The organism is Streptomyces sp. NPDC006393, from assembly GCF_040628575.1.
GTDB lineage: Bacteria > Actinomycetota > Actinomycetes > Streptomycetales > Streptomycetaceae > Streptomyces.
In genome coordinates this window covers 1-56416 of record NZ_JBEXZD010000014.1, presented here as the reverse complement: position 1 = coordinate 56416, position 56416 = coordinate 1, and the positions used below count along the sequence as shown (strand labels likewise).

Here is a 56416-nt window from a genome sequence, read left to right as displayed (position 1 = left end):
TACCGCCGGTTCGTCGCGCGGCAGGGACGGACGCGCTTTCCACTACCGGCAGTAACGTGATCAACTTTGGCACCTGGCGCTCTCCACAACCGAGTTGAGGGCTCGCTGTGCCGTCCGACACCCCCGTGCGAGGAAACCCCATGCCGTCCCAGGACGATGCTCTGCAGCAAGCGCATGCCGACTACCAGCAGCACACGCGGACCTGCCGCCAGTGCCACGCCGACACCGTGCCGTGCGCGGTGGCCAAGCACCTGCTGCGCCTGTACAACAACGCCCGGCGGAACGCCGCCCGCGCCGACTGACCGGGCGGCGGCCCCCCACGGCGGTCTCACCTGGTGGCGCGCCGGATGCGGTGGAGCAGCAGGAATCCGGCGATCACCAGCAACCCGCCCGCGGCCGCCGGCCACAGCCGCGTACCGGTCTCGGCCAAGTCGCCCTGGACCGCCTGGGGTTCGGTCTGCGCACCGCCGGTGGATCCGGACGGGCCCGGCTCGCCGGAAGCACCGCTTTCGGAAGGGGGCGGTGCCTGTGTCGGGGTGCCGACGTCGCCGCCGTCGCCGGCGCGGCCACCACGGACTCCGCTGCCTTCGCTGCCTCCGCTGCCTCCGCCGTTCTGCGGGGCGCCGGCGGATGTGGTGCGCGCGGGCGCAGCGGTCGGTGAGGCCGCCTCGGTGGTGCGCGCGGGCGCAGGACTCGTGGAAGTGGCGCGCTCGGGCGTCGTGTGCGCCGGTGACGGGCTCGCGGAGACGGCGCGCGAGGGCGTGGCGGTGCGCGAAGGCGTCGCGGTGCGCGAAGGCGTGGCGGTCGCCGGCGTGGCGCTCACGGGTGCGGGTTCGGCCGGGCTCCTCGTGGCCGTGGGTGAGGTGGAGGCCTCCGGTTCCGCCGGGGGCCGTGTCTCCTGCGGCGGCGCGGGGGTGTGCGAGGGCTCCTGGTCCCTCCCGGAGCCGCACTGTCGCCCGCTGTTGATGCAGTCGACCATCTCCCGCATGAGACGGTCGTCGAAGACGTTGATGAAGTCGCCGTGGTCCGTGACCGGCTTGTGCAGCTGCTCGGGGAAGGAGTCCACGGCGAACAGCGGACTCGTGCGGCCACCGTCCGCGAGGCTCGGGGCGGCGACGTCGTAGACGATGCGCTGCACCAGTCGCGGGATGGCGCGGAAGCCGTCCGGGCAGCTGCCGTCGGCGCCGGCGAAGGCCACGTGGGTGCGGTGGTTGGCGCTGTCGATGTTCCGGCCGTCCCAGCAGCTCTGGAATCGGAAGGTGCGCACCACCTTGCTGCCGGCGGGACACAGCGGGTACTTGTCCTTCAGTTGGCGGTCCTCGAACCCGGTGCAGGACCAGGAGGCGTTGGCGTTGGCGGGGCCGTTGACGAACGCCTTGGCGTCGCCGGTGATGATGCGCAGGAAGCGCGGCATGGCGGTGACCTTGCCGCGCGGGTTCCCCTCGAAGGTCAGCGTCACCTGCTGGGGCGTGACGATCCGTCCCGTGTTGCCCTCGGTTCCGCCGCCGGGCGCGTCGGCGTCCCGCTCCCGGGTGCCGTCGCGCAGCCGCAGCACGGGCCAGTAGTACGTGGACCTGTCTCCCTTGTCGGCGCAGCTGGTGTCGCCGTTCGCCAGGGTCTCGTCGCTCGCGAAGGCGTTGTTGGCCTGGTTGCCGACGTAGTCGTGGAAGTGGTGGGCGCCGTTGCCCACGCCGGGGGCGACGATCACGTTGTCCGAGTTGAACAGGCCGTTCGCGTTCACCCCGCAGCTGGAGGTGAAACTGCCGCGCGAGGCGTCCGCCTCCTGCCGGGGCGTGTTCGCCTCGGGCCGCACACCGGTGATGTCCGCGTAGTCGGCGGCCACGGGACCGTTCTGTTCCCCGCCCTTGTCCTGACCCTCGCTCTGGCCCGCGCCCTGGTTCTGGCCCACTCCTTGGTTCTGGCCCGCGCCCTGGTTCGGGTCCGGTTCGGTGGCCGAGGCGTAGACGTTGCCCGCCATCAGGCCACCGCCGCCCAGGATGAGTGCGATCGCGGCGAACGTGGCGCGTCGCGGGCCTGTGGGTCGTCTGCGCGAGGTGCGTCTCACGAAAGTGCTCCTGGACGTCGTCGTGGCCGGGCCGGGCATGGGGATCCCCCGGTCCCATACGGACGTGAGCCGCGGGGTGTTCAAACGTCCACGCGATTCACAGCAACCTCATGGGCGGTCCGGTGCGCCGCCGAGCGGGTGATGACGCCCCGGCAGGAGGGCGTCGCGGCGACGGAATTGGTGGCCGAGATCCCCGGACGCGCCGCTCCGGTTCTCCCACATACCGGTCCAAAACGTGTGTTATTCATTCATGCACTCACCTACGCGGCGCACCTTGCTCAGTGCCTCGATCTTGGCTGCCGGCTCGGGACTCCTGGGCGCCTGTTCCGGGGCCGACTCCTCCTCGGGGTCGGGCCCGCACCCGGGCACCACGCGGGGTGCGGACTCGGACTCCGGCGGCACCCGGCGCTTCGTTCCCAAGGGCCCCAAGGGGTATGTGAACCCGTCCGACCCCGAGGTCCTCGCCGCCGAGAAGAAGCGCGGTGGCGGACCGGTGCGCAGGTTCAGGCTGACCGCAGCCGAGGCACGGGTGGACCTCGGCGGACGCACCCTCAGGACCTGGGCCTACGGGGACGACCTGCCCGGCAAGGAGGTCAGGGTCACCGCGGGGGACGTCCTGGACCTCACGCTCGCCAATCACCTGCCGGTGGACACCACGCTGCACTCGCACGGTATTCGCCTGCGCTGCGACATGGACGGTGTGCCGGACCTGACCCAGGCGGGCATCAAGCCGGGCGCGGAGTTCGCCTACCGCTTCGCCGTGCAGCATCCGGGCACGTACTGGCTGCACTCGCACTCCGGCATGCAGCTCGACCGCGGACTGTACGCGCCGCTGATCGTGGAGGACCCCAAGGAGCCGCTGACGTACGACAAGGAGTGGGTCGTCGTCCTGGACGACTGGGTGGACGGCGTGGACGGCTCCACCCCCGACTCCGTGCTGACCCAGCTGCACCACGGAAAGCGCCCGCCGATGGACATGGGCACGGGCGGCATGTCGGGGCACGGCGGCTCCGCCGGGCATCACGTCACGGCCCGGGGGCCCGCGCGGGCCGGGTCGTCCGGTCCCAACCGTGTGCTGCGGGGCTCCCACAGCGACCTTCTGCACAGCATGGGCGGCAATGTCGCCTTTCCCTATTACCTGGTCAACGGCCGCCTCCCGCACGCCCCCACGGTGTTCCGGGCCAAGCCCGGGGACCGTATCCGGCTGCGCATCATCAACGCCGGCGCCGACACCGCGTTCCGGGTCGCCCTGGGCGGCCACAAGATGACGATCACGCACACCGACGGCTATCCGGTCCAGCCCATGACCACGGACGCCCTGCTGCTGGGCATGGCCGAGCGCTACGACGTCCTGGTCACCGCCCAGGACGGGGTGTTCCCCCTGGTGGCGGTGGCCGAGGGCAAGAAGGCCAGAGCACTGGCGGTGCTGCGCACGGCCAAGACCGGGGCGCTGCCCGAGCCCTCGGTGAACCCGGACGAACTCCAGGGCCGCCTCGTGCCGGCCCAGCGCCTGGTGCCCGGCGACTCGGTGGCGTACTCCGACCGCAAGCCGGACCGGCAGATCCGGCTCAGGCTGACCGGCAACATGAAGGACTTCGACTGGAGCTTCGACCACAAGCCCTACTCGCCCGAGCAGCGCCATGCCGTCCGCCAGGACGAGCGGGTCAGGCTGACCGTCATCAACGCCACCAACATGTGGCACCCGATCCACCTGCACGGCCACACGTTCGCCATGACCGGCCTGGACGCCGCCGGCGCGCGCAAGGACACGGCGATCGTGCTGCCGCACCGCAAGCTGGTGTTCGACTTCTACGCCGACAACCCCGGTCTGTGGATGCTGCACTGCCACAACCAGTACCACTCCGAGTCCGGCATGATGACCATCCTCGGCTACCACAAGTGACCGGCGCGGGGCCGTGGGCCGTGCGGCCGGCGTCCGACCGGAACCGCGGGCCGGCCGGGCCGCGCGGTCCGTCACCCCTTCGGCCCGCCCCGGCGGGCACCCGGCCCGCCGCGCCTTCGATCCTGGCACGGGGAAGATGACCGTCGTCCGAGGATGCCCGCCGGTCGGGTGGTCGCCGAGGACCTGGCCGCCGGAAGGGCGGGGACGCCGATGAGGCTTGTCGTCGATCTCAACAAGTGCCAGGGGTACGCCCAGTGCGCGTTCCTCGCGCCGGACGTGTTCACCATGCACGGCGAGGAGGCGCTCGTCTACAGCCCCTGGGCCGGCGACGAGCACCGGGAGAAGGTGGCGCGGGCGGTCGCGGCCTGCCCGGTGCAGGCGATCACGGCGGACGGCCTCGACGGGGCGGCCGAGAGGTCCGCCGGGGCCGTACAGGGGGCGTCCGATGCCCGCTGAGCAGTTCCACGACTGGCTCAGGCGCGAGGGGCGCATCGTCGTCGTGGGAGCCTCGCTGGCCGGTCTGCGCGCCGCGGAGACGCTGCGCGCCGAGGGTTTCACCGGCTCGCTGACCATGATCGGCGACGAGCCGTACCAGCCGTACGACCGTCCGCCGCTGTCCAAGGCGGTGCTGCTCGGCAAGGCGTCGCCGGACCGCACGGAACTGCCCCGGCGCCGCGAGATCGACGCCACCTGGCGCCTCGGCGTCGCCGCGACGGGCCTGGACCTGGCGGGCAAGCGGGTACGGCTCGCCGACGGTGACGAGGTGCCGTACGACCGTCTGCTGATCGCGACCGGGGTGCGTGCCCGCCCGTGGCCGAAGGAGGAGGAGGCCCAGCTCGACGGGGTCTGTGTGCTGCGCACCCGGGACGACGGCGTCCGGCTGCACCGCCGGCTGAAGGCCGCGCCGCGCCGGGTGTTCGTGATCGGCGCGGGCTTCACCGGTTCGGAGATCGCCTCGGCCTGCCGGGACCAGGGCATCGCGGTCACCGTGGCCGAGCGCGCCGACGCTCCGCTGGTGGGCGCACTCGGCGGGGTGATCGGCGCGGTGGCCGCGGAACTCCACCGGGACAACGGGGTGGACCTGCGCACCGGTGTCATGGTGACCGGTCTGGAGGGCGACTCGGTGGGGCGGGTGCGTGCCGCTCATCTGTCCGACGGCAGCGTCGTGGAGACGGACGTCGTGGTCGTCGCGCTGGGCGCGACCCGCAACACCGACTGGCTGGCCGGCTCCGGGCTGGGTGCCGGGCCGCGCGGCGTCGCCTGCGACGCGGGCTGCCGGGCCTTCGACTTCCGGGGCATCGTCACCGACGACGTATTCGTGGCGGGCGACGTGGCCCGCTCCCCGCATCCGCTGTTCGGCTACCAGTTCCTGTCCCTGGAGCACTGGGGCAACGCCGTGGCGCAGGCCGAGGTGGCCGCGCACAACATGATCAGCGCCAGCTCCGACCGCCGCCCCCACCTGTGGGTGCCCGCCTTCTGGTCGTCGCAGTTCGGGGTGAACGTCAAGTCGGTCGGGGTGCCGTCCATGGGCACCGAGATCATGATCACGCAGGGCTCGCTCGCCGAGCGCCGGTTCGTCGGGGTCTACGGCTACCAGGGGCGCGTCATCGCCGCCGTGAGCTTCGACAGCACGCGGTGGCTGGAGTTCTACGAGCGGCAGATCGAGCGGGGCGCGCCGTTCCCGGTGGAGTACCCGACGGTGGACCGCCGGCCCGAGGGCCGCAAGCCGGTGCCGGCCGACTTCCCCGACCCGTCCCTGCCGACCCACGGCCCGACGGTGACCCTCAGCGGCTACTCCCCCGCCGACCGGCGCCTGGTCTTCACCCCGGCCCGCCACTGACCGAAGCGACCCGAGGACTCCCCCATGACGCACGCCTCGCTCCTGCGCCGGATCACCGACTTCTCCAGCCGCGCCGACCCGTATCCGCTCTACGAGGAGCTCCGCCGGACGCCCGTGCTGCACGAGGAGGAGGACGGCCCGTACGCCATCAGCTCGTACTACGACATCCAGGGCCTGCTCCACGACCCGCGCATCAGCTCCGACGCCGCCCGTCTGACCGCGCCGGGCCTCGACGAACTGCCGGATCCGGAGAGCACGGGGCTGCCGCCGAGCTTCATCCGGCTCGATCCGCCCGAGCACGACCGGCTGCGGCGGATCGCCAACAGCTCCTTCGGCCCGCCGCACCGGCCGCACCGGATCGACTCGCTGCGCGGCGAGCTGGTCCGGATCGTCACCGAACTCGTCGACGGCCTCGGGGACGCCCGGCGGATCGACCTCGTCGACCAGGTCGCCTATCCCTTCCCGGTGACCGTGATCTGCCGGCTGCTCGGGGTGCCGCGCGAGGACGAGCCGCGTTTTCGCGCCTGGGTCGACCCGATCGTCGCCGCGCTGGACCCGGAGAGCCGCAACGATCCCGAGGCGCCGGTCCAGCGGGAGGCACGGGACGCACGGGTCCAGCTGGGCATGTACCTGGCCGGCCTGGTCGAGCAGCGCGCCAGGGAGCCGCGCGACGACATGCTGTCCGACCTGGTCGCCGGCCACGGTCCCGACGGCTCGATGTCGATGATGGAGGTGCTCAGCACGGCGGTCCTGCTGCTGATCGCCGGGCACGAGACGACGGTCAACCTCATCACCAACGGCATGCTCACCCTGCTGCGCCATCCCGAGCACCTGGAGCGGCTGCGGCAGGACCCCGGGCTGTCCGTCAGGATCGTCGAGGAGCTGCTGCGCTACGAGCCGCCGGTGCAGCTGCTGCCGCAGCGCACCTGCATCACGGACATCGAGGTGCGCGGGGTGACGATCCCCAAGGGCGCGCGGATCTGGCTCGTCCTGGCGGCGGGCAACCGGGACCCGGAGCGGTTCGAGGATCCGGACCGGTTCGACCCGGACCGCGCGGACCTCCAGCACCTCGGGTTCGGCAGCGGCGTCCACAGCTGCTTCGGGGCGCCGCTGGCGCGGGTGGAGACCCAGATCGCGCTGACCGAGCTGGCCCGTCGCCTCGACAACCCGCGCCTGGTCGAGGATCCGCCGCCGTACCGGGAGAACGCGGTGCTGCGCGGCCCGCGCCATCTCCAGCTCGACATCGACGGCGTACGCCCCTGACCGGGCGACCGGGACATCCGGCCTCGCTCCGCCGCCGGTTGGCCGAACCTCGCTCCGGCCGCCGGTCGCGCAGGGTGAGAGGCCGATTACACCGAAGAATCTTCTGGACAACTTAGAAAAATCGGACAAAATGGTGTGACGTCCACCACGCGACTTCGAGGAGCCGCCCCCACATGGCGTACGGAGCCCACCACAGCCCCACCCCGCCTCCCCACCCCGACCTGAGCCTGGCTCGTGACTGCGACCACTGCCTGGGCTGGGGAACCGTCATCACCCGCGACGGTCAGCACGAACTGTGCGACACCTGCCAGCCGGACCCCGGCGGCGGCGACCCGCCGTTCGGTGTGCCCGTGCACCGGCCGTTCCCCGGATGACACCGCCCCTCGCCGGTGCGTCCGAGTGGTGCCGCATCCCGCACGGTCGTAGCGTCGTTACAGCAATCGGACGTCATCGGCCGGGAGCGAACATGCGCACACACACGGTGAGGACAGTGGTCACACTCGCTGCTGCGGCATTGCTCAGCGCGGGCCTGACAACGGCCTACGCCGCACCCACGGGGCAGCCGTCCCCGTCGGCGGACCACGGGGTGCCGCCCAAGCCCGTGCTCGTCGACTGCTTCTGGAAACCACAGGCGCGCCCTGACGCGTTCATCCTCGCGTGCGGCGACGCCAACAGCCGTCTCTCCTCGCTGCACTGGTCGACGTGGAACGGCAGGACCGCGGTGGCCCGGGGTGTCAACTTCGTCAACGACTGCAAGCCGTACTGCGCGAAGGGCACCTTCCGCTCGTATCCCGTCATCGTGCGGCTGGACCGCCCGGAGCCCTGGAAGAAGGACCCGAAGGTGGAGCACTTCACCCGGATCAGCCTGGTGTTCACGGGCGAGCGGCCGGACGGGTACGAGCGTGTGATGACCACCCCGCTGTGGAACTGAGACCGTCACGGGCCTCCGGCCCGGTGGGACCGAGGTGATGTGGGGCGGGTGCCCGCGAGAGCGGGCACCCGGGGACGTCAGCCGCCGATGATCTCGGTGAAGCGCCGGATGTCGATGTTGCCGCCGGAGAGGATGACACCGACCCTGCGGGGCAGCGCGTCGACCCGGTGCGCGAGCAGGGCGGCGAGGGCGCTGGCGCCGCTGGGCTCGACGACGATCTTCAGGCGCTCGAAGGCGAACCGCATGGCCTCGCGTATCTCGTCGTCGCTCACCAGGCTGATCGCGTCCACCAGACGCCGGTTGAGCGAGAAGGTGAGCTCCCCGGGGATGTCGGCGGCCTGGCCGTCCGCGATGGTCCTGGGCACCGGCACGCCGACGCGCCGGCCGGCCGCCAGGGACCGCTTGGTGTCGTCGCCGGCCTCCGGCTCGACGCCGACGACCCGCAGGTTCGGCAGCAGTCCCTTGCCCGCCGTGGCGCTGCCGGCGATCAGCCCGCCGCCGCCGACCGGGACCACCAGGGCGTCCAGCTCGCCGGCCTCCTCGACCAGTTCCAGGGCCGCGGTGCCCTGACCCGCGATGACGTGCCGATGCTCGTACGGCGGTATGAGCGCGAGCCCGCGGTCGGCGGCGAGCGCCTCCCTGATGGCGACGCGGTCGCCGGTGTAGCGGTCGTAGGTGACGATCTCCGCTCCGTAGCCCGCCGTCGCCTCCCGCTTGGAGCGCGGTGTGTCCTCCGGCATGACGATCACCGCGCTGGTGCCCAGCTCCCGGGCGGCCAGGGCCACGGCCTGGGCGTGGTTGCCGGAGGAGTACGCGGCGATCCCCCGGGCCAGCTGCCCGGCGGACAGCCGGGACGCGGCGTTGTAGGCCCCGCGGAACTTGAAGGCGCCGACCCGCTGGAAGTTCTCGCACTTGACGTGCACCTCGGCGCCGACCAGGGCGTCCAGGGTGCGCGAGCGCAGGACGGGGGTGCGGTGCGCCACGCCCTTGATCCGCTCGGCGGCGTCGCGGACGTCGTCCAGGGTGACGGACGCGGTCGCGGGCGGGGTGTCGGTCATGCGGGTACTCCATCCTGGCCGGTGACGCTGCTCATCGCGTCATCCCAGCACCCCGCCCACCGGGCTGCCAACGATTTTCCCCGCTGTTTCGCCGGCCCCACGGATGGAACCCGGAGGACCCCTGAGCACCCCAGCCACCGAGGGAGCGCCCGGTCATGCACTCGATCACCAAAGGCCTGCTGGCAGGCGCCGTCGGCACCCTCGCGCTGGACGTGGTGTCCTACGGCGACATGCTGCTGCGCGGCCGGTCCGCCAGCGGCGTTCCCGCCCAGGTCGCGGACCGTCTCGCCGGCCGCGCCCAGGTGCCGCTCGGGGAAGGCGAGGAGAAGGACAACCGCACCCAGGCGGCCGGCGCGCTGCTGGGGTACGGCATCGGTCTCGGGGCCGGTGCGGCGTACGGGCTGCTGCGGTACCGCCGCCCGGCCCTGCCGGCCTGGCTGGCCGGACCGCTGCTGGGCGCCGCCGCCATGGCGGGTGCCGACGCCCCCGCCACCGCACTGCGGCTGACCGATCCCACCTCCTGGGGCCTGACGTCATGGGCGTCCGACGTCGTGCCGCACCTGGTGTACGGCCTGACGACCGCCGCGGCGTACCGGGCCATGGGCTGACCGGACGGGCCGGCGAGGCGGGAGCCACCGGCCGGTCACATCACAGGCGGGAAACCACGACGAGGGCGGGAACGAGCCGTGACGCTGCGCATCGGGGTCGAGGAGGAGTTCCACCTGCTGGACGCTCACAGCGGCCTGCCGGCGCCGGGCGCGCGCGCCGTGCTCGACCGGCTGACCGGACCCGGGTTCGCGCCCGAGTTCCAGAGCTGCGTCGTGGAGAGCAACAGCGGGGTGCACGAGTCCCTCGACGGCCTCCGCGCCGACCTGGCCGCGTCCCGGCGCCGCCTGGACGCGGCGGCCGCGCCCCTGGGTTACGCGGCGGTGGCCGCCGGGACCGCGCCGCTGGCCCGGCTCGGCGCGCACGACGGTGTCACCGACCATCCCCGGTACCGGCACATGGCCGACGAATACCGCAGGGTCGCCGACGAACAGCTGATCTGCAGCGCGCAGGTGCACGTCGACGTCCCCGACCGGGACACGGCGGTGCGCGCCATGTGCCTGGTGTCGCCGTGGCTGCCGCCGCTGCTCGCGCTGTCGGCGAGTTCACCGTTCTGGCTCGGCGGTGACACCGGCTACGCGAGCTGGCGGACGATGCTCTGGCAGCGCTGGCCCACCGCCGGGCCGGCCGGGTGCTACTCGGGTGCCGCCGAGTACGACGCGGCCCTGGAGGAGCTGATCGGCTCGGGCGTCATCACCGACCCCGGAATGGTCTACTACGACATACGGCCCTCCGCGCACCAGCGCACGCTGGAGCTGCGGATCTGCGACGCCTGCCCTCGGGTGGAGACGGTGGTCCTGGTGGCCGGGCTGTTCCGGGCCCTCGTCCACGACGCGTGCGCGCGGCTGGCCCGACGGGCCGGCCCCGCCTGCCCCGGGCACCACGAGTGGCTGCGGGCCGCCGCCTGGCGAGCCGCCCGCTCCGGCCTCGAAGGCCCCCTGGTCGACCCGGTCACCCGGCGTGCGGTCCCCGCCCGCGAGGTGCTGCACGGCCTGCCGGACCGGCTGCGCCCGGCGCTGGAGGCCTCCGGCGACTGGGAGGGTGTGCGCGAACTGCTGGGCCGGGCGCTGGCCGACGGCAGTGCCGCACACCGGCTGCGGCGGACCGCCGAGAGCGGTGGCCTGCTCGCCGCGGTCCGTCTGCTGATCGCCGAGACCCGCGGCGACACCGGCGCCGTGGGGTGCTCCGGCGCGGACGGCGGGCCGCCGCCGGCGCGGTTTCGGACGCGCGCCGGGCGGGCACCCGTGCCAGGCTCGTGAGCGGGGACAGGGTCAGAGCCGTGCCCGGAAGCCGAGGAGGTCGGAGCATGTCCGAGGGCGACGCGACGGCGGTGAGCGCGACGGGCGGCGGGTCTCCGCCGTCCGGGAACCTGCTGTTCGGGCCGCAGCCGAACGTTGCCGGGGCGGCCGGATATCCCGACGCCCCGCCGCGCGTGGGCTTCTTCACCGACACGTCCGTGTGCATCGGCTGCAAGGCATGCGAGGTGGCGTGCAAGGAGTGGAACGCCGTGCCGGAGGACGGCCTGGAACTGACGGGCATGTCCTACGACAACACGCAGGGTCTGGGCGCGGACACCTGGCGGCACGTGGCGTTCGTCGAACAGCGCCTGCCCCGGGCCGACCGCGAACCCGGCGGCGAACCCGGCGGCGGCCAGGAGGGCTTCGACGTGTTCGAGGCCGCCCGCAACCTCGGCACCTCCCCCTCCCCCTCCCCCTCCCCCGACGGGGCGATCTCACCGGTGTCGCCCGACGGCCGGACCGAGTTGCGCTGGCTGATGTCCTCCGACGTGTGCAAGCACTGCACGCACGCGGGCTGCCTGGACGTGTGCCCCACGGGGGCGCTGTTCCGCACCGAGTTCGGCACGGTGGTGGTCCAGGCGGACGTGTGCAACGGCTGCGGGTACTGCGTGCCCGCGTGCCCGTACGGGGTCATCGACCAGCGCAAGGAGGACGGCCGGGTCTGGAAGTGCACGCTGTGCTACGACCGGCTCGGCGCGGGCATGGAGCCGGCCTGTGCCAAGTCGTGCCCGACGGACTCCATCCAGTTCGGCCCGTTGGAGGAGTTGCGCGCACGGGCGGCGTCCCGGGTGGCACAGTTGCACGCGGCCGGCGTCGCCGAGGCCCGGCTGTACGGCGAGAGCCCGAACGACGGGGTCGGCGGCGACGGCGCGTTCTTCCTGCTGCTCGACGAGCCCGAGGTGTACGGCCTGCCGCCGGATCCGGTGGTCACCACCCGGGACCTGCCCGCCATGTGGCGGCGCGCGGCGATGGCCGCCGTCTCGCTCGCCGCGCTGGGTGTCGCGAGCTTCGCCGGGAGGCGGCGATGAGCGAGTCGGACGTGACGCGCGGGGGCGTGCGCGGGGCGCGGCCCGGCCGGGACGCCGTGACGGGCGCTCAGGACGCGGGGCGCACGCGGCGCGGTCGCCGTCGCCGGGGCAAGGGACGCGGCGAGCAGCCGGTGGTCCCCGAGGCGCGGTTCTCGTCGTACTACGGCAGGCCGATCCTCAACAAGCCGACGTGGCAGGCCCTGGACATCGCCGGCTACCTCTTCCTCGGGGGTCTGGCGGGCGCGTCGTCGCTGCTGGCGGCCGGCGGGCAGGCCACCGGGCGGCCGGGCCTGGCGCGGGTGGCGAAGCTGGGGGCGGCGGGCGCCATCAGCGGGTCGCTGGTCGCGCTCGTGCACGATCTGGGCCGGCCCGCCCGGTTCCTCAACATGCTCCGCGTGTTCAAGCCCACGTCGCCGATGAGCATGGGCTCGTGGCTGCTGGCCGGGTACGCGCCGCTGACGATGGCGGCCGCTGCCGCCGACGTCACGGGCCGTGGGCGCGTCGCCGGCGCGGGCGCCACCGCCGCCGCGGCCTGCCTGGGCCCGGCGGTCGCCACCTACACCGCCGTCCTGCTCTCCGACACCGCCGTGCCGTCCTGGCACGAGGGCTACCGCGAGCTGCCGTTCGTCTTCGCGGGCTCTGCGTCGAGTGCGGCGGCCGGGCTGGCACTGGCCTGCGCGCCGGCCGGGCAGACGGCTCCGGCGCGCCGCATGGCGGTGCTCGGTGCCGGGCTGGAACTGGGCGCCTTCCAGCTGATGAAGCGTCGGATGGGCCTGGCCGCGGAACCGTTCGAGCAGGGCGGACCGCACCGGCTGCTGCGGGCCGCCGAGGTCCTGACGGCGGGCGGCGCCGCGCTGGCGGCCTGCACGGGCACGGGGCGGCGGTGGGGCCGGGCGTCCGCGGTGGCGGCCGGGGTGGCGCTGCTGGCCGGTTCGGCCGCGCTGCGGTTCGGGGTGTTCCACGCCGGGGTGGCCTCGGCCGAGGATCCCCGGTACACGGTCGTACCGCAGCGTGAGCGGTTGCGGGCCCGCGCCGGCTGACGGCGCGGGCACCCGCCGGGCGGCGGCGAAGATGCCGCGGCGGCCCGGCTGCGGAAGAATCTGCAGGACCCGAGCAGCACCGGAAGGGCTGACCTGATGGGCGTACGTACCTGGATCGACTCCTGGCCGGTCTACCGCCAGCTGACGGGCACCGACCCCCTGGGGCGCGGCGCCGCGGCCAAGAGCGGGCCGAGCGCACGGCTGACACCCAGGGTGGCCTCCGCGGACCGGGTGGTGAAGTCCGTCTGCCCGTACTGCGCCGTGGGCTGCGGCCAGAACGTGTACGTCGAGGACGGGCGGGTCACACAGATCGAGGGCGACCCGGACTCCCCCGTCTCCCGTGGCCGGCTGTGCCCCAAGGGCGCTGCCAGTCTCCAGCTGACCACGGGCGGCGCGCGTGAGCACCACGTCCTGTACCGGCGCCCGCACGGCACCGAGTGGGAGCGTCTCGACCTGGACACGGCGATGGACATGATCGCCGACCGGGTGATCGAGGCCCGCCGCGCGGGCTGGCAGTGGGAGGTCGACGGCGTGCGCACCCGGCGCACGCTCGGCATCGCCAGCCTCGGCGGGGCGACGCTGGACAACGAGGAGAACTACCTCATCAAGAAGCTGTTCACCGCCCTGGGCGCGATCCAGATCGAGAACCAGGCGCGTGTTTGACACTCCTCCACCGTTCCCGGTCTGGGAACCTCGTTCGGCCGCGGCGGCGCGACCACCTTCCAGCAGGACCTGCAGAACTCGGACTGCATCGTCATCCAGGGCTCGAACATGGCCGAGTGCCATCCGGTCGGGTTCCAGTGGGTGATGGAGGCCAAGGCCCGCGGGGCGAAGGTGATCCATGTCGATCCGCGGTTCACCCGGACCAGCGCGCTGGCCGATCTGCACGTGCCGCTGCGCGCGGGTTCGGACATCGCCTTCCTCGGCGGGATCATCAACCACGTCCTGAGCACGGGCGCGTACTTCCGCGACTACGTGGTGGCCTACACCAACGGGCCGGTGGTGCTGCGGGAGGACTTCCGGGACACCGAGGACCTCGACGGCGTGTTCTCGGGCCTGGACGCCGGGCACCGCACCTACGACAACAGCAGCTGGCAGTACGAGGGCACGGAGGTGCAGGCGGCCTCCGGGGAGCGCGACCAGGAGTACGACAAGCGCACCGGTGGCGGCAGTTCGGTGAGCGCGGCCGGACACGGCGAGGCCCACGGGTCGGGCGGCGCCGTCATCGGCGAGGGCGAGGTCGAACGCGACGAGACGATGACGCATCCGCGGTGTGTGTTCCAGGTGCTCAAGCGGCACTACGCCCGGTACACGCCCGAGATGGTGGAGCGGATCTGCGGGGTGCCGCAGGACGTGTTCCGCCGGGTGTGCGAGCTGGTCACGGAGAACTCCGGGCGCGAGCGGACCACCGCGTTCGCCTACGCGGTCGGCTGGACCCAGCACACCGTGGGGGTGCAGTACATCCGTGCGGCGGCCGTGCTGCAGAGCCTGCTCGGCAACATCGGCCGCCCCGGCGGCGGCATCCTGGCCCTGCGCGGACACGCCTCCATCCAGGGCTCGACGGACATCCCCACCCTGTTCAACCTGCTGCCCGGGTACATCCCGATGCCGCACGCGCACAAGAACGAGGACCTGGACGCCTTCGTGCAGGCCGAGGCGGCCCACAAGGGCTACTGGGGCAACATGCGCTCGTACCTCGTCAGTCTGCTCAAGGCGTACTGGGGTGACGCGGCGACGGCGGAGAACGACTTCTGCTTCGACTACCTGCCGCGGCTGACCGGCTCGCACTCCACCTACGAGACGGTGCTGGCCCAGCTGGAAGGGGTGTGCAAGGGCTACTTCCTGATGGGCGAGAACCCGGCGGTCGGCTCCGCCAACGCCCGCATGCAGCGGCTCGGCATGGCCGAGCTGGACTGGCTCGTCGTGCGCGACTTCTCCCTGATCGAGTCGGCCACCTGGTGGAAGGACGGCCCGGAGATCGACAGCGGGGAGCTGCGCACCGAGGACATCGGCACCGAGGTGTTCTTCCTGCCGGCCGCCGCGCACACCGAGAAGGACGGCAGCTTCACCAACACCCAGCGGCTGCTCCAGTGGCACCACCAGGCCGTCGAACCGCCGGGTGAGGCGCGCAGCGACCTGTGGTTCACCTACCACCTCGGCCGGATCGTCCGGCAGAAGCTCGCGGGTTCCGCCGACCCCATGGACCGGCCGGTGCTCGACCTGGCCTGGGACTACCCCACGAAGGGCACGCTCGCCGAGCCGGAGGCGGAGGCGGTGCTGGCCGAGATCAACGGCCGTGACGCCGAGGGCGCGCCGCTGGCGTCGTACGAGCAGCTCAGGCCCGACGGCTCCACGGTGTGCGGCTGCTGGATCTACTGCGGTGTCCGCGCCGACGGCGTCAACCAGGCCGCCCGGCGCAAGCCGGGCACCGAGCAGAACTGGGTGGCGAACGAGTGGGGCTGGGCGTGGCCCGCCAACCGCCGCATCCTGTACAACCGGGCCTCGGCGGACCCGGACGGCAGGCCGTGGAGCGCGCGCAAGGCGCTGGTGTGGTGGGACGAGGCGAAGGGCGAGTGGACGGGCCACGACATCGCCGACTTCAAGAAGGACAAGGCGCCCGGCCACCGGCCGCCGAAGGACGCCACCGGTCCCGAGGCGCTGTCGGGCACGGACCCGTTCGTGATGCAGGCCGACGGCAAGGCCTGGCTGTACGTGCCCTCCGGGCTCACCGACGGTCCCCTGCCGGCCCACTACGAGCCGCAGGAGTCGCCCTTCCCGAACCTTCTGTACGAGCAGCAGCGCAATCCCGTACGGCAGGTCATGCCCTCCCGGCCGGACAACCGCTACCAGCCCAGCGGCGGCGAGCCGGGCTCGGAGGTGTTCCCGTACGTGGCCACCACCTACCGGCTCACCGAGCACCACACGGCGGGCGGCATGTCGCGCTGGCTGCCCTATCTGGCCGAGCTCCAGCCGGAGTTCTTCTGCGAGGTGTCGCCGGAACTCGCCGCGGAGCGCGGCCTGGAGCACACCGGCTGGGCGACGATCGTCAGCGCCCGGGGTGTGATCGAGGCGCGGGTGCTGGTCACCGACCGGGTGCCGCCGCTGACCGTGCACGGCCGTACCCTGCACCAGGTGGGGCTTCCCTACCACTGGGGGCCGAGCGGCTACAGCACGGGCGACGCCGCCAACGAGCTGGTGCACCTGTCGCTCGACCCCAACACCCACATCCAGGAGACCAAGGCCTTCGCCGTCGACATCCGTCCGGGGCGCCGGCCACGAGGCCCGGCCGCACGGGAACTCGTGCGCGCCTACCAGGCGCGGGCCGGCATCGACGACCACACGGGCACCGAGCCCTAGGTGTGCTGTTCGGGGCTCATCTCAGGACGACCGAGTGGGCCCCGCGCGGGACGAGTTCTCCGATCACCGGGGCGCCGGGGACCTCGCCCGCGACGAGCAGGCCCCCGGACGTCTGGGCGTCGGCCAGCAGGAGGCGGGTGTCGGCGTCCGTGTCGCCGAAGTCGGTGAACGGGGCCACCCAGGCGAGGTTGCGCCGGGTGCCGCCGCTGACGTAGCCGTCGCGCACGGCCTGACGGGCCCCGTCGAGCAAGGGGACGGCGGCGGTGTCGAGGACCGCGCTCACGCCGGAGGCCCGGGCGAGTTTGTGCAGATGGCCGAGGAGACCGAAGCCCGTCACGTCGGTCGCGCAGGTGGCGCCCCGGGCCAGCGCGGCCTCGGACGCGTCCCGGTTGAGGGCCACCATGGTGGCCACCGCCTGCTCGAACCGTTCGCCGGTGGCCTTGTGACGGTTGTTCAGCACACCCAGGCCGAGCGGTTTGGTCAGCGACAGGGGCAGGCCGGGCCGGCCGGCGTCGTTGCGCAGCAGCCGGGCCGGGTCGGCGAGCCCGGTGACGGCCATGCCGTACTTGGGTTCCGGGTCGTCCACGCTGTGCCCGCCGCCGACGTGGCAGCCGGCCTCGGCGGCGATGTCCAGCCCGCCGCGCAGCACCTCGCGGGCCAGCTCGAACGGCAGCACGTCACGCGGCCAGGCCAGCAGGTTCACGGCGAGGACCGGACGGCCGCCCATGGCGTACACGTCGGACAGCGCGTTGGCCGCGGCGATGCGCCCCCAGTCGTACGGGTCGTCGACGACCGGTGTGAAGAAGTCGGCGGTCGACACCACCGCCTGCGCGGCGGCCCCACTGTACGCGGGCAGGGTGACGACGGCCGCGTCGTCGCCGGTGGCCAGTCCCACCAGCAGCGGGGTGCCGCCGGGGGCCGGGGGCGCGGTCGCCAGGCCGCCGAGCACGTCCTCCAGCTCGCCGGGCGGGATCTTGCAGGCGCATCCGCCGCCGTGGGCGAACTGCGTGAGCCGTACGGGTGTTTCGGGGGTGGCGGTCATGCCGGGTCCTTCCGTAGCCTGGCGGGCGGTGGAGGCGTGTGGGTGCCTGGTGGCCCTCCCGGTCTTCAAAACCGAGGTGTCCGAGGATCTCGGGCAGGCGGGTTCGATTCCCGTCCGCCTCCGTCGTCCCGCCCCGTCCGGCAGCGTCTGCGCTGGTCGTCGACGCGTTCCGTGAGCCCTTCGGCGTCGAGGAACTCCAGCAGCGGCACGGCGACCCTGCGGGTGGTGTCGAGCGCCGTGCGGGCCTCGCTGAGCGTGAAGGGCTGCGGCAGCCGGCTCAGCACCTCGGCGGCCCGGGTGTCCGCCCCCGGCAGCAGGACGACGGTGTCGGTGATCCGCAGCAGCGCGCCCGCGCGGACGGCGGCGGCGACCGCCTTGCGGCTGAGCCCGAGTTCGGTGAGCCGGTCGGCCTCCGGCGCACGGAAGGGCGCCTTCTCCAGCTCCTGCCGTACGGCGTCGACGGCCGCCCGGACCGGCTCGGGCAGATCGGGTCGGGCGCCGCCGGGGCCGTACAAGCGGCCCTGACGGCACAGCAGTCCGCTGCCGCCCGGGGTGCGGGCGAGGGCGTCGACCAGGGCCCGGTCGGGCAGGTCCAGCAGCCGCCGGGCGGCCTCGGCGGGCAGGCCCGGCTCCATGGGGTGCCGCCGCGCGTGGCGCTCGACCTCCTCGGCGAGGCGCTCGCGCAGCCGGGTCCAGTGCTCCGGGTCGGCCAGCCAGTCGCCGGTGACGGGCTCGCCGGGCGCGGGCACGCCCATCGCCAGCAGGTCCGAGCGGCGTACGATCCCCCGGCGCCGCAGCTCGGCCGCGCCGTCGGGACGGCCGGTCATCGCCGCCAGCTGCGCCGCCCTGGCCCGGCCCGCGCCCCGCCGGGTCAGACGCGGAGGGCGCACGTCGAGCACGACCACGGCGGAAGGCGGGCGTCCGCCGCCCGGTTCGCGCAGCACCGCCCGGTCCCCGACGCGCAGCGGCAGCCGCCGTGCCAGGGTCAGTCTGACGGTGTCGTCTCCCAGCGGGCGGACGGTCACGGGGACTGCCGCGGTGCCGATGTGCAGGGTGACCGTGCGGGGCAGTTCGCCCGCGGGCTCACCGGTGACGCGGGCGTCGATCAGGTCGGTGCGCAGCCAGCGGTCCGGGGCCAGCAGCACCTGGCCGCGCCGCAGCCCGCCGTCCCGGTCGCCGTGCACGTTGACCGCCACGCGCGCCACCCCGCTGACGGCGCTCCGCTCCTGCTTCAGGCACTGGAGTCCGCGCACCCGCAGCACCGCCGAGCCGTCCCCGGTCACCAGCCGGTCGCCGACGCGCAGGGTGCCGGCGCCCAGTGTGCCCGTCACGACGGTGCCATGGCCGCGCACCGTGAAGGCCCGGTCCAGCCACAGCCGTACGTCGGCGTCGGCGGACGGCACCGGCAGCGTGCGGGCGAGCCGGGTCAGCTCGGTGCGCAGGCCGTCCAGTCCGGCGCCGGTCACCGCGCTCACCGCGACGGACGGAACGTGCCCCAGCGAGGTCCCGGCCAGCCGCCGCACCGCCTCGGCGCGCACCGGTTCCGGGTCGGCGAGATCGCTGCGGGTCACGGCGAGGACGGCGTGGCGTACGCCGAGGGCGTCGAGGATCGCCAGGTGCTCCTGCGACTGGGGCTGCCACCCCTGGTCGGCGGCGACGACGAACAGCACGGCGGGCACGGGCCCGACCCCGGCCAGCATCGTGGCCACGAACCTCTCGTGCCCGGGGACGTCCACGAAGGCCAGGTGCTCGCCGTCCGCGTCCGGGCCGGTCCAGACGAAGCCGAGGTCCAGGGTGAGTCCGCGGCGCTGTTCCTCCGCGTGACGGTCGGGTTCCATCCCGGTCAGCGCCCGCACCAGGGCGGACTTGCCGTGGTCGACATGGCCCGCGGTGGCCAGGACCCGCATGGCGCCCACCTAACCTTCCGCCGCTGCGGTGACCGCGTCCTGGGTGGCCGCGTCCTGGGTGGCCGACCGCACCGCCTCGGCCAGCCGGTCGTCGTCCTCCGGCGCCACCGCCCGCAGGTCCAGCAGGCACCTCCCGGCCTCCAGGCGGCCGACCACGGGGACGGGACCGGTGCGCAGCACGGAGGCATACGGCTCCGGCAGGGACAGCGCCGCGCTGGGAAGGGTCACACCGGGTGCGCCACCACCACCGACCGTGGCGGTGCTGGGGACGGCCCGTACGTCCGCACCGGCCGCGCTCAGCGGCACGGCGAGACGTTCGGCGCGGCGCATCAGGTCCCGGGGATCGGCGGTCAAGGCCTCGGCGGTGGGGGTGGCGGGGCCCGTGAGGGTCGCCTCCAGCGCGGCCAGGGTGAGCTTGTCCACGCGCAGGGCGCGGGCCAGGGGGTGCCGGGCGAGGGCGCGAACGAGATCCTCGTCGCCGAGGAGCAGTCCGCACTGGGGTCCCCCGAGCAGCTTGTCCCCGCTGGCGGTCACCAGCGACGCGCCCGCCCTCAGCTGGCTCTCGGCGTCGGGCTCGGCCGGCAGCAGTGGATGGGGGGCGAGCAGCCCGGAGCCGATGTCCACGACGACCGGCACGCCGAGTGCCGCCAGCTCGCCGGTGCCGGCGGCGCGGGTGAAGCCGGTGACCCGGAAGTTGGACGGGTGGACCTTCAGGACGAAGGCGGTCTGCGGGCCGATCGCGTCGGCGTAGTCCTCGACGCCCGTACGGTTGGTGGTCCCGACCTCGCGCAGCCGGGCACCCGTGGACACCAGCAGGTCCGGCAGCCGGAAGCCGTCGCCGATCTCCACCATCTCGCCCCGGCTGATGACGATCTCCCGGCCGGTGGCGAGGGCGGTGGCGGCGAGGGCCAGGGCGGCGGCGCCGTTGTTGACGACGTGGGCCGCGGCGGCGGACGGCACGCGGGCGCGCAGCGCGTCGAGGGCGGAGCGGCCGCGGCGGGCCCGGACACCGGACGGCAGGTCCAGTTCGACGTCGGTGGGTCCGGCGGCGTCCAGCACCGCCCGCCGAGCCGCCGCCGACAGCGGCGCCCGGCCCAGGTTGGTGTGCAGCAGCACCCCGGTGGCGTTGATCACCGGACGCAGCCCGCAGGCCGTGGGCGGCAGCAGCGCCACCGCCGTGTCCGCGACCTCCTCGGGCGGAAGCGTGCCATGGCGGGCCTGCTGCTGGGCCCGCCGGACGGCGGCCTTCACGGGTTCCGGCCCGAGCCGCGCCACCGCCGCCGCCAGGCGCGGGTCGCGCAGGACGGCGTCGGTGCGCGGGATCCGGCGTCGCGGGTCGGGGCCGGGTTCGGGGTCGGGTTCGGGGTCGGGGCCGGCGCCCTCGGTCCCGCTTCGCGCTGTCCCGCCTCGGTCGGTCCCGCTACGCTCCGACCCGCGCTGCTCGGTCTCGCTCTGCTTGGTTTCGCGCTGCTCCGGCTCGCTCTGCTCCGCGACCCGCTGGTCCACGCAGCCCCTCCGTTCCTGGCCCGGCCTGACGGCGGTGCGGACACCACGCCCATCGTCCCCCGGTCCCGGCGACCGCCCGCATGACACGCCGGGCGAGGGTCAGGTGCTCAGGAGGCGGTTGAAGAAGGACCGGTAGCGCTGGAGCGCCCTGCGCAGATCCTCCGTGTCCACCTTCTCGCCCTGACTCCACTGGCCCTCCAGATCCTGCTTGTGCCGGGCGAAGGTGGCGGCCAGGGTCTGCATGACGTCCGCGACGAGGGTGTCGGCGGTGTGCACCGCCTCGCGCGGGTCGTCCACGAACGTGCTCTGCACCGCGCGCCACCGGTCCCGGAAGCCCTGTTCCTCGTCAGGGGTGAGCAGCCGGGGAGTGGCCTCGTCGGGGGCGGCCGGCTCCGGCTGGGCCGGGGCCGTGTCCGTGGTGGTTCCGGTGTCCCGGCCGGTGTCCTGGCCGGTGTCCTGGCCGGTGTCCTGGCCGGTGTCCGCGGTGGTCGCGGTGGTCGCGGTGGTCGGGGGCCGCTCGGCTCGTTCGGCTTCCTCGGCGCGTCCGGCTCCCTCGGCGCGTCCGGCTCCCTCGGGCCGCTCGGGCGGCTCCACGGTGGGGCGCCGTGTCGCCGCCGCCTCGCCCGTGCTCTCACCGGGATAGACCGGGGTTCCGGTCGGGGAGGTCTCCTGTGCGAGATCCTCGGTGGACAGGCCGCGGCCGAAGCGGCTCGGTTTCTCGTTGCTGTGCATGGCGTTCCGTTCCTCCCTGCCGTGACGGCGGGGCAGACGGGTTCTCAGGAGGGGGCGGGCCGGGCACGGCCCCCGTCGGAGATCAGTTCGTCGAAGAGCGTCCGGTAGTGCACCATGGCGCCCCGGAGCTGCTCGGTCGTGGCCTTGCTGCTGGTGCTCAGCGCTTCGACCTCGTGGGCGGCGCGGTAGTGCTCGAGCGTGCGGCCGTGCTCCACCGAGAGGTCCGCGGCCTGCTGCTCGAAGCCCTCCGTCGGGTAGCCGCGCTCGTGCATCAGCGCGGTCACCAGCCGGTCGGCGTCGTGCACCGCGTCCTCTGGCCGGTCCACGAATTCTTGCTGCACGTTGCTCCACTCGCGTGTGTAGCGGTCCCGTGAGACGTCCGGCAGCGGCTTGATGTCCAGCGCGTCGTGCCGCTTTTCGCGGGCCCTGAGCTCACGCTCGCCGGCCCGCCTGCTCTCGGCGTCCTCGACCGTCCGTTCGTACTCGGGGCCGAAGCGCTCACGAAGACGACGGCGCCTGGTCAGCAGTGCGGCCGCCACCGCGATCAGGGCGAGCACGACGACGATCGGGATGATGATCGCGAGAAGGGTTCCCGTGGACATGTGACACACCCCCTTGGGCATTGGTCCGTCTGCCCCTCACCGGCCGCATCATGCGTGTGGGCGCTGCTTTGCCCATCGGGCATGCCGTGGCCGCGCACGTGAACGCACCGTCACCGACGCGTCCCTCACCGTCGCGTACTCCGGCCGGAACAAAGGGTGTTGCCGATGTGCCCGGAGCTCCCTCTCGAGATGCCGACCGGCCGAGGGGCGACTAGCGTCTACCGGTGAGAGCCGCAAACGGGGGCACGCCCCGTCCGGCGTGGTCTCCACAGCGGGGGCCGTTGCCGCAACGCTCGCCCGTGCGATCAGGCGCGGGTGGGATGTGGCGGCGTCGGGGACCGAGACGTGCTTCTCACATATGGCGGCGACACCTCAGACCGCGCCGCACCTTCTCATCCATCCGGCGGGCGCGGCCATCCTCCTCGCGCGGTTCCCTTGCGCGAGACGATGGAAGGAAAGGTATACCCATGCGAGCACAGCGCGTTAAGCGTCTCATCGCCGTGTCCGCGGCCGGCATCGTCATGGCAGGCGGCGCCGCGATCGGCGCAGCGGGGACCGCTTCGGCTCACGACTCGGGCTATGACCACTCCGGTTACAGCTGGGGCTCCAACGACGACTGGTGGGGCGGCGGAGACCACGGCGACCACGGCGACCACGGCGACCACGGCGGCCACCACGGCTACTTCGGATTCGGAGACCGTGGAGACCGTGGTGACCACGGCGGCGACCATGGTGACCACGGCGATGATGGCGGCTACGGCGGCCACCACGGCTACAACGGCGGTGGGGGCCACGGTGGCGGAGACCACGGTGGCGGAGACCACGGTGGCGACCACGGCGGCGGAGACCACGGCGGCGACCACGGCGGGTACTGAGCCCTCTGGTCCGAGCACCGGGTCTGCGACCCGCTGACGCCGAGTCTCCAACCCACTCGGTGAACGACAGCCGCGGTGTGCGGTCCGTTGAGGACCGCACACCGCGGTGTGTTTCCGTCTGCGCGGCGGCTCAGCCGCTGGCGTGCTCCACGCGCATCCGCACCTGGTCCTCCAGCCGCCGCAGGCTGTCGTCGAGGGCTTCCAGGGCGGCCCGCTCGCCCGGGTCGTGGCTGTCCTCGAAGAACGACAGGTGGACGGTCACCTCGCTGGCGCCGCCGCCGATGCCGGAGACCTGGAGCCAGCCCGCGTAACTGCCCTGCTCACGGGTCCCCCACTCGATCCGCATCTGCTCGCGCTCGGCGCGCATCAGGGCCGAGGTGTCCTGGTCGGTGTGGTCCTCGTGCACGGTGACGGCGGGCGGCTCCTCGACGCGCACGTGCAGGGCGTCCGGCAGCCAGGCGTCGAGCTGGCCGACGTTGGCCGCCTGGTCGAAGACCTGCTCGGGCTGGGCGGGCATCGTGCGTGAACGTTCATACTCGGACATCACGGCACCTTTCCTCTGCTGCTCGGGGGGCGTACCAGGAACGCGTGCCCCTTCTGTCGCGGCCGAAAAGGCCACCGCCGAACGGCTCGGGCGCCCAGCGGCTCGGGCTCCGCGGCGCTACGGCGGCGCGGGCCGCAGAGCGGACAGGACCGCCCAGACGACCGAGACGAACGGGACGGCGACGACGGCCCCGATCACACCGGCGACGATGCTGCCGGCGATGACGGACACGGCGACGACGAGCGGGTGCAGGCGGACCGCCCAGCTCATCACCAGGGGATGCAGGACGTGCCCTTCGAGCTCGCCGATGACGACGATGAGCAGCAGCACGGCCATCGCCGTGATGGGGCCGCGCCCGGCCAGGGCGACCACCGTGGCCACGGCGAGCGCGACCGGCGAGCCGACCAGCGGCACGAACGTCGCGAAGAACTCCAGCAGCATCAGCGGCAGGGCGAGCGGCACGCGGAGCAGGACCAGGGCCACGCCGACCAGTACGGCGTTGCTGGCGGCCACGATGATGATGCCGCGCGTGTACCCGGCGAAGGCACGCCAGGCCGCGTGCCCGGCCCGGTCCCACACCGGGCGGGCGCCCGCGGGCAGCAGCACGTCCCGCGCCCAGCGCCACAGGCGTTCTCCGGAGTGGATGAAGAACACGGAGGTGAACAGCGCGAGCGCACCGGCGGTGACCAGCTCGACGATCCGGCCCAGGCCGCTGAGCGCGCTGTTGAGCAGGCTCTCCCGGTGCGCGGACAGATAGTCCAGGAGCTGGTCCTGGAGGGCGGTGAGCCGTCCGGGACTGATCCGGAACGGCGGGCCCTGGAGCCAGCGTTCGATCCGGTGGATGCCGCCGCGCAGTTCCTTCGCCAGCTGTGACCACTCCCCCGCGACCGCCTCGCCCACGAGGGCGAGCAGGGCGGACACGAACAGCACACTGCCCACCAGGACCACGGCGACGCACAGCGGCCGCGGCAGCAGACGGTTCAACAGGTCGGCGAGGGGGCGCAGGACCGAGGTGACGACGAGCGCGATGAACAGGGCCACGGCGACGAGCTGGAAGCGGCCGAGGATCGTGAACACGCCGTAGACGACGACGCCGACGAGGATGAGCCGCCAGGCGTAGGCGGCGGCGACGCGGAGCCAGGGCACGGTGCGCTCGGCCCGGGGGTGCTCGGCGGCCAGGGCCGGCGGGCCGGAGCGGGAAGGCGGCGGCAGCCGTACGGAGTGCGCCGGCCGGCTGCCCAGCACCACCCTGCCCGCCCGGTCCGCCCGGCGCCCGCGGCGCCGCCCGGACGCCGGACCGCCCGCATCCGCCACCGCGCCTCCCGTTGCCGCCCGACGGTCACGTCCACAGCACGGTACGGGCCGCCGGGCGGGTGTCCTGGCGCAACGCGCCAGGGCGCCCGTCATCGGGTGGCACGGCTGCCCGTCCGGCGCAGGTGGGTGCCGGTCACGGCGTGGGCTCCGCCAGCAGGCCCGGCCCGTTGTTGCGGACGTCGTTGACGGCCGGGGAGACGGGCCGGGCGTCCAGACGGCCGCCCCCCGGAGGGCTGAGCAGCTCCCGCAGCCCGCCGGGGTCCTGGTGGCCGGGGTCGAGCCAGGCGTCGTAGTGGTCCGGGGTGAGGGCGAGCGGCATGCGGGGGTGCACGCGGCCGGCCGCGTCGGTGGCCTCGGTGGTCAGGACGGTGCAGGTCGTCACCCAGGCGGCGGGGTCGTCGTCCCGCGCCACCTCCGGGTCGCGCCAGTACTCGTAGAGGCCGGCGAGCGCCATCACCTCGCCGTCCTCGGGGTGGATGAAGTACGGCTGCTTGCGCGTCCTGCCGGTGTCCTCCGCCCTGACCTGCTGCCACTCGTAGAAGCCGTCGGCGGGCAGCAGGCAGCGTCGTCCGGCGAAGGCCCGGCGGAAGGCGGGCTTCTCGTGCACGGTCTCGACCCGCGCGTTGATCAGCCGTGCGCCGATCCGCAGGTCCTTCGCCCAGGACGGAACCAGGCCCCAGCGCAGCACCCTCAGCTCCCGGCGCACCGAGCCCGCCTCCCGTTCCTCCCGCGGGGTGCGCTCCAGAACGGCCCACACCGGGTCGGTGGGTGCGACGTTCCAGCTCGGCTCCAGTGCCTCCTCCGGACGCCACTCGGTGACCCGGAAGTGCCGGACCAGGTCTTCGGGGCCGCGCGTGGAGACGTAGCGACCGCACATGTCGAACCGCCTCGAGTCGGGGGTGAGGTGCCCGGACGAGCCGGGTGCCTCCCCACACCCGTTGGTGGCGGCCCGCGGGCGCCTGCTGCCATCGCTCAGCGAAGCGGGCCGGAGGAACCCGCGTACGGGCGGAGACATCCGGGGGATGCGTGGGATCGGTGTTCCGGACTCCGCACCCTTGTCGGTCTCGCGGGTCAGCCTTGGGAGGGACGCGGGGCGCGCAGGTGCGCCCGTTCCTTCAGTTCCTCCTCGTCGACCAGCCTGAGCATCGGCTGACCCGGCGCGCAGACCATGGTCACCACGAACTTGGTCGGTGCGTCCGCCAGGGCGTTACCGTCCTGATAGTGGATCACGTCACCGCCTGGCTCCCAGAACGTCCCACCGGCCTCGACCACACGCTCCGGCTCACCCTCGAGCTCGAACCGGAGCGCGCCCTCCATCACGTAGCCGAACGCCGGGCCCGAGTGGCGATGCGGAGGGAGCCCGGGGTGACCGGGAGGCCACTCGACGAGGATGGTCATTCCCGAACCGCCATCGGGAAAGAAGGGCGGAGTGACTTCCTGCAGCAACTTGACTTCGGGTGGCAAGGAGACCTCGTGGGCGGTCCCCTGCTCTGGGTTCTTCGCTGACATGTACCACACCTTCGTAGCCTGCCGCCTGCCCGGGGTGGACAATCCGGACACAACCCTGCCTCCCGTCGGCGGCCGCCGCAATCCGGGAGCCGGCGGCATCGAGAGCGCATCGCACCATGTCGTCGGCGAGCGTCCAGTGCCGTGTCAGGCAGCGTCTGCCCTGTTGAAGGCCTCTCTCGTCCCGGGTTGGTCCGATCGGTCGGATATACCGGTGGGTCACGCCGGGGCGTTCCGGGCGGCGGCAGAGCCGAGGTTATGAATGCGTCACCTGACCATCCATGAGCATCAACCTGAGGAGCCACACGTGCGCCCCATCAGAGCAGCCTGTCTCGGCACGGCCACCGCGCTGGTCGCCCTTCTCGCCTGCGCCCCTGTCGAGGCCGCCGCGACGGACACCGGTTCCACCCACGCCAAGGGCGCAGACCGGGTCATCACACTCATCGGCGTGCTCAGGCAGCAGTCGCGCTTCCCCGTCAACCCGGGCGGTGTCCCCGCCGCCCAGGGCGATCGGACCGTCGTCCGCTCGGACCTCTACGACAAGAACCGCAAGAAGGTCGGCGAGACCGGCGGCACCTGCACCACCACCCGGACCACCGGCGGCGGAGCGGAGGTGTGCGTCGTGACCTACACCCTCCCGGGCGGCCAGCTCACCGCGCAGGGGATGGTATTCGGCATCCTCACCAATGGCCGCCCGACGCTCCCTCCCCCTCCGTTCGACAACGCGATCACCGGCGGCACCGGGGTGTTCGACCGGGCTCATGGCCAGGTCCACGCCGAAACGATCGCTCCGAGCACGAGGCGCTTCACGATCGACCTCGACTGACTCACCCTGCCCCCGCCCGGCGAGAAGGCCGGCGGGGGCTCCTCTGTATGACGCGGCACCGCGATCGACAAACGCTCTGCGAAGCTGTTCGCCGTCATGCGACGGAGGCGTTCGCCGGCGAACCCGGTCGTTCAGGCTTCCTTGTCAGCGGACCTGGTCGCTCCTCGGCCCGATGCCTTTGATCCTGGCCGGAGTTCCGTCCGGGGCGAACGAGTCGTGGAAGGTGAAGGCGTGCGGCGCGGAGCCGTGGTCGTGGAGGTGCTCCAGCCTGGAGACCCCGTCCCGCCAGGTGGGTATCACGCCGTCGGAGACCCACCAGAACACGTAGTTCGGGTGCCCTGTCCTCTCGAACCAGTCGTAACGCCTGTTCAGCGCCTCACGGTGCAGACCGGTGTAGACGGCGTCGAGGGCGGGGCGCAGACCGGTCCACAGTGAGAGGGTCACGGCCAGGGCGGTGGTTTCCGGCGTACGGCCCTTGCCGTACCACGTCGGTACGGCGAACTCGCCCCATGCACCCCAGTCCGCTTCGAAGAGCACGCCCCGGTGCCCGTCCGCCGCTTCAGCATGCGCGAGGTATCCGGGGTGCTGACTGATCTTCCGGTAGACGGCCTCACCGATGTCGTAGAACTCGCGCGTGAGAGGTGCGGGATCGGCGAGAGGTGACTTCAGGACGCCGAATGTGTACAGCGCAAGATGGGGCATGCGTCTCTCCCTGGTTGGGGCTGCCTGGCGTGGACCCGGTTCGGTGGCTTGCGCATGGGGGCGAGGGTTCGTGGGGCGTGACCGACTCGTCCCGTCGCGGCCGGCCCAGCCTGAAGGAACCCCCGTGCGACCGTGGCGACCACCGAAGACCAGAGGAAGGTAGCTGCCTTCGCGAGCCATGTCGAAGTTGCCATTCCCCTGTCCAAGTGGCCTCTTGCACAGGCGCCCTCGGCGACTCGCCGTGGACGTCCTCGGCAATCTCCCCGACCGAGCCGCAATCACCGCCCGTGACGGGTTCGCGTCGGGAACCGTCCACCGTCCGTCCGTAGTCCTGTCGCCGGCGTTCCAACGCCCGGCTCAGCGCGTCACGCGGTAGCGGAGGTGGACGACTCGTGAGCTGAAGGTGCGGGTCTCGACGAGTTCGAGATCCACCCGGCGCTCGCGCCGGGGAAAGAACGGAATGCCACCACCGACGAGCACCGGGTAGACCCTGGCCCGGTACTCGTCGATCAGGTCCAGCGCGGCGGCCTCGGCGGCGAGAGCAGCGCCGCCGATCGCGATGTCGCCCTCCCCCGGTTCGGCTCGCAACCGCTCGATCTCCTCGGTCAGACCGCCGGAAGCCAGGCGGGCCTGGCCCTGCACCGTCGACAGCGTGGTGGAGAACACCACCTTCGGGAGCGGCTTCCAGAGCGCGGCCCACTCGAGCATGGCCTCGTCGAGGGAGGGATCCTGGTCGGCGGTCTCCCAGTACAGCATCGTCTCGTACAGCCGCCGTCCCAGCAGGTGGACGTCGACCTCCCGGATCTCGTCGATCCAGGAGCGAAAGGTCTCCGCGTCGCGTGCCCCCCAGCCGAAGTCGCCGTCCGGCCCGACGACATAGCCGTCAAGTGAGACGTTCATCGAATACGTCACGCTGCGCATCAGCGGTCCTCCTCGGTGACGGGCTCGACGGTAGGACCGCCGGAGGCCGCGGAACTCATCGCGGCTCGCCGGGTCTGCTCAGAGCTCCGCGCTCCACGCGAAGATCACCACGCAGGGCGGCACGAGGCGCGACCGATGAGGGCAGTCCTTCGTGGTCTTACGGAGTGATGACGTGACCGGCGCGTTCGTGCGGTGCGGTGCCGTCGGCGGCCTAGCGTGGGCCGCATGCGTGTACTGGTCACCGGCGGTGCCGGATTCATCGGGTCCCATGTCGTTCAGGCGCTGACGGAGCGCGGGCACGAAGCCGTGGTGTTCGACGTGAGCACGGCCGCGGGCGCGGACGTGCGGAACCCGGAGGCGGTCGGTCGTGCGCTGTCGGGGGTGGACGCCGTGTGCCACCAGGCGGCGATGGTCGGCCTCGGCGACGGCGTCCTGGACGCGGCCGAGTACGTCTCCCGCAACGACCTCGGCACCGCCGTCCTGCTCGCCGCGATGGCCGAGGCGAGCGTGGGGCGCCTGGTGCTGGCCGGGTCGATGGTGGTGTACGGGGAGGGGCGGTACGAGTGCCGGGAGCACGGCGTCGTACGGCCCGGTCCGCGGGCCGTGCGCGACCTGGACGCGGGCCGGTTCGAGCCGGTGTGCCCGAGGTGCGGGCGGGAGCTGCGCCCCGGACTGGTCGGTGAGGACGCCCCGCCCGATCCGCGGAACGTCTACGCGGCGACCAAGCTGGCCCAGGAGCACCTGTCGGCCGCGTGGGCGCGGTCGACGGAAGGGTCGGCGGTCTCGCTGCGCTACCACAACGTGTACGGGCCCCGGATGCCCCGTGACACCCCGTACGCGGGCGTCGCGTCCTTCTTCCGCTCCGCGCTGGCCCGCGGCGAGGCGCCGCGCGTGTTCGAGGACGGCCGGCAGCGCCGCGACTTCGTGCACGTGCGGGACGTGGCCGCGGCCAACGTCGCGGCGCTGGAGGCAAAGCCGCCGCGGGGCGCGCTCACCGTCTACAACACCGGCAGCGGCGAGCCGCACACGGTCGGCGCGATGGCGCGGGCCCTGGCGGCCGCGCACGGCGGGCCCGAGCCCGTCGTCACCGGCGAGTACCGCCTGGGCGACGTCCGGCACATCACCGCGGACTCCTCACGGCTGCGGGCCGAACTGGGCTGGAAGCCCGAGGTCGGCTTCGAGGAGGGGATGCGGGAGTTCGCCGGCTCGCCCCTGCGCGACGAGAAGCCGAACGGCCACACGCCCTAAGGGGGTGTCTCGTCGATCATGCCTGGCTCGCGGTGGCTCCCTGATCCGGCCTGATCGACGAAACACCCCCTGGCCGAGCGGCGCCCGCGTCCGCGTCGTTCGGGTGGGGCCGGGGGTTCAGCTCTCCGCCGAGGGGAGGGCCGCCGACGGGAGGGTCACCTCGAAGCGGCATCCGCCGGGGATGTTGCGTACGGCGGTGTGGCCCTGGTGGGCCTCGACGATGCCCCGGACGATGGCGAGGCCCAGGCCTGCGCCGGCCGGGGGCGTGCGGGCGTGGGTGCCGCGCCAGCCGGTGTCGAAGACCCGGGGCAGGTCCTCCTCGGGGATGCCGCCGCAGCCGTCGGTGACGGACAGGACGACGCCCTCGGGCGAGCGTTCGGCGGCGACGGCGACCGTGCCGTCGGCGGGGGTGCGGCGGATCGCGTTCACCAGCAGGTTGCCGAGCACCCGGCTCATCTCCTTGCCGTCCACCTCGACCGGCACCGGCTCCACCCGGTCGCCCACGAGGCGCACGCCGTGCTCCCGGGCCAGCGGGTCGGCCCCCGCGAGGGCGTCGCCGACCAGGTCGTACAGCGAGATCCGGGCGCGGGTCAGGGCGAGGCTGCCGGCGTGGATGCGGGAGAGCTCGAACAGGTCGCCGACCATGTCGTTCAGGCGCTCCACCTCGGCGCGGATCTGCTTGAGGTAGCGGTCCGGGTCGGTGGCGACACCGTCCTCCAGCGCCTCGGACATGGCACGCAGTCCGGCGAGCGGAGTGCGCAGGTCGTGCGAGATCCAGGCGACGAGCTCCCGGCGCGAGGACTCCAGGGCGCGCTCGCGCTCCCGGGACTCGGCGAGCCGCGCGCTGGTGGCGGCCAGCTCGCGGCTGAGGGACTCCAGTTCGGCGGTCGCCGGGGTACCGGGCGCGGCGAAGTCGCCGCCCTCGCCGAACGAGCGGGCGGCCAGGGCGAGCTCGCGGCTGCGGGCGACCACCCAGCGGCCCAGCAGCAGCGCGGTCACCAGGGACACCACCGCGGCCATGGCCGCCACGGTGGTGACGACGGACAGGTCGTGCTCGGACAGGAACATCGCCTGTGCCACCACCAGGGTGCCGGCCAGCATCGCGCCCACCGCCACTGCGGCGACCACGGCGAGCGAGACGGTCAGGGAGCGCCGCCGGATCAGCCGCAGCACACCGGCCCCGGCCAGGCCGGTCGCCGCGGCGCCGAGGAAGGCGTACAGGGCGATCAGCAGGATGTCGCGCACGGTCAGCTCCCTTCGCCCTGGTGTGCATCACCCGTGCGTGCTGCACCCTGGTGCGCTTCACCCGAGCGTGCCTCGGCCTCGTGCGCCGTGGGGTCGAAGCGGTAGCCGACGCCCCACACGGTCTGGATCAGGCGGGGCCGGGCCGGGTCGTCCTCCACCTTGCCGCGCAGCCGCCGCACATGGACGGTGACGGTGGACAGGTCGCCGAAGTCCCAGCCCCACACCTCGCGCATCAGGTCCTCGCGGCTGAAGGCGCGGCCGGGGTGCCTGAGGAAGAAGGCGAGCAGGTCGAACTCGCGGAGAGTGAGGGCGAGCTCGGTGCCGTTCTTGGTGGCGCGGCGGGCGGCCGGGTCGATGGCGAGGCCGGCCGCGGCCGGTGGCCGCGACACGGCGGCCGGCCGGGTGCGGCGCAGCACCGACTCCACACGCAGGACGAGTTCGCGCGGGCTGAACGGCTTGGTCACGTAGTCGTCGGCGCCGACCTCCAGGCCGAGGATGCGGTCGTCCTCGTCGCCGCGCGCGGTGAGCATGATGACCGGCACCGGGCCGCGCCCGCGCATCCGGCGGCACACCTCCAGGCCGTCCATGCCGGGCAGCATCAGGTCCAGCACCACCAGGTCCGGCCAGTGCGCGGCGACGCGGGCCAGCGCGGTCGGCCCGTCCCCGGCCCGGTCCACGACATGGCCGGCGCGGTCGAGGTACCCGGAGACCACCTCGGCGACGGTGGGGTCGTCCTCCACGACCAGGACGCGGGCGGCCGGTGCCGGCCGGTGTCCGGCCGTTCCGGGTTCGGCGGGGCCGGGGTCGTCGGTGCCGGATTCGGCTGCACCGGGTTCGGCGGTGCCGGATTCGGCGCGGCCGGGGTCGGTGGTCCGGGGTTCACCGATTCGGGGTGGTTCACCGATTCGGGGTTCGCCGGTGCCGGGTCCGCCGGTGCCCGCGTCGTGGCCGCCCGCTCGGGGCTCGTACGGCTGCTGCATGCGTCCAGCCTGGCACCACGGCCGCCGTGGTGCCGCCGCCGGTGGCCTCGCGGCCTTCGACGTCCGCGTTTCGTAAGGAGCCGACATCCGTTATGCCCGGTTTGCGTTCGTAGGGTGAGAGCCGTGACGACCTCTCCCACACCACCGGACGTCGACGTGGTGCTCCCCTGTCTGAACGAGGCCGGCGCCCTGCCCTGGGTGCTCGAGCGCATCCCCGAGGGCTGGCGCGCCCTGGTCGTGGACAACGGCTCCACCGACGGCTCGGCCGAGCTGGCGCGTGAGCTGGGCGCGACCGTCGTGTCCGAGCCCCGCCGCGGGTTCGGCGCCGCCTGCCACGCGGGGCTGACCGCCGCCACCGCCGACATCGTGTGCTTCTGCGACTGCGACGGCTCGCTCGACCCGGCGCTGCTGGTGCCCTTCGTTCGCGAGGTGCGTACCGGCGCGGCCGACCTGGTGCTCGGCCGACGCCGGCCGCGGGGCCCGGGAGCCTGGCCAGCGCACGCCCGGGCGGGGAATCTCGTACTGGCCCGGATGCTGCGCCGCCGCACCGGTCTGCGCCTGCACGACCTCGGCCCGCTGCGGGCGGCGCGCCGGGCGCCGCTGCTCGCCCTCGGCCTCACCGACCGCCGCAGCGGCTACCCGCTGCAGATGGTGGTGCGCGCCGCCGACGCGGGCTGGCGCGTCACCGAGCACGACGTGCCGTATCTCCCGCGCACCGGCGCCTCGAAGGTGACGGGCACCTGGCGCGGCACCTGGCAGGCGGTACGGGACATGCGCCGGGTGCTGGCCGAGCCGGCCCCGCACAGCGCCCCGGACGCGCCCGCGGCCCCGCACGCGACCCGAGGAGTGCCCCGGTGACCACGCTGCTCGTCATCGCCAAGGAGCCGCTGCCGGGGAAGGTGAAGACCCGGCTGACCCCGCCGTTCACCCCTCGGGAGGCGGCCGAGCTCGCCGAGGCGGCCCTCGCGGACACCCTGCTGGCCGTGGCCGCGGCCCCCGCCGACCGCCGCATCCTCGTCCTCGACGGCGCGCCCGGCCCCTGGCTGCCTCCCGGCTTCGAGGTCGTACGGCAGTGCGCGGGCGGTCTGGACGAACGGCTGGCTGCGGCCTTCGCGGGCTGTGCCGGTCCGGCGCTGCTGATCGGGATGGACACCCCGCAGGTGACCCCGGAACTGCTCAGCGTCGACTTCGCCGCCTGCGACGCGTGGTTCGGCCCCGCCGAGGACGGCGGTTTCTGGGCCCTGGGACTGGCGGAGCCGGATCCCGCGCTGCTGCGGGGCGTGCCCATGTCGACGTCCGTGACCGGCGCCGTGCAGCGGGACAGGCTCGTCACGGCGGGTCTGCGGGTGCGCGACCTTCCGCTGCTGCGCGACGTGGACACCGCCGCCGACGCCCGGGCCGTCGCCGCCCGCGCCCCGCACGGCCGCTTCGCCGCACGGCTCGCCCGCTGCGCGGCGGTCACCGGCCGATGAGCACCGCACACGAGATCGCACCGACGGCCACCACGGCCGATGCGGATGCGGCCGCACCGGCGTCCGGGGCGGCCGGGTGGCCCACGAGCGCGCGCACCGGGCGCGGCGTCGGAGACACCGGGACGACCGGCGGGCCGGCGTGGACCGCCCACGGACGCATCGGGACCACTGGCGGTCCTACGGCGGCCCGCGACCGGCGCCCAGGAGCCACCGACGCACCCGTGCGAACCCCCGCCTGGCCCGCAGCAACCAGCGACGCACGCGAATGGACCGCCGACGGGCCTTACTCCGCCGCTCTGCGCGAGGGTCGAGGGCCGCTGTTCCTGCGCCGGGCCGACGGGTGGCTGCTGCCGCTGGAGGTGGAGCGGTGGTGTGCGGAGCCGGACCCGGTGGACCAGGAGGTGCTGGGCCGTTGCGAGGGCGCGGTGCTGGACGTGGGATGCGGGCCGGGGCGGCTGGTCGCGGCGCTCGCGGAGCGGGGGCGGCCCGTCCTGGGCATCGACGTGAGCGAGGCCGCCGTCGCCCGCACCGTCGATCTCGGTGGGCCCGCGCTGCGCCGCTCGGTCTTCGAACCGCTGCCCGGTGAGGGCCGTTGGGACACCGCGCTCCTCATGGACGGCAACGTCGGCATCGGCGGCGACCCGCGCGTCCTGCTGCGCCGGCTGGCCCGGCTGCTGCGGCCCGGCGGTCTGCTGATCGCCGAGGTCGCGCCCGTGGACGTCGACGAGCGCGTCGAGGTCCAGGTCGTCCACCAGGCCGACGTGGCGGTCGGAGCGGGCGAACTCTTCCCCTGGGCGCGCGTCGGCGCCCGGGCCCTGCTGCAACACGCCGGGCGCGTGGGGTGGCGGGCCGTCGATCAGTGGACGGCGGGCGGCCGGTGCTTCGCCGCTCTGCGCAGCCGCACCAGGAGGACCAGCGCCGAGCCACCGAAGAGCACGGCCGTGATGAGCAGCCAGCGGGCGAGGTAGCCGTCCGGCGGCAGTCCGGTGGCCAGCCGGTAGCGCCGCCGGTCCACCTGCCCGGCGATCAGCGGGAACCACACCAGGAGCAGCAGCCCGGACAGGACCGCCGGGACCCGGACGTACCCCACCCACGGGCGGCGGCCGGCCCGACCGGCCGCCCGCAGAGCGGCGCGGTCGGCCGCCGTGTACAGCGGCAGCAGCACCAGGTCGTGCAGCAGCGCCGCCCCCACGAACCACAGGGCCACCCCGAACCAGTCGCCGGCGAACAGGCGCACCCCCGCGTATCCGGCCAGCGCGAACGAGCAGGCGAGCAGCACAAGCTGCAACGGGCTGCCGAGCGGGAGGCGGAGAGCGCGGAGGGAGCGAGGGAAACCGACGGGGCGGCGGGCGCGCAGGGGCCGGGGGACACGCGGGGTCATCACAGGTCTCCGAAGGTCAGCCGGGCCACCCACTTGGTGTTCATCACGCCGGGTGCCGCAGGCACGATGACCCGGGCCGGGTAGCCGTGGTCCGGGGTCAGGTCCTCGCCGTTGACCTGGAGGGCGAGCAGGGAGAGCGGGTCGCGTACCTGGTTGGCGCGCAGGCCGGCCCGGCGGAAGGCGCCGTGCCGCTGGAGCGACTCCACGAAGACGTCGGGCACGCCGGCCGGGTCCTCGTACCCGACGAGCGCCGCGAGGTCGCGCAGCCGGACGCCGCGCCACCACTGGTCGGAGGTCGACCAGCCCTCCACGCAGGCGATGGGCAGCGCGGAGCTGTGCAGGGGCAGACGGAGCAGATCGGCGCGGGCGAGCCGGACGGTGCCGGTACGGCCGGTGACGACCAGCCGCCAGGCCTCCTCGCTCGTCTCGGCCGCGTCGATCCCGGCGTACGCGGCGGTCTTGTTGATCTGGAAGCCGCCTGGTCCGCTGCCGGGCTCGGGCCCGCCGTGCGGGGCCAGCAGGGCGGTCCGCCGCAGCGGTCCGTCGAAGCCGCGGCCCACCGTCGTGGCGAACAGCAGCAGCGAGCCACCGCCGACCAGCCACAGCGCCCCACGGCGCGACACACTGGGCGGATCCGGCCTCGGCGACACCAGGTCACCGGCCTCGCCCGGCGCCGCGGGCTCACCGCCCGCTCCCCGCGCACGGCGCACGTTGCGCAGCGCCGCGGGCAGCTTCAGGGCCACGTGGACGGCGAAGGCGGCGAAGAACACCCAGGCGCCGTAGAAGTGCAGCGGGTAGAACGAGCCGGGGAAGACGTAGTCCAACTGGACGTTGAGCACCCCGGTGGTGAACTCGAACAGGACGCCCCCGACCAGCAGGAGCAGCGAGATCCGTTCCAGCGCGTGGGTGAGGGACCGGGCGGGCGGCAGCGTGAACAGCCGGGGCACGACCGACCACAGCTTCGCCAGCAGGACCGGGATCAGTGTGATGCCGAGCGTCACGTGGACGTTCTGGGTGAGCCGGTACAGCCAGGGCGGACGCGTCGGCCAGTCGAAGAGGTAGAACCCGAGGATCCCTTTCCCGGGCGTCTGGTCGTTCACCGGTGTGAGGCCCGGATTGTAGGCGGCGTACGACACCAGGCCGGTCACGAAGAGCACCGTGATGCCGACCAGCAGGACCAGCCCCAGCACCGAGGTGAAGTAGGGACCGCGCAGCGGGCTGCGCCAGAAGCCGGGAGAGGTGGGGAGCCGTCGATCGCTCATGTTCCGACGGTAGGCCGCTCCGGCCCGGGAAAGGGGCGCACGACCCATGACGAAATCCTGACGCCCGGGCCGCCGACCGGCACGTTCGCCGTCCGTCGCGCCAGGTCCCGTCGTCAAATCGAGGAGAGGACCTAGCGTTCCGGTGTGATCCGCACTCATCTCCGCGACCCGCGCACCCCGCGCGACCTGTACGCCGTCGCGGCCGCCGTCCTGCTCGTCACGGCGGCGGTCCTCGTCGGCCGCCGCGTCCAGTCCGCCCACCACTCGCTGTTCGTCCACTGGCCGCCGCTGCTCGCCGACTGGGACCCCCACGTGGGACCGGGCACACCGGCCGCCGTGCTGGTCGCCGCGGCGGTGGTGGTCCACGGGCCGGCGCTCGCCCTGCGGCTGCCGTGGCGGGCGCTGCTCGCCACCGCCTGGGGCACCGCCTTGGCGTGGACCTGGTCGCTCGCCCTCGTCGACGGCTGGCAGCGGGGCGTGGCCGGCCGGCTCACCACCCCCAACGAGTATCTGCGGGTCATCGGCCGCTTCCACGACATCCCGGCCACGCTGCACGACTTCACCCACCACATCGTGATCGGCACCGCGTCCCCGTGGCCGGCCCATGTCTCCGGTCATCCCCCGGCCGCGACGCTCACGTTCGTGCTGCTCGACCGTGCCGGGTTGGGGGGCGGCGGCTGGGCCGGCGCCTGGTGTGTCACCGTCGGCACCACGGCGTGCGTGGCGGTGCTGGTGGCGGTGCGGGCGCTGGCCGGCGAGGGCCTGGCCCGCCGGGCGGCGCCCTTCCTGGTGGCGGCGCCCGCCGCGGTGTGGGTGGGCGCGTCCGCCGACGGATACTTCTCGGCCGTCGCCGCCTGGTTCGTGGCGCTGCTCGCCCTGGCGGTGCGCGCAGGGGCCCGCCCCGGGTGGCGGGCGGCCGCCACCTTCGGGTCGGGGCTGCTGTTCGGCCTGACCTGTTATCTCTCCTACGGTCTGACGTTGTTCGCGCTGATCGGGGCCGGCGCGGTGCTGCTCGGGCGGGCACGGCCGGGCACCCTGCTGCGGGGGCTCCCGCTGTTCCTGGCCGGGCTGGCCGTCGTCCCCGTGCTGTTCACCGTGGCCGGATTCGACTGGTGGGAGGCGTACCGGCTCCTGGTCACCCGCTACTACCAGGGCGTGGGCGGCATCCGGCCGTACGGCTACTGGGTGTGGGCCAACCTGGCGTGCACCGTGCTGATCACGGGCCTTGCGACGGCGGCCGGACTGGGCCGGGCGGGTGCGGTGCTCGCGCGCCGGCCCGTCCGCGTCACCGTCACCGACGGCGACGGCGACAGCGACAGCACCTGCGCCTGTACCGATGCGAAGGCCGGTTCCAAGACCGGCTCCAGGCCCCGCTCCATGATCGGCTCCATGACCGGCTCCCTCATCGGATCGCGGGCCGAGGCCCGGCTCGCCGTGCTCGTGTTCTCCGCCCTGTCGGCGCTCCTGGTCGCCGACGTGTCCGGCATGAGCAAGGCGGAGACCGAGCGCATCTGGCTGCCGTTCGCGATGTGGCTGCTTCCGGCCTGCGCCCTGCTGACTCGCCCCCGTGCGTGGCTCGCCGCCCAGACGGTCCTCGCGCTGCTGCTCAACCACCTGCTGCTGACAGGCTGGTGACGACCCGTCGGAGACGATGTCGAAGGAGGCGACGGGGAAGGTCACGAATATGTATCGGACATTTCACGCCTGAACCTTCACGCCAGGCACACATGTTCGCTAAGTTGGCGCCCGGGCCGCACGATCGCCTCCGGCGAGTCCCGTCGGATCGTGCGCCCCCCGCCGAGTCCGGCACGCCTCCACGGCGGCCGGAGCCGAGCACCCGATCGACATCGTGGTGAGTCCGGCCACGTGCGGCCTACGGAAGGAGCACGTCTTCCTTGGCGCCGGAACGCATCTCGCCCTCGGGAGGCATCAGCCTTCCCGGCCCGCGCGACTCCTCCCCGTCGACGGCCCGGAACGCCGACGGGCCCAGCCGCGCCGAGGTCCAGCGGCGGGTCAGCAGCCTCTACGACCAGGCCGAGACCGCCACCGGCAACTACAACGCGACCCGCGCGATGAACCAGGGACGGCGCACTCGCGTCTCCCCCGCGCCGCAGGACCTCGCCGGGCCGTCCACGTCCGCGCCGGACGGCGTGGCCAGGCGCTGGTTCGACACGGCCCGCGCCCAGTTGGGCCCGTCCGTCCCGGCGGCCCTGCCGCCCGACCGCATGCCACGGCCACGACCTCGTCCTGTCGACTCCCCTGCGCCCCTCCTGGAGCTGACGGCGGGCTCGGCCACGCCGGTGACGCCCCGTCAGTTGCCGGAGCTGACCGCGGGGCTCCCGACACCGCCCACGGCCCCGGCGAGTGACGTGCGGGACCTGCCCGCGGCGCGGGAACTGCCCGCGGCGCCGGCCGCGGAGCCGTCGGCCGCGTCCGGGGCCGGAGCCACGTCCGGGGCCGGAGCGGGGGCCAGGGCCGGAGCCGGGGCCGAGACGTCCCGCACGCTGTCCGGCTTCGTCGCCCGCCCGCCGCAGCCGGCGTCGCGGGCCGCCAAGGACCGGCTCCGCGGGAAACTCGCCGACGCGCGCGACCTGCTGTCCCGGCAGGCCGCGCTGCGCAGCGCACCGCCCGCCGTCGAAGCCCGGCGGGCCGAGGAGCCCTGGCTCACGACGCCTCAGGACCCCTGGTCCACCTCCGCCTCGGAGTTCACACCCGCGGCCCCGGAGACGAATCCGGCCCTCGCCACCCCGGACGCCGGGGCAGACACCGGTACGCGGCTCGCGTCGGACACCGGCGCGGACATCTGGCCGGACACCGACGCCGACCCGGCGTACGACTCGGGAATCGGCCCGGCGTACGACTCGGGAATCGGCCCGGCGTACGACTCAGGCATCGGCCCGGCGTACGACTCAGGCATCGGCCCGGCCTACGACTCGGGCGCCGGCTCGGCCTACGAGCGGAAGGCGGCCAGGGCGCTTGCGTTCGCCCGCGCGCAGATCGGCAGGCCCTGTGTCTGGGGCGCGACGGGGCCGGGATCGTACGACTGCTCCAGCCTCACCCAGGCCGCCTGGCGGGCCGCCGGGGTGGCGCTGCCGCGCACCTCCCAGCGGCAGGCCGAGTCCGGCACGGCGATCGACCTCGCCGAACTCCGGCCCGGGGACCTGGTCTTCTTCTACGGCGACGCCGGCCATGTGGGGCTGTACGCGGGCAACGGCACGATGGTCCACGCTCCGGCCCCGGGGGCGTCGATCCGCGAGGAGTCGATCTTCTTCGCGGGCCCCCGGGCCATCCACGGCGCGCGGCGGCCCGCCTGAGGAGCCGGCCCCCCAGCCGCGCTCGCGCCCACGGTGTTCACCGGCTCTTGCGCCCGACCCCCGCGTACACCCAGTACTGCGACGGGTTCTCGGGGACGTCCTCCTCCCGGTCGGGGCGCCACAGCGGGACGTGGACGAGGCCCGGTTCGACCAGGTCGAAGCCGTCGAAGAGGGATGCGATCTCGTCGTGGGAGCGGGCGGTGACCGGGGAGGTGGCCCGGTCGCGGTAGAGCTGCCCCACGGCGGCGGCCGTGTCCGGGCGGTCCTCGTCCGTGGCGTGGGTCAGGGCCAGCCAGCTGCCGTCGGGCAGCGCGTCCCGGAAGGCCGCCACGATCCCGGCCGGGTCCTCCTCCCGCGTGATGAAGTGCAGAATCGTGATCATCAGAACGGCGACCGGCTGCTCGAAGTCGATCAGCTTCCGTACGCCCGGCGAGGACAGGATGTCGGCGGGGTTCCGGATGTCGGCGGACACGATCGTCGCGTCCGCGTTGTCGGCGAGCAGCGCCTCGCTGTGCGCGACGGCCACCGGGTCGTTGTCGACGTACACCACCCTTGCGCCGGGCGCGCCGGCCTGGGCGACCTCGTGGACGTTGCCCTGGGTGGGGATGCCGGAGCCGAGGTCGATGAACTGGCGCACGCCCGCGTCGACCAGGAATCGCACCGCACGGCCCAGGAAGGCGCGGTTGGCGCGGGCCAGGGTGCGCACCTGGGGATCGATCGCCGTGAAGGCGGCCACCGCCTCCCGGTCGATGGCGAAGTTGTGCTCGCCGCCCAGCATGGCGTCGTACATCCGGGCCACGCTGGCCTTGCCCGGATCCACGTCCCGCGGCAGCACGTCCTCGTCCCGCATCGCCAACCAACTCCCCATGTTCTCCACTGAACTTGACCAGGGATCATATAGTTGCCCACGGCACTCTCCACCGCTACCGGCCCCACCCGGAAGGCAAACGACCCTGCGTAACACCGAACGCAGTGAACCCACGGAACCGGACGGCACTCCCCTCGTCGCGCCGCCGCGTCGCCGCGGCCGCCACCGCCGGTACTTCTCGCCCGCCGCCGACGCCATCGGCAGCGAGCTCGACCTGCGGCTGACCGGCAGTCATGTCGTGCACGCCCTCGCACCGGGTTTCTGCGACGCGGCCTCGGTGTACCTGCTGCAACGCTGGCTGCTGGAGGAGCAGCCCCACAGGACGGCCGATCCGCCGCAGATCGAGGCCCGCCGGCTCGCGCTGCGCGTGGGGTCGGACGCCTCGGAGGAGTGGGAGCATCTGCTGCCGGTCGGCGAGGTCCTGGTCTTCCCCCGCGAGACGCCGTACGCCCGGGCCGTCGCCGGCGGGCAGTCGCAGCTGCTCGACGGTGTGGACGGACACACCCTCGAACGGCTGCGCAAGACCGGTCCTGGCGACGCGGGGGTGGAGTCCCTGCTGAACTGCGTGTCGTTCCTCATCGTCCCGCTCCGGCTGCGCGGCACGGCCGTCGGTTTCATCGCCTGCACCCGCGGCCCGGACCGCGAGCCCTTCGCGCGCGGCGACGCCGTCGCCGTCGAGTCGCTCGGCGCCCGGGCCTGTGTGGCGCTCGACAACGCCCGCCGCTACGAACGGGAGCGCCGCACCGCACTGGCCATCCGGCGCAGTCTGCTCCCCGACACCGGCCAGGCCTTCGCCGGCTGCCGGGTCGCCCACGGCTACCGGCCCGCCGGACAGGACAACGTCATCGGCGGTGACTGGTACGACGTGCTGCCCCGGGGCGGCCGCAGGCTCGGCATGGTCGTGGGCGACGCCATGGGGCACGGGCCGGAGTCCGCCGTCGCCATGATCCAGCTGCGCACCGCCGTCCGTACCCTGGCGGCGCTGGACATCGGCCCGACAGAGCTGATGCACCGGCTGGACGCGGTGGCCGGCGCCACGCCCGGCGCCTCCTTCGCCACCTGCATGTACGCGGAGTGGGACGCGGATCTGCACACCTGCACCTTCGTCGGGGCGGGACACCCGCCACCGCTGGTCCGCGGGCCCGGCGGCCCGGCGGCGCGGGTCGAGCTCACCACCGCGGGCCTGCCGCTCGGGCTGGGCACGGACCGCTACGAGCCGACGGTGCTGCATCTGTCCGAACCGGCCCTCGTGCTGCTCTACAGCGACGGGCTGGTGGAGTCCCGCACCAGTGACATCGACGAGGGCATCTCCCGGCTCGCCCGGACCCTCGACGCCGGGGCCGCCACCGTGCCGGACCTCGGGCACCCGGACGCCCTGCCGTCCCTGTGCGGGCGGCTGTTGGCGGAGTCCGGGGCCGGCGACGGCGGCGACGACCGGACGCTGCTGCTGGCGGAGCTGACTCCCGGGTGAACGAGGCGGTCCGTTGGGCTGCTTGTCGCATGAGCGGACGCGTCCGTTCGAGCGGTCTCCTCACCTGATGCGGTGAGGGAGCGGGCCGCGGCGCGTACGGACGGGGGGTGACCGCCGTTGCTTCGGCATGGACAGCACTTCTCGGGCCGTGCCGCCCTCCCTCGGCCACCCGCCGGCGGACCGGCCCTACGCGGAACTGACCGGTGGCCACCATCCCTCCGGAGTGCGCTGGGCGTCGTTCGCGGAGACCGGTTCGCCTCCGCCCTACGCCCCGGCGGGGCACGAGCCCGGCAAGCCGCTGCTGCGGCCCTGGGGCACCGGAGCGGGCGGACTCCTGCCGGGCACGGGCAAGCGAGCGGGCGCGGCAGCAGGCGTCGGGCAGGGAACACGCGCGGCGGCGGAGGCGGCGGCCGGGACGGTGCCCGCGGTGCCGGTACCGCGCGGGATCCCGGTCCTGTGAGGCCGGCCGACGTGACAGCGGCGTCACGACGGCGTCCGCGTACGTCGCCGTGGCCGCGTCCTGTCGCCGAGCACGGCAGGGAGGCGTGGGAGGACGGAGACTGCCCCTGGTGCCGCGCGCTGCTCGGCCCGGGACTGGCCCTCGCCGAACCGGGCGTCGGGTACGGGAGCGGTCGTTCCCGGTCGCGTCGGGCGGGCCTGCCGTCCTGGGTGCACCGCGCCCGCCTGGTCATGGTGCCGATGGCGGCGCTCACGGTGGTGGCCGCGGTCCTGGTGGCGCTGGCCTGACCCGCCCGGACCGGCCGGACCGCCGGCGCGGTCACCCTGCACGCCCTGCACGCCTTGGCCTGCACGCCCTGCACGCCCTACCCCGGCGCGCGGCACACGGTCGCCCGGGTTCCGGCTCAGTCGCGGAAGCCGATGTGCACGTGGTCGTGGTGCGTGGCGTCGCTGAAGAACTGGTTGGGCGTGGTGCCGCCGGAGAGCCGGACCGGGCCGCCGACGTTGTAGGAGCCGGCCGCGGCCGCGTCGCGCATGAAGCGCGCGACGAGGGAGCGGGGCGTGCGCGGGTCGACGACCGTGTGCCCGTCGATCCGCCAGACGTCGAAGGCGCGCCCGCGCGGATGGTCGCTGGGGCGGCTGGTGCCGAAGACGTCCAGCGGATGCCCGGAGCGGACCACGCTCACGTACATCCGGTACGTCCCCGCAAGGCGCCGCATCGCGGTGAGGACGCTGTCGTGGACGTGACCGCTCCGCACGTCCGCCTGGGCCGCGGGCGGCAGCACGATCCGGGAGTCGGCCAGCACCTTACGAACCCGGGCCGGCGGAGCGGCCGACGGAGCACCGGGGCGGGCGGGGTGCAGGGCGGTGACCGTCCATCCGGTCGCGGTCCGCGCCAGCCGGACGTCCACGGTCGTGCCGCCCGTCCGGACCGTGGCGCCGTGCCGGGTCCACTGCCGGCACACCACGAGCACGCTGGCCGAGTCGGCGAGGATCCCGCCGTACTGGGCGTCGATCACCTGAAGCGCCGCCTCGTCGGCGGAGGGCAGCAGCGGGCCCGCCTGGGCGACGAGGGCGGTGGGCAGGTGCAGTGCGGCGACCTCGGTCCCGGCCGCGGCGGGGCCGCCCCTGCCGGGGGGCCAGGCGCCGATCGCCTCGACGAGTTGGACGGCTCGGCGTTTGACCTCGAGGTGGATCTCGGTGGGTCCGGGGCGCCACGGCGTCGTGCGGGGCAGCGTGGCGGGCGCGCTCGACGACGGCCCGGCCGGGGAGGGGGCCGAGCGGGTCGGGGTGGGGGTGGCGGTGCCGGTGCGTGAGGCGGTGGTACGGCCGGTGCAGCCCGTGACTCCGAGCAGCGCTCCGGCCGTGCCCAGGAGCACGGTGCGGCGCTCGACGGGCCGCGCCCCGGCGTCCGGCCGACGGATCATTCCCCCAGTGTCCGCTGGGCGCACGCCGACCGCCCGTCCGCGCCTCGCGCCCGCGCCTGCGCCCGCGCCCGCGCCCGCGCCCGCCAGGGGGGATTCGGTGGCCGATTCCGGTGGTACGAGTGGGCACGGGGTTGTTATGACGGCCGTCATGACGCATGCTGCTCCGAAGCCGACGAACGGAGATGATCCGGCATGACCGACGTCCTGGCACGGGCGCTGTGGGAGCGCTACGAACCGGTCCACGGCCTTGTGTACTTCGCGCCCGAGGCCCGCCGGGCGGCGGACGCGCTGGGGCTGCGCGGCTTCTGGATGGGGTACTTCGCGCTGCGCGCCGCCCCGCTCGGCGCCGTGCCGGCTCCCGTCGTCACGAGTTCCTTCTACGTCTTCCACCCGGACCGCGTGGCACGGGCCCTGCCGGACGCCTGGCGGTACACGGCCCCGGCCGACGCCCTCGCGGCCCGGCAGGAGGCGATGGACGCCGCCCTGACCCGCCTGCTCGGCCGGGACGGGGCCACCGGTCCGCAGCTGACCGAGGCGGCCGACCTGGCGTGGCGGGCGGCCGCGTCGGCCGACACCGCCGGACGGGTGCTCGGCGCCGCCAACCAGGCACTCGACCGGCCCGCGCTTCCGCACGTCCGGCTCTGGCAGGCCCTGACGACCCTGCGCGAACACCGGGGCGACGGACACGTGGCCGTGCTGGTCGCCCATGGCCTCGGCCCCGTCGCCGCGATGGTGCTGAAGTCCGCCGCCGGTGAGTCCGACGCGACGCTGCTGCGGGAGACCCGCAAGTGGGACCTGAGGGCCTGGCAGGCGGCCGAGGAGGAGCTGCGCGAGCGCGGCTGGCTCGCCGAGGACGGCACGCTGACTCCGGCCGGAGCCGCCGTCCACTCGGAGGTGGAGGCGCGGACGGACGCGGCGGCCCGGCAGCCCTGGAGCGCCCTCGGCGCCGACGGCGGCGCGCGCCTGGCCGATCTCCTCGAACCGCTGGCCAAGACGGTGCTGCACACCGGCCTGATCCCGGCCGGCAACCCGGTGGGCCTCACCGGCGCCCTGTGGAACGCCGCACCCGCCGTCACCGGGGCCACCGCCACCGACGGCGGGTGAACCGGCCCCGGCGAGCGGCGGTCGGCGTCAGCCGGCCTCGATTCGGCGTCGGCCGGCCTCCATCGGCGTCAGCCTGACTCGATTCGGCGTCAGTCCGTCTTCCCGCGGCCGGAGAGCGCGTCCCTGATCCGGTCGACCATGCCGGCGCCGGGAGCCAGGAGCTTGTTCGCGGGCGGTGTGTCCGGGGCCGTGGGGTGCGGCCTCGTCGGGGCCGTCTTCTTGGCGGTGCGCACCTTCTCGCCGAGCTGCTCCAGGTCCTCGGGGGTCGCGGCCTGGCGCAACTGGGGGAAGAGGTTCTGCTCCTCGTCGGTCACGTGTTCCCGGATCTCCCGCATCAGACGGCCCATGAGCTCGTCGAACCGCGCCTCGTCGGGGCCGCAGCCCTCCAGGTCCTTCATCGTCCGCTCGGCCTCCGCGTGGTCCTGGATCTCCCGGTCGGCGATCGCGTCGCCGTCCGGCACCCACCGGCGGACCGCCGGGTAGAGGTACATCTCCTCGGCCACGGAGTGCCGGACCAGTTCGATCGTGGCCTGGTCCGCCAGGTTCTTACGCCGTTTGTCGCCGGCCGGGAGCGCCTCGATCTGGGCGAAGATCTCCTCGACCTCGCGGTGGTCGGTGGTCAGTTCGTTGATGACGTCTCCGCCGTGTCCCATGGCAGGGCTCCTTGGTGTTCGAGGGTGGCGTGTCGGATGGGGTGTCCCCCGGTGGACCGCCGGTCGGGTTCCCGCGACGGTCCGGGCCACACCGCCGACCGCCGTGCCACCGTCGTCCGCCGCCGCGATCGCCGCCGCAGGGCGGTCCGGTGCGCGTACGCCGCTGATGACGAAGCCGCTGCGCGGGCGGGCCGGAACGCGCCGCAGCGGGATCCGGAGGTCCTGGTCGGGAACGTCGTACTCCAGGCGGGCGAGGCGCACCGCGAGGGACTCCAGCAGGCCGAGGACGACCCCCTCACCGGGGCACCGGTGACCGGTCCACGGGTCACCCCCGCCCTGCGGGATCAGCTCGTCGCGTTGGGCCGGGTGTTCCAGGAAGCGCTGCGGCCGGAAGGCGTACGGGTCGCCCCAGAGGTCCGCGTCGTGGTTCTGCCCGTAGACGTCGAGGAGCACCATGCCGCCCTCGGGAACCGACTGCCCCTGCCAGGACAGGTCCCGGACGGCCAGGCCTCCGAGGAAGGGGGCGAACGGGTAGAACCGGCGCACCTCGTGGGCGAACGAGGCGGCGTAGAAGGCGTCGCCCTCGCGCAACGGTGCGCGCGTCTCGGGGCGGCGGTGCAGCGCGTGCGCGGCGAACGCGACGAACCAGCTGACGGCGGCCGTGGGACGGAGCACGTTGAGCAGCTCGACCGCGGCCGTCCGCGATGTCAGCGACTCCCCGTCGGCGTCGCGGTGCCGGACGACCCGCTCCAGCATGGAACCGGCCGGGGCCGCGGAACGGCCGGAACGCACGTCCCGTACCAGGCGGGCCAGCCGCTCCTCCTGCCGGGCGCGGGCCCGCCGGGCCCGCCAGTGGCGCGGTCCGAGGGTGGCGAAGCCGTCGACCATCGCGATCAGGTCGCGGGCCGTCGCCGAGGCCTCCGCGTCCGCGTGCGTCTCCGCATCCGTATCCGCATCCGTCTCCGCATCCGCGTTCGCTTCCGCGAGAGGGACACCGGCCCAGCGGCACACACCGCGCGTGAGCACCTCGGCCGCCTCGTCGAACAGCACGACGCGGTCACGCCGGGCCCAGCCGGCCACGGCCTCGTCCCATGCCGCCGCGGTCTCCTCGACGACGCCGGCGATCCGGTCGGCGTGCAGCAGCGGCAGGAACAGCCGCTTGCGCTCCCGGTGTTCCTCGCCGTCGAGCGTGTGCACGGCGCCCTGGCCGAAGAGCGTGTCCAGGACGGGTTCCGGGATCGCGTCGTGGCGGCGGACGTTGCGTTCGTCGTAGAAGAAGCGCACGGCGTCCGGACCGCGTACGGCGAGGGCGGGGCGGCCCATGAGCCGGGTCCGGACCGCCCGCCCGGTGACCACCCGGGGACCGCACTCCCGCATGTGCCGCGGCAGCCACGCGTATCCCCCGGTGAACAGGGCGAGTGTCTGGTCGGCCAGGGGCCGTGAGGGGCGTCGAAGGGCGTCCATGCCGGCCGAGTGCCCCGGGGGCCCTGCGGGAACCGCGTGCGGGATCCAGGCCCCGCAACGATCAGCGGACGTCAGCGGACGTCAGCGGACGTCAGCGGACGTCAGCGGACGGGCCTCAGATCTGTGATCTTGCGGGTCTTCAGGTCGGAGCGTACGTCGATCCGCGTCACCTGGGCGTCCCTGCGGTCGCTCCAGACGAGCGTCACCCTGCACGTGGCGTGGCCCGCGCCGGACCCGGTGTAGGCCACCTTCCACTTCACCGGCACGTTCTGGGCGAACAGGATCCCGTCCGCGTGCTCCCTGGCCTCGTAGGCGGCGACCTTCCGGCGGGCGTCGGCGGAGAGGTAGAAGTCCTTCAGCGCCTTCAGACTCGCGCCGGCGGCCGGGTCCTCGCCGTCCCAGACGGTGTCGATGTAGGCGCCGTAGAAGTCGGCGACCCGCTGGGTCACGGCGCGCGGATCGCCCTGGGCCGTGGGCACGGAGGCGGTCCGGCCGGCGCCGTTGGTGGTGTGGGTGGAGTGGGTGGCTCCGGTGCCGGCCAGCGCCGGCGTCACGGCGCCCAGGCAGAGGGCCCCGGCCAGGGCGGAGGCGGCGACGAGACAGAGGCGGCTGCGCACACGCGTGGACATATGGGTGCTCCCCCAGCGAAGGGCGGGCCGGGTGGTTCCCGGCCCTGGTCGGCAGGTAAGACACGGCTCGGCACACGCCGGTTCCGTAATGTCCCGGAAAATTGTGCCTGTCACGAAACGCGAAAAAGGTTGTACTACATTTCGGCCGTCCGCGGGCCGAAGCGCATCCGCTGCGCGTCCCTTCGGCCCCTTCGTGCGGCTTCTTTTCGCCCCTTCGGGTACACCCTGTCGCCCCTTCGGTGGACACGCTTCCCGCCCGTCCCTCTCGATTGCGCGCGTCCGGCCCGGGAACTCGGGGAAGGCCGTACACCGATACGCCCACGCCCCACACCCCTTGGAGAGGACCATGAGTCTGCTGCGCCTGGCCGGTCGGCCCCTGCTGGCCTCCATGTTCGTCGTCGGAGGGATCAACTCCGTCCGCAGGCCCCAGGACGTGGCCCCGGCCGCCGAGCCCGTCGTACGGCCGATCCGGGAGCGCATGCCGGTGCTGCCGGAGCGCACCGAACACGTCGTGCGGCTGAGCGGCGGCGTGCAGGTCGGCGCGGGCGTCATGCTGAGCCTGGGGCGGCTGCCCCGGCTCAGCGCGCTGGCCCTCGCGGCCACGCTGGTGCCGACCACGCTGGCGGGACACCGGTTCTGGGAGGCCGACGACCCCGCCGAGCGCTCCCAGCAGCTCATCCACTTCCTCAAGAACCTCTCCATGCTGGGTGGCCTGCTGATCGCCGCGGACGACACCGGCGGTGCGCCGTCGTGGCTGTGGCGCGGCCGGCGCACGGCCCGTGAACTCCAGCGGGAGGCGGGCCTGGTACGGCGCACCGTCCGTGCGACCGCGGGTCCGGCCGCCACGATCGGCGGCATCCGGGCCAAGCTCCCCGGCTGATCACGGGACACGCCATGAACGACCAAGGACGCTCCGCACCGTTCCTTCCGGTGCTCTCCGGGCAGAGCGCCTACACCTTGCTCGGGATCTACCTCAACGACCATCTGGCGGGCGCGACCATGGGCGCCGAGCGGGCCCGCCACCTCGCCACCGCCTGCCGGGGGTCCGAGCTCGGTGCCGCGGTGGCGCCGATCGCCACCGCGATCGGCGAGGACCGCAGGAGCCTGCTCGCCGTCATGCGGCGGCTCGAGCTGCCGGTGCGGCGCTACAAGGTCTACGCCGGGCGGCTCGGCGAGCGGGCCGGACGGCTGAAGAGCAACGGCTCCCTGCTCCGGCGCTCGCCGCTGAGTTCCCTGCTGGAGCTGGAGCTGCTGCAGATCGGTGTGCAGGGCAAGATCTGCGCCTGGGAGACGCTCCGGGCGCTCGCCGACCACGAGCGGCGCCTCGACCCGCTCCAGCTCGACGGGCTCCTGGAGCGGGCCCGGGATCAGCTGCGCACGATCGACGACCTGCGCGCACGTCAGGCGGCGGAGACGTTCCGCGGCCCGTGACCGGGACCAGCCGGCGCGGGCCGGCCGGGCAGGGCCCATCAGCCGGGCAGGGCGCGCGGCAGCCGGAGAGGAGCGTTGTCATGACCGATGCCCTGACCGCCGACGCCCGCGAGCACGGCCTGGCCGGTGACGGGGTGACCAACGACCAGCCGGCGTTCCAGCGGCTGGTGGACTCGCTGGGCGCGGCCTGTGCGGCGGACGGCCGCCCACGGGTCCTGCACGTGCCCGCGGGCCGCTATCTGATCCGGGACGAGCCGACCGTGTGGCGCAGCGGCGTCTCCCTGATCGGCGCCGGGCGGGGCGCCACCTGCTTCGTGCTGTCCAATCCCGGCGACCGCACGACGCCCGTACCGCTGGCCTGGTTCACCGCTGCCCGGCACGGAGCCGGCCGGGACAACCATCTGGCGGACATCGCCTTCGCCCATCTCGAGATCGACGGCTCGGGAGTCACCACCGAGGAGTACGACCCGCTGGCCAAGGGGCTCGGCCTGCAGTACGTGCTGCGCGGCCGCTTCACCGATCTGTACATCCACGGCACGGCGGCCACGGGCTTCGGCTGCGACTTCCTCCAGGACACGGTGGTGGAGTCCGTGCTGGCCGAGGGGTGCGGGCGGCAGGACAGCGGCGAGCAGATGGGGGGTGCGGGCATCGGCATCGGCGTCGGCGGGTGGGGCGGGGTCGAAAGGCTCACCGTCACGGCCTGCACCACGATCGGCAACGGCACCAACGGGATCTTCGTGGAGCTCCAGAGCGAGGACTGGGTGCCGCCCCGCGGCATCCGCGTCACCGCCTGCCATGCCGAGGGCAACCGCTTCGGGATCTCCGACTGGGGCGCCGACGGCCTGCTGGTCACCTCCTCGACCATGCTCGGCAACCACGAGGCGGGCTTCGACGTCTCCGCCCAGGGCACTTCGGGCGTCGGCGGCCGCGGCGGCATCGTCACCGGCTGCGTGATCGACGGCAACGTCCGCGACGGGATCGGGCTGGGCGACACCACCGGTCCGTACGCGTTCCGCGGCAACCGGATCAGCGGCAACGGGCGGTACGGCTACTGGGAGCACAACCTGGCCGGCGGTGACGAGGAACCGGCCGGGGAGATCGTGCTGGAGGCCAACGACATCCGGGGCAACGCGCTGGACGGGGTGCGCGTGGACGCCCCGATGCGGGATCCGGCGATCCTGGACAACCGGATCCGCGGCAACGGCCGCCGCGGTGCGGGAGCGGTGTCCGGCGGCGGTGACGGGGTGCGCTTCTCGGAGTCGTCCCTGACCGACGAGGAGGCCGACTGGCCGGCGGACGGGCACCGCGGCAAGGAGGTGTCGGTGGGGACGCGGACCGCCCTGGTCACCGGCAACACCGCGACCGAGCTGTTCCTGGCGCCCGCACGGCCCGGTGCGGACACCGCCTGGCCGGACGGTGTTCCGCCGGCGGGCTCCGGGTACCGGCTGCCCGCCGCACCCGGGCTGCGGGCCGGACTCACCGTCGACGCGGCGGTGAGCGGGGCGCAGATGCACGGCAACCGGATCGGCGACGACCGGCCCAGCGATGCCCGGACCCAGACCCACGGCATGGTCATCACCCCTGACGGCAGCTGGACGAACGGCCGCGTCATCGACAACGACCTCCGCGACAACGCCGTCGCCCCGAAGCGCTTCGACACCCCGCCGGAAGGCTGCCGCTGGCGCGACAACGACGACTGACACCCGGCCCGGACAGACCCACCACACCCGGGCCCACACCGCACCCGGGCCCACCGCACCCAGGCCCGCCACCGCACACGGCGAGCGACCGGCGCCCGACCCGCACCCCGGGCCGTCACCCCGGCTCGCCCCCGATCCGCCTCGACCCGGCCCGCCACCGGACACCTCACTCCGCCGTCTCCCCGGCCGCTCCACCGGTCACGACCCCGGCCGAACACCCCCGCTCCACCGGCCACCACAGGCTCCTCACGCCGGCCGTCCCCGCCGTCGCCCCAGCCGTCATCCGCGGCCGCCGCACCGGCAGGTGCGGCTCGGCCGTTCGGGGAGCTCGCGGGGGCGGCGGGCGGTGCGGGAGGGGTCGCGGTGCCAGTCGAGGACGGCGATCGTCAGGGCCGCGAGCAGGGCGACGAGAGCGGAGCCCACCGAGAGCGCCACCGCCTCCCGGAAGTTGTCTCCGCTCGCGCCGAGCACCAGGTAGAAGAGGCCCGGGAGGGCGGCCGTACCCACCGCGCCGCCCAGGCGCTGGCCGGTCTGGAGGGCGCCGCCCGCCGCGCCGGCCATCCGCACCGGCACCTCGCGCAGCGTCATCGTCACGTTCGGGGAGATCACGCAGCCACTGCCCAGACCGCCGACGAACAGGGCGGGCGCGGCGAGCCACGCCATGACGTCGGGCGGGGCGGAGCGCAGCACCAGCGCCGTGGCGCCCAGCCCCGCCATCACCGTCACCAGCCCGCACACGGTCAGCAGCCGGCCCAGCCGCTCCACCAGCCGCCCGGCCACCACCGCCGCGGCGGCCGAGCCGATCGCGAACGGCGTCACCGCGAGGCCGGAGCGCAGCGGCTCGTAGCCGAGGCCGTTCTGGAAGAAGAGGGCGAACACCAGCCACACCCCGCTGAACCCCACGAAGTACAGCGCGCCCAGCGCCGTCCCCAGGGCGTAACCGCGCGTACGGGTGAGCAAGCGGGGATCCAGCAGGGGCCGGCCCTCGCGCGCCGCCACCCGCCGCTCCCAGAGCGCGAAGCAGGCCAGGAGTGCCAGGCCCACCGGGAACAGCCACCACAGCCGGCGCAGTCCGCCGCTCTCGGCGAAGACCAGCGGCAGCATCCAGGCCAGCACCCCGGCGCCGAGCAGGGCCACGCCGGGCAGGTCGAGGCGTTCCCGGCGGCCGGGGGCGACACGGGGCAGCAGCCGAAGACCCAGGAGGAGTGCGACCGCCCCGACCGGTACGTTGACGTAGAAGATCCAGCGCCAGCCCTGCGCACCGTGCGCCAGTGCCAGGATCAGGCCGCCGGTGATCGGTCCCACGGCGCTGGAGACGCCCACCGTGGCGCCGAAGAGCCCGAAAGCCCGGCCGCGTTCGGCGCCGCGGAACATCTGCTGGATCAGCGCGGAGTTCTGCGGGGCGAGGCATCCCGCGCAGGCACCCTGCGCGAGCCGGGCCACGACGAGCCAGGCGATCGTGGGCGCGGCGCCCGCCGCGGCGCTGCACACCACGAAGCCGGCCAGGGCGCACAGGAAGATGCGGCGTCTGCCCACCGCGTCACCCACACGGCCCGCCGGCACCAGGACGAGGGCGAACGTGAGGGCGTATCCGGACACCACCCACTGCACGGAGGACGCCGAGGCATGCAGATCGCGCTGCATGGACGGCAGCGCCACGGCCACGATCGTCACATCCAGCAGGCTCATGAAGCCGGTCGTCAGGGTGACCCACAGGGCCTTCCAGCGTCTGGGGTCGGCCGTGCCCGCCTGCGCGCCGCCGCGTCGGCCCGGCCGCGTGTCCCTGTCCACGAACGCTCCTCCTGGTTACCGCCCCGGCACGCACCGTCCCCCACGTTCCGGCGTGCCGAAATGGCGCGTTCCCCGGTGGACCGAGGTGGAACACCTCATCTGGAAAGGGCGGCGTCACTGCTCCACCCGGACAGACAGCGGCTGCCGGACGGCGGCTGAGGTGTTTTCCTCGTGAGGTGAAGGCAACTCGGCCCGCGCATCCGCACAGTGCCGTCCCCCGACCGCAGCCTGCTCCACGGAACGGGAGTTCCGGATGACCACCTCACCTCACCGGACGCCCCGCTCACGGGCCCCGCGCATCGGCCTGCTGGGCTCCTACGGCGGCTACAACATCGGCGACGAAGCCATCCTCCAGTGCGTCCTCGGCTGCCTGCGCGGCCACCGTCCCGAGGCCCACCTGGTCGTCTTCAGCCGCGACGCCGAGCACACCCGCGCACACCAGTCGACGGCCGACGAGGTGGTGCCCTGGGAGGGCGTGCCGCAGCGGCAGGTCACCGACGTGCTCTCCGGCCTGGACCTGCTGGTCCTCGGCGGCGGCGGCATCCTCTACGACGGCGAGGCGCGCCGCTATCTGAAGCTGGTGCGGGCGGCGCAGCTGCGCGGCGTCCGCACGTTCGCCTACGCGGTCGGCGCGGGCCCGCTGCACGAGAGCGACGACCGCGAGGCCGTGCGCACCGTGCTGGCGGCCATGGACGAGGTGGTGGTGCGCGACCAGGAGTCGCGGCTGGTGCTGGAGGAGGTCGGGGTCGAACGGGACCTGGTCGTCACCGCCGATCCGGCGCTGCTCCTGCCGCCCGAGCCGTTCACCGCCGAGATGATGCGGCAGGAGGGCGTGCCGGCGGACGCCCGGCTGGTGGGGATGTCCGTGCGCGAGCCCGGCCGGGCCGCGGAGAAGCTGGACGAGGGCGACTACCACGCGCTGCTCGCCGATGTGGCCGACTTTCTCGTGCGCCGCCTGGACGCCCATGTGGTCTTCATGCCGATGGAACGCCACGACGTCCGCCACGCGCACGCCGTGCTGTCCCGGATGACCGCGCCCGACCGGGGCCGGATCCTGCACAGCGCCTACACACCTGGGCAGGTGCTGGGCCTGATGAGCCATCTGGACCTGGTGGTCGGCATGCGCCTGCACTTCCTGATCTTCGCGGCGGTGTCCGGACTGCCCGTCCTGCCGCTGCCCTACGCGGGCAAGGTCTTCGACTTCGCCCGCCGGCTCGGGGCTCCCGCGCTCGTGGGTGTGGCCCGCGAGCAGGTGGGGCTGCTGCTGGCGGAGGTGGACCGGCTGTGGGACGAGTTCCCGCAGCGCCGCGTGGACCTGGGCGCCCGCGTCCGCGCCCTGCGGGAGCTCGCCGGAGAGACCTGTGCGAGGTGCGGGGCCCTGCTCGACGCCATGGACCGGGAGCGCGACCGGGAGGGCGACGACACACCCGGCAGGCTCGGGGACACCCCGGACAGGCCCGGGGACACTCCGGACAGGCCCGGAGAAACCCTGGACGGGCGCGCGGACACCGCGGACAGGCCCGGAGACGCCCCGGACAAGTCCGCGGACGCCTCGGAGAAGTCCCCGGACGCCTCGGACGAGTTGGCGGATGCCTCGGACAGGCCCGCGAGCGCCTCCGTCAGGTCTACGGGCACCGGCCCCGGCGACTTCGCGCGCCCGGGCAGTCCCGCCGACCCCACCGACCCCGCCGACCCCGCCGACCCCGGCAGCAGCACCACCCGCCACGGCAGCCCGGCCGATCCGGTGCGGGCGGACAGCGCTCCCGTGGGTGACACACCGGTGCCGGCGCCCCACGGCCTGCACCTCCTGCGTCCCGCCCCCGGGCCCGGGCCGGTGTCCAGGACCGGGCCCGGCGGCGCCGTACCCGATCCGGCCCCCGGTCCCGGCGTCGTGGCGGATCCCGAGGACGGCGCGGTGCGCAGCGGCGGAGCCGGGCAGGAGGCGTGATGCCCGTTCTTCGCCGCCCCGAGCAGCCGAGCACCGTCACCCTCCCCGCGCGCTCGGCCCTGCACGGGGGCCGCACGGACGTCCTGGTGGTGGGCGGCGGGCCCGCGGGCACCGCGGCCGCGTGGGCGGCGGCCGACGCCGGGGCGGAGGTGGTCCTGGTCGAGCGGTACGCCTTCCTCGGCGGCAACGCAACCGTCGCGCTGGTGATGCCGCTGATGTCGTTCCACAACGAGCGCAAGCAGGCGGTCTTCGGCGGGGACGGCGCCGGCGACCGGCTGCTGCCCACCGACCACGGCGAGGGCGAACCGGTGGTCGCCGGCTTCCTGTGGCGGCTGCTGGACCGGCTCACCGCGTGCGGCGGCTGCATCCCGCCGTCCCTGGAGACCGGCTACACCGTGCCCTTCGACCCGGAGCTCTTCAAGCTGGTCCTGCTCGACATGCTGGACGAGGCGGGCGTGCGGCTGCTGTTCCACTCCTTCGCGTCGGCGGCGCTGCCCCTGGACGACGGCTGGCGGGTGGTCTTCGAGACCAAGTCGGGCCCGGTGGTGATCGACGCCGGGGTGGTCGTGGACGGCACCGGCGACGGTGACGTGGCCGCGTCCTGCGGGGCCCCGTTCGAGGTGGGGCGCCGGGAGGACGGGCGGGTGCAGCCGATGACGCTGATGTTCCGGATGGCCGACTTCGCCCGGCCGGCGTTCTCGGAGTACGTCCGGACCCACCCCGACCAGTGGCGGGGTGTCCACGGTCTGTGGGACCTGGTGCGGGAGGCCACCGAGGCCGGCGAACTGCGGCTGCCGCGCGAGGACATCCTGTTCTTCGGCACCCCTCACCCGCGCGAGCTCGCCATCAACAGCACCCGGGTCACCGGCGCGCTGGGCATCGACGTGTGGGACCTCAGCCGTGCCGAGTGGACGGCCCGGCGCCAGCTGGCCGAGATCGACCGGTTCCTGCGCTCGCGGGTCCCGGGGTTCGAGGAGGCGTACACGGTGCAGAGCGGCACCCAGATCGGGGTGCGGGAGACCCGCCGGGTCATGGGCGACTACCGGCTGACCGGCTACGACATCCTGGACGCCCGTTCCTTCCCGGACGTCGTCGCGCACGGCGCCTACCCCATCGACATCCACAACCCGGAGGGCAGCGGTACGGTCATCAGGCGCGTCCCCAGGGGCCGGTTCTACGACATCCCGCTGCGCTGTCTGCTGCCGTCCGGCACCGACCGGCTGCTCGTCGCCGGGCGCTGCATTTCCGGTTCGCACGTGGCGCACTCGTCCTACCGGGTCATGCCCATCGCGATGGCCACCGGGCAGGCGGCGGGTGTCTGCGCCGCGCTGGCCACCCGTCTGGGGCGCGGCCCGCGGGACGTGCCGTACGCCCTGGTCCAGGAGGAACTGACACGTCAGGGCGCCCGTCTGCGGGTGCCGGAGGGCGGTCGCCCGCCGACGGGTGAAATGAGCCGACCGGAGAAATAATGGGTGTGAGGTTTCCCGAGGGGGGTACACGCTGCGAAGCCTGTCTTGATCACGAGACGGTCACGACAGGCGACGTATCGGCTCAGAGGGAGGACACGCACGATGGCGGTGACCACAGAGGCAAAGGCGACGCCGGCGGGTACGGAGCTGCCGGAGGTGGCCGACCCCTCGCAGATCGCGCCGAGTGACGCGCGGGCGCTGTCGCGGCTGTTCTTCGACCGGCTGGCGACCCTG

At 73.9% G+C, this 56416-nt stretch carries 49 protein-coding genes, 1 tRNA gene and 4 pseudogenes; 31 read left to right on the top strand and 23 right to left on the bottom strand.

The genetic code is table 11. The features are described 5' to 3' along the window. Positions 1–140 precede the first annotated feature (140 nt). Positions 141–302: a hypothetical protein gene (locus ABZ484_RS09525; protein WP_358865305.1), complete on the top strand. Its 162-nt coding sequence runs from the start codon at positions 141–143 to the stop codon at positions 300–302. 26 nt (positions 303–328) lie between these two features. On the opposite strand, the gene ABZ484_RS09520 is transcribed toward ABZ484_RS09525, so the two are convergent. After that, positions 329–2065: a DUF1996 domain-containing protein gene (locus tag ABZ484_RS09520; protein ID WP_358865304.1), complete on the bottom strand. Its 1737-nt coding sequence runs from the start codon at positions 2063–2065 to the stop codon at positions 329–331. A 250-nt stretch (positions 2066–2315) separates the two neighbouring features. On the opposite strand from ABZ484_RS09520, the gene ABZ484_RS09515 reads away from it, so the two are divergent. The 6 genes from ABZ484_RS09515 to ABZ484_RS09490 all read left to right on the top strand — a co-directional run bounded on the left by ABZ484_RS09515 (position 2316) and on the right by ABZ484_RS09490 (position 8002). After that, positions 2316–3968 carry a multicopper oxidase family protein gene (locus ABZ484_RS09515; protein WP_358865303.1) on the top strand — a complete coding sequence of 551 codons (1653 nt, stop codon included), beginning with the start codon at positions 2316–2318 and terminating at the stop codon, positions 3966–3968. Between the two features lie 210 nt (positions 3969–4178). Next, complete coding sequence (locus tag ABZ484_RS09510) at positions 4179–4424, top strand: ferredoxin (RefSeq protein WP_358865342.1); 246 nt, start codon at positions 4179–4181, stop codon at positions 4422–4424. Continuing rightward, positions 4414–5808, top strand: a complete 1395-nt coding sequence (locus tag ABZ484_RS09505) for an FAD/NAD(P)-binding oxidoreductase (RefSeq protein WP_358865302.1) — start codon at positions 4414–4416, stop codon at positions 5806–5808. Before ABZ484_RS09510 ends, ABZ484_RS09505 begins: the two co-directional genes overlap by 11 nt. 24 nt (positions 5809–5832) lie before the next feature. Continuing rightward, the gene (locus ABZ484_RS09500; RefSeq protein WP_358865301.1) at positions 5833–7071 is read left to right on the top strand and encodes a cytochrome P450; all 1239 of its coding nucleotides are present in this window, start codon (positions 5833–5835) and stop codon (positions 7069–7071) included. A 173-nt stretch (positions 7072–7244) separates the two neighbouring features. Continuing rightward, positions 7245–7445 carry a hypothetical protein gene (locus ABZ484_RS09495; protein ID WP_358865300.1) on the top strand — a complete coding sequence of 67 codons (201 nt, stop codon included), beginning with the start codon at positions 7245–7247 and terminating at the stop codon, positions 7443–7445. 92 nt (positions 7446–7537) lie between these two features. Beyond that, positions 7538–8002, top strand: a complete 465-nt coding sequence (locus tag ABZ484_RS09490) for a hypothetical protein (protein ID WP_358865299.1) — start codon at positions 7538–7540, stop codon at positions 8000–8002. Positions 8003–8079: 77 nt separating this feature from the next. Here the strand turns inward: ABZ484_RS09490 and ABZ484_RS09485 are convergent, their stop codons facing one another. Continuing rightward, positions 8080–9060, bottom strand: coding sequence for a pyridoxal-phosphate dependent enzyme (locus tag ABZ484_RS09485; protein ID WP_358865298.1), 981 nt, complete (start codon positions 9058–9060; stop codon positions 8080–8082). Positions 9061–9215: 155 nt separating this feature from the next. Here ABZ484_RS09485 and ABZ484_RS09480 point away from each other — a divergent pair, with 155 nt between their 5' ends. The 5 genes from ABZ484_RS09480 to fdh all read left to right on the top strand — a co-directional run bounded on the left by ABZ484_RS09480 (position 9216) and on the right by fdh (position 16389). Next, complete coding sequence (locus ABZ484_RS09480) at positions 9216–9668, top strand: hypothetical protein (RefSeq protein WP_358865297.1); 453 nt, start codon at positions 9216–9218, stop codon at positions 9666–9668. 78 nt (positions 9669–9746) lie between these two features. Further along, complete coding sequence (locus tag ABZ484_RS09475; RefSeq protein ID WP_358865296.1) at positions 9747–10925, top strand: glutamate--cysteine ligase; 1179 nt, start codon at positions 9747–9749, stop codon at positions 10923–10925. Positions 10926–10972: 47 nt separating this feature from the next. Next, positions 10973–11992: a 4Fe-4S dicluster domain-containing protein gene (locus ABZ484_RS09470; protein ID WP_358865295.1), complete on the top strand. Its 1020-nt coding sequence runs from the start codon at positions 10973–10975 to the stop codon at positions 11990–11992. Further along, a complete protein-coding gene (gene nrfD / locus ABZ484_RS09465; RefSeq protein ID WP_358865294.1) occupies positions 11989–13032 on the top strand; it encodes an NrfD/PsrC family molybdoenzyme membrane anchor subunit in 1044 nt (347 codons plus the stop codon). Before ABZ484_RS09470 ends, nrfD begins: the two co-directional genes overlap by 4 nt. A 96-nt stretch (positions 13033–13128) precedes the next feature. Further along, a complete protein-coding gene (fdh, locus tag ABZ484_RS09460) occupies positions 13129–16389 on the top strand; it encodes a formate dehydrogenase (RefSeq protein WP_358865293.1) in 3261 nt (1086 codons plus the stop codon). Between the two features lie 16 nt (positions 16390–16405). Here fdh and selD read toward each other — a convergent pair whose 3' ends face one another. Then, entirely contained in the window at positions 16406–17431 is a 1026-nt protein-coding gene (gene selD / locus ABZ484_RS09455) for a selenide, water dikinase SelD (protein ID WP_358865292.1), read from the bottom strand. A gap of 30 nt (positions 17432–17461) precedes the next feature. Here selD and ABZ484_RS09450 point away from each other — a divergent pair. Continuing rightward, positions 17462–17554: transfer RNA gene (locus tag ABZ484_RS09450), tRNA-Sec, on the top strand. Positions 17555–17637: 83 nt separating this feature from the next. Here the strand turns inward: ABZ484_RS09450 and ABZ484_RS09445 are convergent. The 4 genes and pseudogenes from ABZ484_RS09445 to ABZ484_RS09430 all read right to left on the bottom strand — a co-directional run. Continuing rightward, positions 17638–19338: pseudogene (locus tag ABZ484_RS09445) on the bottom strand (GTP-binding protein); the annotation flags it as partial. Between the two features lie 9 nt (positions 19339–19347). Then, positions 19348–20661, bottom strand: a complete 1314-nt coding sequence (selA, locus tag ABZ484_RS09440) for an L-seryl-tRNA(Sec) selenium transferase (protein ID WP_358865341.1) — start codon at positions 20659–20661, stop codon at positions 19348–19350. A gap of 282 nt (positions 20662–20943) precedes the next feature. Beyond that, entirely contained in the window at positions 20944–21576 is a 633-nt protein-coding gene (locus tag ABZ484_RS09435) for a hypothetical protein (protein ID WP_358865291.1), read from the bottom strand. A 44-nt stretch (positions 21577–21620) separates the two neighbouring features. Beyond that, on the bottom strand, positions 21621–22178 hold the full coding sequence (locus ABZ484_RS09430) for a hypothetical protein (RefSeq protein ID WP_358865290.1): 558 nt from the start codon (positions 22176–22178) through the stop codon (positions 21621–21623). 467 nt (positions 22179–22645) lie between these two features. On the opposite strand from ABZ484_RS09430, the gene ABZ484_RS09425 reads away from it, so the two are divergent. Further along, a complete protein-coding gene (locus ABZ484_RS09425; protein ID WP_358865289.1) occupies positions 22646–23053 on the top strand; it encodes a hypothetical protein in 408 nt (135 codons plus the stop codon). A 130-nt stretch (positions 23054–23183) separates the two neighbouring features. Here ABZ484_RS09425 and ABZ484_RS09420 read toward each other — a convergent pair whose 3' ends face one another. From ABZ484_RS09420 to ABZ484_RS09405, 4 genes are all read right to left on the bottom strand, one after another. Further along, the gene (locus ABZ484_RS09420) at positions 23184–23597 is read right to left on the bottom strand and encodes an SRPBCC family protein (protein WP_189903085.1); all 414 of its coding nucleotides are present in this window, start codon (positions 23595–23597) and stop codon (positions 23184–23186) included. Positions 23598–23714: 117 nt separating this feature from the next. Then, entirely contained in the window at positions 23715–24911 is a 1197-nt protein-coding gene (locus tag ABZ484_RS09415) for an AI-2E family transporter (protein WP_358865288.1), read from the bottom strand. Positions 24912–25044: 133 nt separating this feature from the next. Continuing rightward, positions 25045–25788: an SOS response-associated peptidase gene (locus tag ABZ484_RS09410; protein WP_358865287.1), complete on the bottom strand. Its 744-nt coding sequence runs from the start codon at positions 25786–25788 to the stop codon at positions 25045–25047. 194 nt (positions 25789–25982) lie between these two features. Further along, the gene (locus ABZ484_RS09405) at positions 25983–26420 is read right to left on the bottom strand and encodes a cupin domain-containing protein (RefSeq protein ID WP_358865286.1); all 438 of its coding nucleotides are present in this window, start codon (positions 26418–26420) and stop codon (positions 25983–25985) included. A gap of 304 nt (positions 26421–26724) precedes the next feature. On the opposite strand from ABZ484_RS09405, the gene ABZ484_RS09400 reads away from it, so the two are divergent. Then, positions 26725–27243, top strand: a complete 519-nt coding sequence (locus ABZ484_RS09400; RefSeq protein ID WP_358865285.1) for a hypothetical protein — start codon at positions 26725–26727, stop codon at positions 27241–27243. Between the two features lie 144 nt (positions 27244–27387). On the opposite strand, the gene ABZ484_RS09395 is transcribed toward ABZ484_RS09400, so the two are convergent. Beyond that, positions 27388–27945 (bottom strand): DUF3291 domain-containing protein, encoded by a 558-nt coding sequence (locus ABZ484_RS09395; RefSeq protein ID WP_358865284.1) that lies wholly within the window; start codon positions 27943–27945, stop codon positions 27388–27390. 357 nt (positions 27946–28302) lie between these two features. Then, entirely contained in the window at positions 28303–28866 is a 564-nt protein-coding gene (locus ABZ484_RS09390) for a dihydrofolate reductase family protein (RefSeq protein WP_358865283.1), read from the bottom strand. 225 nt (positions 28867–29091) lie between these two features. On the opposite strand from ABZ484_RS09390, the gene ABZ484_RS09385 reads away from it, so the two are divergent. After that, entirely contained in the window at positions 29092–30114 is a 1023-nt protein-coding gene (locus ABZ484_RS09385; protein WP_358865282.1) for an NAD-dependent epimerase/dehydratase family protein, read from the top strand. A gap of 117 nt (positions 30115–30231) precedes the next feature. On the opposite strand, the gene ABZ484_RS09380 is transcribed toward ABZ484_RS09385, so the two are convergent. Together ABZ484_RS09380 and ABZ484_RS09375 are read right to left on the bottom strand one after the other, a co-directional pair. Then, positions 30232–31359 carry a HAMP domain-containing sensor histidine kinase gene (locus tag ABZ484_RS09380; RefSeq protein WP_358865281.1) on the bottom strand — a complete coding sequence of 376 codons (1128 nt, stop codon included), beginning with the start codon at positions 31357–31359 and terminating at the stop codon, positions 30232–30234. Between the two features lie 2 nt (positions 31360–31361). Then, the gene (locus ABZ484_RS09375) at positions 31362–32339 is read right to left on the bottom strand and encodes a response regulator transcription factor (RefSeq protein WP_358865280.1); all 978 of its coding nucleotides are present in this window, start codon (positions 32337–32339) and stop codon (positions 31362–31364) included. 114 nt (positions 32340–32453) lie between these two features. Here ABZ484_RS09375 and ABZ484_RS09370 point away from each other — a divergent pair, with 114 nt between their 5' ends. The 3 genes from ABZ484_RS09370 (at position 32454) to ABZ484_RS09360 (ending at position 34779) form a co-directional block, all read left to right on the top strand. Then, the gene (locus ABZ484_RS09370) at positions 32454–33197 is read left to right on the top strand and encodes a glycosyltransferase family 2 protein (protein WP_358865279.1); all 744 of its coding nucleotides are present in this window, start codon (positions 32454–32456) and stop codon (positions 33195–33197) included. Further along, a complete protein-coding gene (locus tag ABZ484_RS09365; RefSeq protein WP_358865278.1) occupies positions 33194–33811 on the top strand; it encodes a DUF2064 domain-containing protein in 618 nt (205 codons plus the stop codon). The genes ABZ484_RS09370 and ABZ484_RS09365 overlap by 4 nt, the downstream gene beginning before the upstream one ends. 221 nt (positions 33812–34032) lie before the next feature. Beyond that, on the top strand, positions 34033–34779 hold the full coding sequence (locus tag ABZ484_RS09360; protein WP_358865277.1) for a methyltransferase domain-containing protein: 747 nt from the start codon (positions 34033–34035) through the stop codon (positions 34777–34779). On the opposite strand, the gene ABZ484_RS09355 is transcribed toward ABZ484_RS09360, so the two are convergent. Together ABZ484_RS09355 and ABZ484_RS09350 are read right to left on the bottom strand one after the other, a co-directional pair. Beyond that, the gene (locus ABZ484_RS09355) at positions 34668–35192 is read right to left on the bottom strand and encodes a hypothetical protein (protein WP_358865276.1); all 525 of its coding nucleotides are present in this window, start codon (positions 35190–35192) and stop codon (positions 34668–34670) included. The two genes, ABZ484_RS09360 and ABZ484_RS09355, sit on opposite strands and share 112 nt — an antisense overlap. Further along, on the bottom strand, positions 35192–36454 hold the full coding sequence (locus ABZ484_RS09350; protein WP_358865275.1) for a molybdopterin-dependent oxidoreductase: 1263 nt from the start codon (positions 36452–36454) through the stop codon (positions 35192–35194). The genes ABZ484_RS09355 and ABZ484_RS09350 overlap by 1 nt, the downstream gene beginning before the upstream one ends. A 144-nt stretch (positions 36455–36598) precedes the next feature. On the opposite strand from ABZ484_RS09350, the gene ABZ484_RS09345 reads away from it, so the two are divergent. Together ABZ484_RS09345 and ABZ484_RS09340 are read left to right on the top strand one after the other, a co-directional pair. After that, positions 36599–38089 carry a hypothetical protein gene (locus ABZ484_RS09345; RefSeq protein ID WP_358865274.1) on the top strand — a complete coding sequence of 497 codons (1491 nt, stop codon included), beginning with the start codon at positions 36599–36601 and terminating at the stop codon, positions 38087–38089. Positions 38090–38349: 260 nt separating this feature from the next. After that, entirely contained in the window at positions 38350–39768 is a 1419-nt protein-coding gene (locus tag ABZ484_RS09340) for an NlpC/P60 family protein (protein WP_358865273.1), read from the top strand. A gap of 37 nt (positions 39769–39805) precedes the next feature. Here ABZ484_RS09340 and ABZ484_RS09335 read toward each other — a convergent pair whose 3' ends face one another. Beyond that, positions 39806–40618, bottom strand: coding sequence for an SAM-dependent methyltransferase (locus tag ABZ484_RS09335; protein ID WP_358865340.1), 813 nt, complete (start codon positions 40616–40618; stop codon positions 39806–39808). Positions 40619–40874: 256 nt separating this feature from the next. Here ABZ484_RS09335 and ABZ484_RS09330 point away from each other — a divergent pair, with 256 nt between their 5' ends. From ABZ484_RS09330 to ABZ484_RS09320, 3 genes are all read left to right on the top strand, one after another. Continuing rightward, on the top strand, positions 40875–42107 hold the full coding sequence (locus ABZ484_RS09330; RefSeq protein WP_358865272.1) for a SpoIIE family protein phosphatase: 1233 nt from the start codon (positions 40875–40877) through the stop codon (positions 42105–42107). 127 nt (positions 42108–42234) lie between these two features. Then, positions 42235–42567, top strand: a complete 333-nt coding sequence (locus ABZ484_RS09325) for a hypothetical protein (RefSeq protein ID WP_358865271.1) — start codon at positions 42235–42237, stop codon at positions 42565–42567. Positions 42568–42578: 11 nt separating this feature from the next. After that, positions 42579–42854, top strand: a complete 276-nt coding sequence (locus ABZ484_RS09320; protein WP_358865270.1) for a hypothetical protein — start codon at positions 42579–42581, stop codon at positions 42852–42854. Positions 42855–42970: 116 nt separating this feature from the next. Here the strand turns inward: ABZ484_RS09320 and ABZ484_RS09315 are convergent, their stop codons facing one another. Next, positions 42971–43993: a hypothetical protein gene (locus ABZ484_RS09315; RefSeq protein ID WP_358865269.1), complete on the bottom strand. Its 1023-nt coding sequence runs from the start codon at positions 43991–43993 to the stop codon at positions 42971–42973. 192 nt (positions 43994–44185) lie between these two features. Here ABZ484_RS09315 and ABZ484_RS09310 point away from each other — a divergent pair, with 192 nt between their 5' ends. Beyond that, positions 44186–45097, top strand: coding sequence for a hypothetical protein (locus ABZ484_RS09310; RefSeq protein WP_358865268.1), 912 nt, complete (start codon positions 44186–44188; stop codon positions 45095–45097). An 89-nt stretch (positions 45098–45186) separates the two neighbouring features. Here ABZ484_RS09310 and ABZ484_RS09305 read toward each other — a convergent pair whose 3' ends face one another. From ABZ484_RS09305 to ABZ484_RS09295, 3 genes and pseudogenes are all read right to left on the bottom strand, one after another. Then, positions 45187–45750 (bottom strand): hemerythrin domain-containing protein, encoded by a 564-nt coding sequence (locus tag ABZ484_RS09305; protein WP_358865339.1) that lies wholly within the window; start codon positions 45748–45750, stop codon positions 45187–45189. A gap of 147 nt (positions 45751–45897) precedes the next feature. Next, positions 45898–47214: pseudogene (locus ABZ484_RS09300) on the bottom strand (cytochrome P450); the annotation flags it as partial. A 101-nt stretch (positions 47215–47315) separates the two neighbouring features. Then, complete coding sequence (locus ABZ484_RS09295) at positions 47316–47843, bottom strand: hypothetical protein (RefSeq protein ID WP_358865267.1); 528 nt, start codon at positions 47841–47843, stop codon at positions 47316–47318. A gap of 346 nt (positions 47844–48189) precedes the next feature. Here ABZ484_RS09295 and ABZ484_RS09290 point away from each other — a divergent pair, with 346 nt between their 5' ends. The 3 genes from ABZ484_RS09290 to ABZ484_RS09280 all read left to right on the top strand — a co-directional run bounded on the left by ABZ484_RS09290 (position 48190) and on the right by ABZ484_RS09280 (position 50974). Further along, complete coding sequence (locus tag ABZ484_RS09290) at positions 48190–48723, top strand: DoxX family membrane protein (protein WP_358865266.1); 534 nt, start codon at positions 48190–48192, stop codon at positions 48721–48723. A 14-nt stretch (positions 48724–48737) separates the two neighbouring features. Further along, a complete protein-coding gene (locus ABZ484_RS09285; protein WP_358865265.1) occupies positions 48738–49274 on the top strand; it encodes a hypothetical protein in 537 nt (178 codons plus the stop codon). An 80-nt stretch (positions 49275–49354) separates the two neighbouring features. After that, positions 49355–50974 carry a right-handed parallel beta-helix repeat-containing protein gene (locus ABZ484_RS09280; protein WP_358865264.1) on the top strand — a complete coding sequence of 540 codons (1620 nt, stop codon included), beginning with the start codon at positions 49355–49357 and terminating at the stop codon, positions 50972–50974. A gap of 279 nt (positions 50975–51253) precedes the next feature. Here the strand turns inward: ABZ484_RS09280 and ABZ484_RS09275 are convergent, their stop codons facing one another. Next, on the bottom strand, positions 51254–52765 hold the full coding sequence (locus tag ABZ484_RS09275; protein ID WP_358865263.1) for an MFS transporter: 1512 nt from the start codon (positions 52763–52765) through the stop codon (positions 51254–51256). A 253-nt stretch (positions 52766–53018) separates the two neighbouring features. Between ABZ484_RS09275 and ABZ484_RS09270 the strand changes: the two are divergent. The 3 genes and pseudogenes from ABZ484_RS09270 to ABZ484_RS09260 form a co-directional block, all read left to right on the top strand. Continuing rightward, positions 53019–54158, top strand: a pseudogene (locus ABZ484_RS09270) (polysaccharide pyruvyl transferase family protein); the annotation flags it as partial. A 554-nt stretch (positions 54159–54712) separates the two neighbouring features. After that, positions 54713–56182, top strand: a complete 1470-nt coding sequence (locus ABZ484_RS09265; protein WP_358865262.1) for an FAD-dependent oxidoreductase — start codon at positions 54713–54715, stop codon at positions 56180–56182. Positions 56183–56284: 102 nt separating this feature from the next. Next, positions 56285–56416 (top strand): annotated as a pseudogene (locus tag ABZ484_RS09260) (RNA polymerase sigma factor SigF); the annotation flags it as partial.

Coding starts and splice junctions, on each gene's coding strand:
- ABZ484_RS09265 (WP_358865262.1), top strand. CDS start 54,713: ATGCCCGTTCTTCGCCGCCCCGAGCAGCCGAGCACCGTCACCCTCCCC.
- ABZ484_RS09280 (WP_358865264.1), top strand. CDS start 49,355: ATGACCGATGCCCTGACCGCCGACGCCCGCGAGCACGGCCTGGCCGGT.
- ABZ484_RS09425 (WP_358865289.1), top strand. CDS start 22,646: ATGCGAGCACAGCGCGTTAAGCGTCTCATCGCCGTGTCCGCGGCCGGC.
- ABZ484_RS09295 (WP_358865267.1), bottom strand. CDS start 47,843: ATGTCCACGCGTGTGCGCAGCCGCCTCTGTCTCGTCGCCGCCTCCGCC.
- ABZ484_RS09490 (WP_358865299.1), top strand. CDS start 7,538: ATGCGCACACACACGGTGAGGACAGTGGTCACACTCGCTGCTGCGGCA.
- ABZ484_RS09405 (WP_358865286.1), bottom strand. CDS start 26,420: ATGTCAGCGAAGAACCCAGAGCAGGGGACCGCCCACGAGGTCTCCTTG.
- ABZ484_RS09335 (WP_358865340.1), bottom strand. CDS start 40,618: ATGCGGGACGAGGACGTGCTGCCGCGGGACGTGGATCCGGGCAAGGCC.
- ABZ484_RS09285 (WP_358865265.1), top strand. CDS start 48,738: ATGAACGACCAAGGACGCTCCGCACCGTTCCTTCCGGTGCTCTCCGGG.
- ABZ484_RS09435 (WP_358865291.1), bottom strand. CDS start 21,576: ATGCACAGCAACGAGAAACCGAGCCGCTTCGGCCGCGGCCTGTCCACC.
- ABZ484_RS09480 (WP_358865297.1), top strand. CDS start 9,216: ATGCACTCGATCACCAAAGGCCTGCTGGCAGGCGCCGTCGGCACCCTC.
- ABZ484_RS09505 (WP_358865302.1), top strand. CDS start 4,414: ATGCCCGCTGAGCAGTTCCACGACTGGCTCAGGCGCGAGGGGCGCATC.
- ABZ484_RS09375 (WP_358865280.1), bottom strand. CDS start 32,339: ATGCAGCAGCCGTACGAGCCCCGAGCGGGCGGCCACGACGCGGGCACC.
- ABZ484_RS09495 (WP_358865300.1), top strand. CDS start 7,245: ATGGCGTACGGAGCCCACCACAGCCCCACCCCGCCTCCCCACCCCGAC.
- nrfD (WP_358865294.1), top strand. CDS start 11,989: ATGAGCGAGTCGGACGTGACGCGCGGGGGCGTGCGCGGGGCGCGGCCC.
- ABZ484_RS09410 (WP_358865287.1), bottom strand. CDS start 25,788: ATGTGCGGTCGCTACGTCTCCACGCGCGGCCCCGAAGACCTGGTCCGG.
- ABZ484_RS09385 (WP_358865282.1), top strand. CDS start 29,092: ATGCGTGTACTGGTCACCGGCGGTGCCGGATTCATCGGGTCCCATGTC.
- ABZ484_RS09485 (WP_358865298.1), bottom strand. CDS start 9,060: ATGACCGACACCCCGCCCGCGACCGCGTCCGTCACCCTGGACGACGTC.
- ABZ484_RS09395 (WP_358865284.1), bottom strand. CDS start 27,945: ATGCCCCATCTTGCGCTGTACACATTCGGCGTCCTGAAGTCACCTCTC.
- ABZ484_RS09315 (WP_358865269.1), bottom strand. CDS start 43,993: ATGATCCGTCGGCCGGACGCCGGGGCGCGGCCCGTCGAGCGCCGCACC.
- ABZ484_RS09470 (WP_358865295.1), top strand. CDS start 10,973: ATGTCCGAGGGCGACGCGACGGCGGTGAGCGCGACGGGCGGCGGGTCT.
- ABZ484_RS09510 (WP_358865342.1), top strand. CDS start 4,179: ATGAGGCTTGTCGTCGATCTCAACAAGTGCCAGGGGTACGCCCAGTGC.
- ABZ484_RS09420 (WP_189903085.1), bottom strand. CDS start 23,597: ATGTCCGAGTATGAACGTTCACGCACGATGCCCGCCCAGCCCGAGCAG.
- ABZ484_RS09305 (WP_358865339.1), bottom strand. CDS start 45,750: ATGGGACACGGCGGAGACGTCATCAACGAACTGACCACCGACCACCGC.
- ABZ484_RS09290 (WP_358865266.1), top strand. CDS start 48,190: ATGAGTCTGCTGCGCCTGGCCGGTCGGCCCCTGCTGGCCTCCATGTTC.
- ABZ484_RS09515 (WP_358865303.1), top strand. CDS start 2,316: ATGCACTCACCTACGCGGCGCACCTTGCTCAGTGCCTCGATCTTGGCT.
- selD (WP_358865292.1), bottom strand. CDS start 17,431: ATGACCGCCACCCCCGAAACACCCGTACGGCTCACGCAGTTCGCCCAC.
- ABZ484_RS09390 (WP_358865283.1), bottom strand. CDS start 28,866: ATGCGCAGCGTGACGTATTCGATGAACGTCTCACTTGACGGCTATGTC.
- ABZ484_RS09310 (WP_358865268.1), top strand. CDS start 44,186: ATGACCGACGTCCTGGCACGGGCGCTGTGGGAGCGCTACGAACCGGTC.
- ABZ484_RS09325 (WP_358865271.1), top strand. CDS start 42,235: ATGGACAGCACTTCTCGGGCCGTGCCGCCCTCCCTCGGCCACCCGCCG.
- ABZ484_RS09500 (WP_358865301.1), top strand. CDS start 5,833: ATGACGCACGCCTCGCTCCTGCGCCGGATCACCGACTTCTCCAGCCGC.
- ABZ484_RS09430 (WP_358865290.1), bottom strand. CDS start 22,178: ATGTCCACGGGAACCCTTCTCGCGATCATCATCCCGATCGTCGTCGTG.
- ABZ484_RS09525 (WP_358865305.1), top strand. CDS start 141: ATGCCGTCCCAGGACGATGCTCTGCAGCAAGCGCATGCCGACTACCAG.
- ABZ484_RS09350 (WP_358865275.1), bottom strand. CDS start 36,454: ATGAGCGATCGACGGCTCCCCACCTCTCCCGGCTTCTGGCGCAGCCCG.
- ABZ484_RS09355 (WP_358865276.1), bottom strand. CDS start 35,192: ATGACCCCGCGTGTCCCCCGGCCCCTGCGCGCCCGCCGCCCCGTCGGT.